Origin of the sequence: Aerococcus sp. UMB7834, from assembly GCF_030215145.1 — a bacterium.
In the GTDB taxonomy this organism is placed as follows: Bacteria; Bacillota; Bacilli; order Lactobacillales; family Aerococcaceae; genus Aerococcus.
In genome coordinates this window covers 229,576-287,246 of the sequence record NZ_JASOLI010000001.1, presented here as the reverse complement: position 1 = coordinate 287,246, position 57,671 = coordinate 229,576, and the positions used below count along the sequence as shown (strand labels likewise).

Below are 57,671 nucleotides of genomic sequence, written 5' to 3'. Positions count from 1 at the left end.
CGACAAGATGCCTATCCAATCGGACATCTCAGTCAATTACGCCTTGGGTGAACACAAGTCTTACGTGACCATCAAGGATACCCAGGTGGATTCCCCTTACAATCTCTACAAGAATCCAGGCTTAGGACCAGGCCCTTATAATAATCCAGGGGCGGAATCGCTCCAGGCAGTCCTCAATCCCAAAGAAAATGACTACTATTATTTTGTGGCCGACCTGTCAACAGGGGAAGTTTATTATTCCAAGACCTATGAAGACCATCTCAAGCTAGTTGATGAACACGTCAGCGAAGAGGACGCCAAGCTAGCTCAACCTAAGGCCAGTCAATCAACTGTCCAAAGTCAATCACAAGCAACAAGTTCAAGTAATTAAGAGGAGAGAATATGACAGAACAAATCGTTATCGGCGTGACCGGGGGAACCGGGAGTGGGAAGACAACCATTACTCAGCGGATTATGGAAGAATTTAAGGATGTATCCATTGTTTACATCCCCCAAGACGCCTATTACAAAGACCAGACCCATCTGACCATGGAAGAGCGTCAGAAGACCAATTATGATCATCCCCTGGCTTTTGATATGGAACTTTTGAAGGAACATATTAGCCAATTAAGCCAGGGCCAAGCTATCGACATGCCAGTCTATGACTTTGCTGAACACAATCGGAGCCAGGAGACGGTCCATGTTGAGCCTAAGAAGATTATTATCCTAGAAGGGATCCTCTCACTCTATGATCCAGAACTAAGGGATCTCATGACGATCAAGGTATTTGTTGATACTGATGCGGATATTCGGATTATCCGTCGCATCAAGCGTGATATGGCCGAACGGGGCCGGTCCCTAGATTCTGTCATTGACCAATACATGTCTGTCGTTAAACCCATGCACGAAGAATTTATCGAGCCCACGAAACGTTTTGCCGACCTGATTATTCCAGAAGGTGGCTCGAACTACGTGGCCATTGACTTATTACAAACTAAGATAAAAGATATCTTAAAATAAGCCATTCTTATATTGCAATAGGGCCATGAAAGTGGTACCCTATTGCTATTGATTTTTAATTTATTTATGAAGGAGTAAGATTCATGGTAGAAGAAAGCTATCCAATGACAATCGAAGGCAAACAGCGCCTTGAAGCTGAATTAGAAGATTTAAAAGTAAATAAACGTCCTGAAGTCGTAAGCCGGATTAAGATCGCACGTTCATATGGGGACCTCTCAGAAAATTCTGAATATGAGGCAGCCAAAGACGAACAAGCCTTCGTGGAAGGGCAGATCGCCAAATTGGAAAAAATGATCCGCTATGCTGAAATCATTAACCCTGACGAATTAGACAGCGACGAAGTTTCAATCGGTCGTAAAGTGACTTTCGTGGAATTGCCAGACGGTGACGAAGAAGCCTATACCATTGTAGGTAAGGCTGAAGCAGACCCACTCTCAGGCAAAATCTCCAACGAATCTCCAATCGCCCAAGCCCTCATCGGCAAAAAAGTCGGCGACCAAGTCAGCTTCGAAACCCCAGGCGGCGAACTCGCCCTCAAAATCACAGCAGTAGAAAACGCTGAGTAAAGAAAGGGTGTGAGAGGATGCGGGAGAAAGGAACCTCTGGAGTAAAATGCTAGAGAAGGCTGCAAGCCTTCGATAGCATTTTGCGAAGAGGAGTCCTTTCTGCAGCCTCGAACCCAACTAAAGGGTGTGAGACTTGGCAATCAGGCTCGGATGATTGGAGCAAGTTAGAATAAGAGCGAAGCAGTCGCTCGTTTCTAACTTGTGAAATCACTTCGAGACTGCCAAGTCGAACCCGACTAGAAGGGTGTGAGGGAGCGCGCTCAGCTTCCTTTCACTGGAGCAAGTCACCAGAGCAGTCTGCAAGACTGCGACGGAGACTTGTGAAGTGACAAGGAAGCTGCGCGACCGAACCCGACTAGAAGGGTGAGAGGGCGTGCGGTCAGAAGTGGACCTCTGGAGCAAAAGATTGGAGAAGGCTGGAGGCCTTCGAAAGGATTTTGTGAAGAGGAGCCAGTTCTGCGCGACCGAATCCGACTACACAGGGTGTGAGCAGTTGCGCTTAGACTTGAATGACTGGAAGCCAAACGGAAAAGAGCGGCTTTAGCCGGTCGTTCCGATTAGCTGAAGTCACTTCAAGTCTGCAACTGCGAACCCGACTAAGCAGGGTGAGAGGGAGCACGGTTAGAAGTGGACCTCTGGAGCAAAAGACTGGAGAAGGCTGGAGGCCTTCGGAAGGATTTTGTGAAGAGGAGCCAGTTCTGCGCGACCGAACCCGACTGTAGGTTTTAATCTTGTTTTGCAACAAAACATTTTATAATATTGTATAATAATTTATTGAAGCTGGGACTTTTTGTTCCAGCTTTTTTATTCATTAGTCTGAGGATTTGTTATAATAGTAGGAAAGGAGGGATGGTTTTGAAGTTTATTTGCCAATTGCTGGCCTTGTTTATTCTAGGCTTCGTTCTTTATGATTTTTCACAAGCGCTGGGGCTCTTCCTAGTCTTTTTCATAGCGATTAGCTTACTTGGACTGTTCACGCTGGCCCCGGCAGGGAAGACCTGGCCAGCCTATATTTGCTTGCCTTTATTCTTTCTGGCAGTGTTAATCCTTTGTCTGAGTCTTTTTCAGCTGCCCCATTTTTGGCTGATCCTATCTCTAGTTGGTCTGATCCTTGCTATCCAGCTTTGGCAAAAAGAGAAAGGAAATACTACTGACTTTCAAGTAGTCCAGGGTGAAGAAGGGCTAGGCCAAGACCGAGGTACTTTCTTTCAATTGGATGACTGGCTTGGCTTCAAGACGGTACCGGTCAAGACTTATGACTGGAATAGCTTCCATGATTATTCTCTCCACGCCTACCGTTTTATTGATCTGACTGAGAAGTTGCCAGTTAAGGGCAAGCAGTGGTTGGCGGTTAGCCAGCTCCACGGTCGGATAAAATTAGTCGTTCCCCAAGCCCAGGCCTGCCAACTAAATATCCAGGCCTATCGAACACGCTTGACCTGGCAAGGACAGACCTATTGCCTAAACAACCAGCGCTTGTCGCTTCGTACAGGCGACCACTTGGATGAGGACCGGGAATTGATTATTGACTTGACCCAGTTCTGGGGGGAAGTTGAGGTGGTTTTCCTATGAAATGGCGGCGTTTGTTTTCCATTTTTATGGTCTGCTTAATCTTTAGCTATGCCTTGTTTGCCCTGACTCTGTATTTTTGTTTTGAACTCGGCTGGTTGCCTCCCTTCCAATGGACTTGGCAGGACCTCCCACTCGGTCTGGCCTTTCTCTTATTGCCCAGCTTCTTAGCTTTGGTTTTATCCTTGTGCTTGTATAGTTTAATCTTTCGGGATGAGGAACTCTTGCTTCATTACCTCGACCAGCTCAGCCAAGGCAATATCCACCAGCTGGACCGTTTGAATTTGAAGGAAAATCTCTATCTGAGCCCTAAGCTCTTGGCTAGGCTAGACCATTTAAAGACAAGAATTCAGGCGGGACGCTTGGAAAGGCAAAACTTGCACCTGCAGTTAGACCAGGCCAGTACAGGTAAATCTGAGGCAGATATTATCCAGGCTGAGCGCCAGCGTGTGGCCAGGGAACTCCACGATTCGGTGAGCCAGGAACTCTTCGCAATGACCATGCTCCTGGCCACCCTGGATCAAGTCTCTGACCAACAGACAGGGCCAGAAGTTGACCTCCGACAGAAGATTGCCAATCTAGCTCAAAATGCCCAAAATGAATTGCGGGCCCTCCTACTCCATCTGCGACCCATTGCCTTAGAAAAACGGAGCCTGGCCCAGGGGATCCAGCATCTTTTTGATGAATTAGAAGGCAAGTTGGCCATTCATTTTGTGACCCGCTTCGATGTGGGGGACTTGGATAAAGAAATTGAGAATAATCTCTTCCGCATTGTCCAAGAACTCTTATCCAATAGCTTGCGCCATGCCCAAGCGACGGAGATTGAGTGCCAGCTCTTTACCCGGCAAGACCGGCTCTATTTAGTCTTTAGGGATAATGGGCGAGGCTTTAAGCAAGGAGCAGACCAGCGAGGGGGCTATGGCCTCCAACACATCCGCGAACGGGTAGACCAGCTAGCAGGCGAGCTACAGATGATTAGCCAGGAGGGGCAGGGGACCCAAGTACGGATCCAAATTGCCCTAGACCAGAATAGAAAGAGGACGACTTAGATGATTAAAGTATTAATTGTAGATGACCATGAGATGGTTCGCTTAGGGGTGGCCTCGTATCTGGCTATCCAGGAAGACATTGAGGTCATAGGCGAGGCAGTTAACGGACAGGAAGCCTATGATAAGGCCCTAGACCTACGACCAGACCTTATCTTAATGGATGTTGTTATGGATGAAATGGATGGCATCGAGGCTACCCAGGCTATCTTAGCTGACTGGCCAGAAGCTCGGATCCTGATGGTAACGAGCTTCTTAGATGATGATAAATTGTATCCCGCCATGGAAGCAGGGGCTAAGGGCTACATCTTGAAGACATCCTCTGCCCAGGAAATTGCTCAAGCCATTCGCCAAGTGATAGCCGGACAGGAAGTCATGACCCAGGCTGTGTCTGAGAAGATGCAAGAAGATAAGCACAAGGCCCAGGAGCGCCACTTACACGATGACCTCACCCGGCGCGAATTGGAAGTCTTAGCTCTAATTGCTGAAGGCAAGTCCAACCAGGAAATTGCTGATCTCTTGTTTATTACATTAAAAACGGTCAAGACCCATGTCTCTAATATTTTGTCTAAATTAGAAGTTTCTGATCGGACTCAAGCTACTATCTATGCCTTTAAACATGGTCTCGTCAAAGAAGAAAAGGAGTAAGCCTTCAGCTGAAGACTTACTCCTTTTTTATGACTTATGTATAAGATTAAACGCTAGCGCTCACACCCTTTAGTCGGATTCGATTTGTCAGACTCGGAGTGATTTTACAATTAAGAAACGAGCGAATGTTTCGCTCTTATCCTTAATTGCTCCAATCATCCGAGTCTAACCGCCAAGTCTCATACCCTATCTAGTCGGGTTCGCAAGAGCAGCTTTGGCGTGCTTTCGCAAGTTGGAAACGTGCAAGCAAGGCTTGCCCTTATTCCAACTTACTCCAAGCATCCAAAGCTAATCGCTCTTGCTCACACCCTTTTTTAGTCGGGTTCGGGCTAGCAGAAATAGCTCCTCTTCACTAAAATCCGCCGAAGACTTTCAGTCTTCCCTGGCTTTTGACTCCAGAGGTCTATTTCTCCCGCTAGCCCTCACACCCTTATAGTCGGGTTCGGTCGCGCAGCTTCCTTGTCACTTCACAAGTCTCCGCCGCAGTCTTGCAGACTGCTCTGGTGACTTGCTCCAGTGAAAGGAAGCTGAGCGCGCTCCCTCTCACCCTTTTAGTCGGGTTCGGTCGCGCAGAAGTGGCTCCTCTTCACAAAGCGCCGCCGAAGACTTGTAGTCTTCTCTGCCGCTTTGCTCCAGAGGTCCACTTCTAACCGCGCGCCCTCACACCCTTATTTTAAACGGACATGACGACGGACATGATGAGCGGGTTGCGTTTGGTCCGTTTGTATAGGAAGGGTTGGAGTGAGTTTTGGATGCTGTCGCGTAGGATTTTTTCGTTGACTTTGTTACCTGAATTTAAGTGACCGATAACGGCGGTCTGGATGACACGTTGGGCGTCGCTGATCAGGTCTTCGGATTCGCGCATGTAAATGAAACCGCGAGATACGATGGCTGGGCCAGCTAGTAATTGGTTGGTCTCGAAGTCGATGCTGACAACCACTAGGACTAGGCCATCTTCTGACAACTTATGGCGGTCTCTGAGGACAATATTGCCGATATCGCCGATGCCCTTGCCGTCAACATAAACATCATTGGCAGGGATATGACCCGCCCGGCGCGCTGAATTTTCAGTCAGGGCGAGGACATCACCGTTGTCCATGATGAAGGTATTCTCCCGTGGGATACCTAGGCTGACCGCTGTATCAGCTTGGATGGAGAGCATACGGTATTCTCCGTGGACCGGCATGAAGTATTTAGGCTTCAAGAGGCTCAGCATGAGCTTCTGTTCTTCTTGCGAGCCGTGGCCGGAGGTGTGGACATTGTTAATCTTACCGTGGACCACTTCTGCTCCGGCTTCCAACAATTTGTTAATCACGCGGTTAACACTGGTTGTGTTCCCTGGAATAGGGGAGGAGGAGAAGATAACAGTATCCCCATCTTGGATGGAGATCTGCCGGTGGGTACCGTTCGCAATCCGGCTCAAGGCCGCCATAGGTTCACCCTGAGACCCGGTACACATGATCATGACTTCGTTGCTTGGATACTTGTTAATGTCCTTACCATCGATTAAGACACCTTTTGGTAGGTCGAAGTAGCCAATTTCTTGAGCATTGCGCACGGCATTTTCCATGGACCGGCCGAAGACGGCCACTTTGCGGTTGTTGGCGATGGCAATGTCGATGGCTTCCGAAAGCCGGGAGATATTTGAAGCAAAGCTGGCAAAAATAATCCGGCCTTCGATTTTATCGATGATATCTTTTAAGGCGCCGCTAACGACCCGTTCTGACTTGGTGAAGCCAGTAATTTCGGAGTTGGTGGAGTCACCGAGTAAGCAGAGGACCCCTTCGTCACCTAGACGGGCTAGCTTGTGCAGGTCCGCCTTCTTACCGGTTGGGGTAAAGTCGAACTTGTAGTCCCCAGTGAAGACAATATTCCCGGAAGGCGTCTTGACACAGATGGCCATGGCATCCGGAATAGAGTGGGTTACCCGGGCAAAACTGACCTGGGTTTTGCGGAATTTGATGACGCTATCTTCGTCCACTTCATGGAGCTCGGCGTCACGGAGCAAGTGGTGTTCTTCCAATTTACCCCGGATCAGCGCCAGGGAAAGGGCCCCGGCATAGATCGGCACATTAACTTGCTTGAGCAAGAAGGGCACCCCTCCAATATGGTCTTCGTGACCATGGGTGATGAAGACGCCCTTGATCTTGTCTTTATTTTCAATCAGATAGGAATAATCTGAAATCACATAGTCAATTCCGAGCAGGTCATCTTCCGGGAACATAACGCCCGCATCGAGGACGATGATTTCATCTTGGAATTGGATACAGTACATATTCTTACCGATTTCGCCTAAACCCCCAATGGCGAAAACAGCAGTTTCGTGGTTTTTAATTTTCAATTTCATTAATCAGCAAACTCCGTCAATTCGAAACGGTCACTCTTTTGCTCATAGGCTAAGTGAGCGTCATCTAATAATTGAATGTGCTCAACATGGTAAGGGGTTTTTTCATCGAGGATACGGCGTACTTCAGTGACCGATTCAGCATCGATGTAAAGTGACTGCGTATGTTCGCGCGTTGGCACTTCAGTTTTTGTTTCTTGGTAAAAAACTTTATAAATCATAGTCTTCCTTCTTTCAATTGATATTTATGTATCTTTATTTATAATTTGGAGAATCTCTTCTCTACCACTTTAACATTTTAACATATTCTAAGCCAAGAATGCTAAAGAATGGCCCTTTTTTGGAAAAAAGCCCTTAAGTATAAGATAAGATGGCAATGAAGAAGCAGGCGCTGCCGACCATAACGAAGAGATGCCAGGCCACATGGTAGTAGGCGACTTGGTCATCTTTGATGTAGAAGTAGGTACCCAGAGTGTAGGCGATACCGCCGATAAGGGTCCAGATGAGCCCAGGCAGAGAAAGATGATCGATCAGCGGCTTTAGGGTAAAGATAACCAACCAGCCCATGGCGATATAGGTCCAGGTCTCCCAGCGTTTAAAGCGCTCGCTAGCCTTTAATGAGAGGAAGATGCCGAGGGCTGCAATCAGCCATTCTAGGATAAAGATGGGCCAACCGATCCCAGCTGGGAGGACTAGGAGGCAGTAGGGGGCATAAGAACCAGCAATCAATAAATAGATGGAACAATGGTCAAAGACGCGAAAAAGTGGGGCGACGCGGGTAAATTTTAGACTATGGTAGAGAGTTGAGTTAAAATAAAGCATACACATAGCCAGTGTAAAATTAAGATAGGCCAAGAGGTGGAGGGAGCTGTCTAAGCGCACAGCCTTGATCGACAGGCTGACGCAAGCGATAATGGCCAAAATGAGCCCGATGCCGTGACTAACGGCGCAGAAGACCTCATTCGTGACCTGGTAAGACTTGGATTGCAGAATTTGGGGATCCTTAAAGATATTTTGTTGGCTGGGCACGTTAACACATCCTATCATTTTTAATCATATTATATCATATCTATATAAACATTCTAATGATGACCAAGGAGGATTCTATGAAGAAAGCATCAGCTGTTGACCTCTCTTTGATTGAGGAATTAACCCAGCAGACCCAAGATGAAATCAAAAAAATGAAACCCATCCATATCTTAGTCGTTGGTAAGACAGGAGTGGGAAAATCAACCCTTATTAACCGGGTCTTTCGCGAACGCTTAGTAGAAACAGGGATTGGCGAGCCGATTACTAAGCATTTGCGCCAGATTACCAAGGATAACCTGCCCCTCGTCCTCTATGATACAAGAGGCTTGGAATTGGACGCAGCCATCCAAGACCAAGTGGCACGGGAGATCAATGAATGTTTGGATCAATTGGAGGCCAAGGGCGAGATCATGCACTGCGCCTATTACTGCATTAACGCCTCCTCGTCGCGAATTGAGCCTATGGAGAAGGACTTTATCCAGGGTCTAGCTGAGAAGATGCCGGTTATTCTAGTTTTAACCCAGGCGATCGGTCAACCTGCCCAAGACTTCAAAAAATACTTGGAAAATCTGAACTTAAAGGTTCAAGCGGTGGTCCCGATCATGGCCAAGGATTATCCGGTGACCCCAGACTACACGGTGGAAGTTTACGCCTTAAACCACTTGATTGAGCAAACCCTGGCTGTCATTCCCCTTGATGTTCAGGATGCTTTTAACAATGCCCAACAGGGAGATCTCGACCGCAAAGCACGTCTGGCGCGACGTTGGGCGCGCCGCTATATTATTTCAACATTTGGTGTGGGCTTTACCCCCATTCCTTTCGCAGACGCAGCTTTAATCGTTCCCCTTCAGATCTCCATGCTTGCTCATATTACCGCTATTTTTGGCGTTTCTTTGGAACACCAGACTTTAGTGGGCCTGATTGGGGCAGTGGGGGGCACTACGGGAGCGACTTTCTTGGGCCGGACCCTGGTGGGCAATATCTTTAAGCTCATTCCAGGCTTGGGCAGCCTAGCCGGTGGAGCAATCTCTGGAGCAACGGCCTCTATTGTGACCACTGCCCTAGCTATGTCCTATATTTCTGTTCTTCGCGTTATCGCTGAGCACGATGTCCGCAATGAGAAGCTATCGGCTAAGAGTATCCGCAAGCTGATGCAGTCCGAATTTAGGGCACGCCTTAGACGGGGCAAGAAGGATCCTGACTATCAAGCTATCCGCAACGAACAGGAAAAAGAGAAAAAAGAGCACAAGGACTAGCCTTTTCTTTAGCGCCTAGGTCTAGGCAGACTTTAAATTTTTTGGTATGATGACAGTATTGTAAAATTAGATGAAGATTACGTTGGAAAGTGGGAATTTGGATGGCAGCCTATAGCAAGGAATTTGTTTTGACTGAACTTTTTTGTGATGCCTATGGAGACCTGACCATGAAGGGGATGGTAGACTTGGTTTTCCAATTAGTGGCTAACCAGGAATATGATTGGCCTTCTGACCTGACTCCAGCAGGTTATAATTGGATTGTCTTGAACCATCATTTTGCTTGCCAACATCTCCCCCGCTTGGGCGATAAGGTCCGAGTAGAGACAGGGATTATTGAGGTCAACCGTTTCTTTATCTACCGCTATTACCGCTTCTATGATTCAGACGGTCAGGTCGTAGTCTCGGGCCAGTCCCAGTTTAGCTTGATGGACTTATCCGCGCGTAAGATTGTCCGGATTCCTGACCAACTCCAAGCAGAAAATACTGGTGAAAAGGCTGAACGCCCCTACCGTTTTAAAAAGACATTAAAGCAAGTTGATAGCTTGTCAGAAGCAAGGGTTCACTATAGCGAAATTGACGCCAACCAGCATGTGAATAATTCGGTCTACCTTAGCTGGGTCCTTAACCAAGTTCCGGGGACTTTCATAGCCGATCACCGCGTCCAGACCTTCGATATCAGTTATGACCATGAAATAGGCCTGGGCCAAGACTATCAGCTGGCTAATCGAATTGAAGAAGAGGGGACACCAGCCCAGAGCTGGCACCAGATTCTCATGGGAGAAAATTCCTGTGCGCGGATCCATGTGAGCTGGCTTTTACGAGATGGAAACTAAAGGAGAATTGTTTTGATTGAAGCAGAAACCTATCATATTATTGACCGCGTCCAGTGGCGAGACTACCGGGAACGAGTTCACCCCTCGATTGAAATTCATTTAACGGAGAAACAATTGAGAAAGATTATCTCCCTCAATGATGAATTATCGGTAACAGATGCCATGGAAGTCTATGAGCCCCTGACCCAATTAATTGCCATTTACCGCGACAATTATAGCCGTTTGCAGCGGCGGCGCAACCACTTCCTAGGAATTGAAGCCGAGATCCCACCCTTTATGATTGCCATTTCAGGTTCGGTAGCGGTCGGCAAGTCAACCACCGCCCGTCTCTTGCGACTCTTTTTATCCCAGGCCTTCCCTGATTTAAATGTGGACTTAGTCACGACTGATGGTTTTCTTTATCCCAATGAGGAATTGATTAAACGCGGTATTCTTAACCGCAAGGGCTTCCCCGAAAGCTATGACATGCCCAAACTTCTGCAATTTCTGACGGATGTGAAGAACAATAAACGGAACATTGCCTTTCCTGTTTATTCCCATGAGAATTATGATATTGTCGAGGGGGCTAAGCAAATCTTGAAGAATCCCAATATCTTGATAGTTGAAGGCATCAATGTACTCCAATTGGATGATAAGGAGCAAGTCTTTGTGGGCGATTTTGCAGACCTATCGATCTATGTGGATGCGGATACGACCTGTATTGAGCGCTGGTACTATGAGCGTTTCAAGATGCTCATGCATAAGGCAGCAGAGAATCCTGATAACCACCATTACCGTTATAGTCAGATGGCGGAAGACCAGGCCATGGCAGAAGCCAAGCGGATCTGGCAAGAGATTAATCTAGTCAATTTAAATGAATACATCCTACCAACTCGCAACCGGGCGGATATGGTAATCCACAAGCGGGACAACCATTATATCGACCAACTTTGGATGAAAAAGTATTAGAAAAAGCGTGAAATCACGAGCTCATGATTTCACGCTTTTTTGTTAGTTATAAAGTTGTTCGACGCGTTCTTGGGTATCTGGATTATTGAGATAATCTTCGTAGCCAGTGTCGATACGGTCTACCATACCATTGCCGCTGACGTGGATGACACGGTTGGCAATAGTAGAAAGAAATTCCCGGTCGTGGGAGCTGAAGAGAAGGACGCCCTTGAAGCGGATGAGCCCTTCGTTTAGGCTGGTGATGGATTCCAAGTCTAAGTGGTTGGTTGGATCATCCATGACCAGAACATTGGCCTTAGAAAGCATGAGCTTAGAGAGTAGGCAGCGAACCTTTTCCCCACCAGATAAGACATTGACTTGCTTATTGACATCGTCGCCGGAGAAGAGCATCCGGCCGAGGAAGCTGCGCAGGAAGGTATTATCCTGCTCCTCAGGGGTCTTGGCATACTGCCAGAGCCACTCTAAGATAGTGTCTTGACGGCCATCGAACTCGCTAGAACTGTCCCGTGGTAGGTAGGCTTGGGAGGTAGTAACGCCCCATTTATAGCTACCAGAATCAGGCTCCATCTCGCCCATGATAATCTTGAAGAGGGCGGTAACGGAAGCGTCGTTGCGGCTCACGAAGGCGACCTTGTCATCGTTTTTGAGATTGAAGGTAATGTTATCGAGAACCTTAACCCCATCGATCGTTTTAGACAGCCCTTCAACAGTGAGGACGTCGTTACCGATTTCGCGCTCAGGTTCAAAGCCGACAAAAGGATACTTACGGCTGGAAGGACGGATGTCGTCGAGTTCAATCTTATCCAGCATCTTCTTTCGTGAAGTCGCCTGTTTGGACTTGGAAGCGTTGGCGGAGAAGCGGGCGATAAATTCCTTGAGTTCTTTGACTTTTTCTTCTTTTTTAGCATTGGCATCGGCCTGCAATTTAGCGGCTAATTCAGAAGATTGCTTCCAGAAGTCGTAGTTACCGACATAGAGCTGGATCCGTCCAAAGTCCACATCGCAAATATGGGTACAGACCCGGTTGAGGAAGTAGCGGTCGTGGGAAACAACGATCACGGTATTCTCATAGTCGATCAGGTAGTCGGCCAGCCATTCAATGGATGCGGCATCCAAACCATTAGTCGGCTCATCCAAAAGTAAGACATCGGGGTTGCCGAAGAGGGCTTGGGCCAGTAAGACCTTGACCTTATCTTTTTCGTCCAATTCGCTCATTAATTGGTTGTGGACGGCTTCTTCAATGCCGAGACCGGTGAGCAATTGGGCCGCTTCAGATTCGGCTTCCCAGCCATTCATTTCAGCGAATTGAGCTTCCAATTCGCCGGCACGGATGCCGTCTGCTTCGGTGAAATCAGCCTTAGCATAGATGGCATCTTTTTCATTTTTGATCTCGTAAAGTTCCTTGTTCCCCATGATCACTGTATCGATCACGGTATAATCTTCAAAGCCAAAGTGGTTCTGGCTGAGGACCGATAGGCGTTCATTAGGGTCTAAGTTGACTTGGCCAGTTGAGGGTTGGATTTCACCGGATAGGATTTTAAGAAAAGTTGATTTACCTGCTCCGTTGGCCCCAATAATGCCGTAGCAGTTACCGGGGGTAAATTTTAAATTCACATTGTCGTAAAGTTTGCGATCTGAGAAATGCAAACTGACATTGCTGACAGTTAACATGGATGCTTTACCTCGCTTTTTAATTTATTGTTTCTCTCGAATATTACATGAAAGAGAGCAGGAAATCAATACTTACTGCTTATTTCCCTATTTTCTAAAGGAGAAGGGTAAGCGCTGGAACCATCTTTTCTTGGCTTGGCTAGGGCCTTGGCTGTTTTTCTTGGCCAAGGCCTTTTTCATGAACTCTTCTTGGGCAGAGACTTCTGCTTTATCGTTTTGGACATAGGCATAGGAAGAGTCGGGGAGCTTGTAGCGAGCCTTGGTATTATCAGCAAAATAGACCTTGAGGATATTCATGATTTCATTGTGGATGGAAGGATCCAGGATCGGAAATTCAATCTCAACCCGGCGGATCATATTACGGGTCATCATGTCCGCTGAAGACAAGAAGAGCTTCTCTTGGCCGTTATTATGGAAGTAGTAAATCCGGCTGTGCTCGAGGAAGCGCCCAACGACAGAGATGACCCGGATGTTGTCGGAAAGGCCGGGAATGCCTGGGATCAGGCAGCAGATGCCGCGAATGATGAGGTCAACTTGGACACCGGCCTGGCTGGCTTCATAGAGCTTACGGATAATATCCAAGCTAGTGAGTGAATTCATCTTAGCGATGATCTTACCATTCCCATATTTCTTATGCATTTCGATTTCGTCATTTATATCTTCAATATAAGAATCGCGAATATCGAAAGGTGATACATGGAGGTGGTGGTAGTCGGGTTGTTCTGCATAGCCGCTCAGATAGTTGAAGAAGTTGGTGGCATCTTCACCAATTTCAGGATTGGTGGTGAGCACGCCCATATCGGTATAGCCCCGGGCCGTCTTATCATTGTAGTTACCTGTTCCAAGGTGGACATAGCGCTTGAGTTGCTTGCCTTGGCGCTTAACAACGAGGGAAATCTTACTGTGGGTCTTGAGGTGGGACTTCCCATAGATGACATGGCAGCCAGCTCCTTCGAGAACCTTGGCCCATTGGACGTTATTTTCTTCGTCGAAGCGGGCCTTAAGTTCGACTAGGACGGTGACCTGCTTGCCATTCTCGGCAGCTCTTTTGAGTGCCTTGACAATAGGCGAGTCACTGGATACCCGGTAGAGGGTCATCTTAATAGCGATGGTCGCTGGATCATCAGCTGCCTGGGAGATAAATTCGACAATCGGGTCGAAGGAATCATAGGGGTGGTGGAGGAAGAGGTCTTTTTTCTCAATATAATCGAAGAGGCCTTCATGTTCCAGCTCAGGTGGGTAGACGGGGCTGAAGTCTTTGAAGGTCATTTCTGGGAAAGTATCTTCTAAGAGGTCGACCGCTTCGTTGAGACCAGTTAAGTCGAGGGGACCGTTCAAGAAGTAAGCATCGCGGTCCTGGAGTTGGAGCTCATCCATGAGGAAGGCTACATTTTGGTGGAAGCTCTCAGGATCCACTTGGCGTTGGTCGAATTCAATCCGTACAGCGATTCCATTGCGACGCTTCTTAAGATAGTCTTCGATGACGACTAAGAGGTCCTGGGCCCCCTCTTCATGTAATTCCAGGTCAGCGTTCCGGGTCACTCTGAAGTAGAAGCTGCTTAGCACCTGGTAGCCAGGAAAGAGTTCGCCGATAAAATATTGGACGATATCGTGGAGGTCAACCAGGTAGTGCTGGCCCTGCTTTTCAAAATGGTAGTAGCGGTCCAAGAGCTGGGGAATCGGTACGATGGCAATCTCTTCGCCTTGGTCACTATGCAGGTTAACGAACAAGTTGCTGACCTTGTTATTTAAATTGGGAAATGGGCGATAGGCATCGATGCCTAGAGGGGTCAAGCCAGGGAAAATTTGTTCGTTAAAGTATTGCTTGACTTGGTCAATTTCTTTATCTTCTAGACTATCTACCGGACTGAAGTGGATCTGGTTTTTAGCACAAATTTGGGTTAAGCGGTCCAAGAGTTTGTATTGGTAGTCCACATTTTCTCGGTTGGCCTTGGCAATGGCGTCAAGCTGTTGGTCAGGAGTCCAATGTTTCTTCGAGTCCCGGGTGTCGCCCTGCATGTGGGACTGGTCTTGTAAGCCAGCTACCCGAACCATCATAAATTCATCGAGATTGGAGCTGCCGATGGCTAAAAAGCCTAAACGTTCAAGCAGGGGATTTCTTTTGTCCGCTGCTTCTTGAAGGACCCGGTAGTTAAAGGATAGCCAGGAAACTTCCCGGTTGTCATAGTAGTCCGGATTCTTAATATCTTTCGCTTTGTCTTCAGTCATAGTTTACAACCCTTCCTAAGTTTAAAACTTATAGATTATGCGCAGTCGTCGGAATAAAATCGAGCTGGATATCGCGGTCAATAATCCGCTCAATATGTTTCTTCTGATCTTCCGCACGGTACACTTCTGATATTAACGTACCATTGTAAAAAATACGTAAAATTAATGTATCATTTTGAATAATCATATCAACTGAACTTATAATATTGAAGTGTGAGTCATTGAGAGACTCTGAAAACTTGATTAAACCGCCCATTGCTTGGATCCGATCCAATTCGTCTTCTGTGAAGAGGTCTTGGAATTCTTCGCTGTATTGTTTAAAAAGTGTTTTATTTTTATAGGAAGCAATGAGGCTAATAGCCACCCGCTCTTTGTGGTCGAAACCATTCATATTGGAGTTGGATAGCAGGTAAAAGGTGTGTTGGGAGGCGGCCCCTCTTTCGATAAAGCGGCCGCAGAAATAGAGGTAGGCACCATAGATGAGCAGGCGTTTCTCTTGGTCATTCCAGTCCAAGAATTCCTGCTGGTTGAGGCAGGTATAGACTTGGCGGACGATATCCACGCGTTGGGCGTGGTCTGCCATGGAGAAGTGGTAGGTGTTGGTTAAGCCCTCAATGGTCTGTCTTTGGATATGGAAGATATCGTAGGGGGCAGGGTAGTGGTCTTCAATATATTCATAGAGGATGCCTTCGCGCAAGCCGTATTGACTAAATTTAAAGCAGGGGGCTTGGACACAGGCCATCAATTCGCTAAAGACCAGGCAAGCTGGGGTGATGATATCTGCTCGGTCGGTTGAGAGTCCGTCCAATTTGCGCAGTTCTTTATCGGACAAGGAGAGAAAGAGGTCCAGGGTGTCTTCGAGGTCTTCTTCAGACATCTGATAATTATGGATACCGGCCAGAGGGTAGTCGTTCTGGAGTTGGTGGACCCGGGTGACGTTACGGGCTGACCCCCCCACAGCAATAATGGGGAGCTGGGCTTCTTTAATAAAGTCAAAGTCGGCAAATTGTTTGCGTACAAATTTGCGGGCTTTTTTGATGGCGGACTTATCGTCATGGTCCTTGTCAGCAAAGAATTTTTCCGTTAGGGAGACCGCGCCGAAAGGGAAGGAATGGGAAGCTTGAATTTCTTTGTTTTTGAAATAGGTAATTTCAGTTGACCCCCCGCCGATATCGATAGTCAGCGCATCGTGGTCGGACATGGTGTGGATGATCGCATTGTAGCCGTAGTAGGCTTCCTTGTCACCAGAGACGATATCGATCGTGATGCCTGTGCGCTCTTTGACCGTATCCAAAATTTCCTGGTAGTTTTTGGACTGGCGGATGGCTGCGGTGGCCTTGGGGAGAAGCTTGTTAGCCTTAAGGATTTGGGATTCATGGGCGAAGTTATCGAGGATTTGGCAGAGTAGGTCGATCCCGGCTTGGTCCATGATATTTTCTTCATCTAAGTGATGGTAAAGACGAGCTGGGATCTTAATATTTTGAATTTCATGCAGGCCAAAATGGTCGTCAATATCCACCACAATCAGACGGATGGTATTGGAACCGATGTCGACGAGGCCAATTCTTTCTTTCATGATAGGGTCACTCCGTTTCTAGACTTTTTTCACTGTCTAGTCCTAGTATAACGGAGACTGTGGAAAGTCTGTAGTAAAAAGCAGGGAGGATTTACACATTTTTTACATATTCATGTAAAATTTACGCTGAATTTACATTGAATTAATAATGGATGGTTACAATACAGATAGCTTAAATAAATCTTTGGAGGAAAAAATAAAATGAAACTTAACCAATTATTGAAATCAACCGTGATTTTATCCGGACTCAGCTTGCTTTTAGCCGGTTGCGGTAATTCTGGCGACGCTGGCAGTACAGATTCTGGTCAAGCCAATTCTGCTGACAGCGAAGGCAAGACTGAACTTGTTTTCTGGCACGGCATGGGCGGGGAAACAGGGAAAGCCCTAGATGAGTTAGTGGCAGACTTTAACAATTCCCAAGATGAAGTCTTCGTTAATGCCCAATACCAAGGGACCTATGATGAAACCTTGACTAAGTTAAGATCTTCTGCTTCTGGTGAAGCGGTAGGAGCAGACCTGGTGCAAGTTTTCGAGCAAGGGACAGCCTTTATGATTGATTCAGGGTTAACAGTTCCTGTTCAAGAATATGTTGATAAGAACAACTTTGACTTAAGTCAATTAGAACCTAACCTTTTAGCTTACTATACCTTGGATGACAAGCTCCATTCCATGCCTTTTAACTCATCCACGCCGATCTTATACTACAACAAGGATGTCCTTGAACAAGCTGGCATGTCCGAAGCACCTTCTAACATGGAAGAAATCTTTGAGAATGCAGATAAACTAACTGAACAAGATAGCGTTACCATGCCTATCTCTGTTGGGGTTTATGGTTGGTATATTGAACAATGGATTAATAAGATGGGCGAAGATATGTTCAACAACGGCAACGGTCGGGAATCCGCACCAACGGAAGTAGTTTTCGATGACAACGGCTCGATGGAACGTGTCCTCGAGATGTGGAATGAAGGCGAAGAGAAGGGCTATATGCCAAATGTAGGCCGCGAAGGTGGCCAACCTGAATTTGTTTCAGGCCAAGCGGCAATGACCGTTGGCTCAACCGCCAACCTCCGTCAAATCTTGACCGAAGTGAATGACCGCTTCGAAGTTGGAACGGCTTATTATCCAGGTCTAACAGCTGAAGATGACCAAGGGGTATCGATCGGTGGGGCTTCCCTCTGGATGATCGACTCTGGAGATGATGCTAAGAAAGATGCGACTTGGAAGTTCATCGAATACCTGGTATCACCTAAAGTCCAAGCTAAGTGGAATGCAGCAACAGGTTACTTCCCTGTTAACTTAAATTCCCACGAAGAAGAAGAGTTCAAGAAGAACTTGGAGGAATTCCCACAATTTGAAACAGCTATTAACCAATTACACGATTCTGAACCATCCGACCAAGGGGCTATTTCAGGGGTTAACCAAGAAGCTCGTCAAATCTATGAAGCTGAGCTAGAAACTCTGCTCAATGGGTCAGATGCACCAGCTGATGTGGTGAAACGGATGGCTGAACAAACCAATTCTGCCCTTGAAAACTACAACAAGGTTAACAAATAAATCAACAACTCGATGATGCCATAAATAGCTGGGTGCTATCTCTCAGCTATTTATTCTTTTAGAAGGAGAGATCGGATTGGAAGCAAAAATTCCTATGGTTAAAAAAGAAAAGAGCAGCTGGAAGAAGCTGCAAGGTTATACCTACCTCATTCCAGCCATTTTAATCTTAGTGCTCTTTATGTTCTGGCCCTTTATCCAAACCATCGTCCGGAGCGGTTTCTTAACGGACGGGATGGGACGGAGCACAGAATTTATTTTATTTGATAATTACATTGAATTGTTTCAAAGCCCTAGTTTTTGGAACTCTATCATTGTAACCCTTAAATTTGTACTGATTGTGGTAGCGACAGGGGTGGTTATCGGCTTCGCGACCGCCTTGCTCTGTCAAAAAACATTCCCTGGCTTGAAGTTCTTCTCAACTTCTTATGCCATGCCCATGGCTATTGCTTCGGCAGGGATGGCCATGATCTTCCAGGTCATGTTGAATCCTTCGATTGGGATTATCAACCAGGCCTTTAACATGTCGGTTAACTGGCTGACCGATCCTACACTGGCCCTGATCGCAGTCGGTGTTTTGACCGGCTGGTTGAATAGCGGGATGAACTTCTTATACTTCAGTTCGGGCTTGGCTAGTATTGATGATAGCCTCTACGAATCGGCTTCGATTGATGGGGCCAACTCTTTCCAACAGTTTACCAATATTACCCTTCCGTCCCTGAAACCAACCATGTTTTTCGTTCTGGTCACCAATATTATTAATGCCTTCCAAGGGTTCGGACAAATCAATATCTTGACCAAGGGTGGACCTGGTGAAGCGACCAACGTGATTGTCTATGATATCTACCGCAATGCCTTCATGAACTACCGCTACGGTTTTGCTTCAGCGGAGTCGGTTATCTTATTCCTCATCGTTATGCTACTCACCTTTATCATGTTTAGAGTCAGAAAGGGGCTAGATCATTAATGGAATCCGTACTCAGTCAAGACAAAAGCCTAAAGAAAGAACAAGCTAATCCACCGCGGGGTAAATCCAAGAATCGCTGGTGGCTCTTAATCTTAAATGTGATCATGTGGCTCTTCGTGATGTTTCCCTTGATCTATGCCTTCTTAATGGCTATCAAACCTGCTAGTGAACTCTATAATCCAGAAAGCATCCTCATTCCGCAAGAAATTACTTTCACTAACTTTGTTGATGTTTTCTCCATGGCACCAATTGCCACTTATATCAAAAACTCCCTCATTGTTTCCCTAGCCATCACAGCTTCGCAGATTGTTACCTCATTATTGGCTGGCTTCGCCTTCCAATTTATTGAATTTAAGGGCAAGAAGATTATCTATGCCCTCATCCTATCGACCATGATGATTCCAGGTGAGGCAGTGATTATTTCTCAATTCTTGATGGTATCTTCTTGGGGTTGGAATGATACCTTAGTTGTTCTCATCGTTCCTTATATGGTTTCAGCCTTCAATATTTTCTTGTGCTGCCAAGCCTTGGAGAACTTCCCTTATGAAATTTACGAGGCAGCTAAGATCGATGGCTGCTCTGATATCCGTTTCCTGTTCACCATTATGACGCCGTTATTGAAGCCAACAATCGGCGCCATGGCCGTCCAATCTTTCCTATCGGGTTGGAATATGTACATGTGGCCACTCCTAGTGACCAATAATGACCAGGCGCGGACGGTTCAAGTTGGGATTGGCATGCTCAACAGTGTTGATTCCCAGTCCATGGTGCTCATGGTTGCTGGAGTTGTAATTTGTATGCTACCAAGTTTGGCTATCTTTATCTTCGGCCAACGGAATATGGTAAAAGGTTTAACACAAGGTGCAGTAAAGGGGTAGAAAATGGCAAAAGTAGTTTTAAATAAAGTCGGAAAAATTTACGAAGATGGTTATAAGGCCATCCATAATATTGATATGGATATTGCCGACAAGGAATTTATTGTATTAGTAGGGCCTTCCGGTTGCGGGAAGTCGACCACCCTACGTATGATCGCAGGCTTGGAAGATATCTCGGAAGGTGAGCTCTATATTGGGGATGACCTGGTCAATAATGTGCCGGCCAAGGACCGGGATATCGCTATGGTTTTCCAATCTTATGCCCTCTATCCTCATATGAATGTGCGGGATAATATGGCCTTTGCCATGAAGATGAAGGGCGTTTCCAAGGAAGACCGCTATAAACGAGTAGAAGAAGTCGCTGAAGTTCTGCAGTTAACGCCATTTCTCGACCGTAAGCCGGCTGCTCTATCAGGTGGACAAAGACAGCGGGTTGCTCTGGGCCGGGCCATGGTGAGAAAGCCAAAAGTCTTCTTGCTTGATGAGCCCCTCTCTAACTTAGATGCCAAATTGCGAGTAAGCATGCGTTCAGAAATTGTTCGACTCCACCGCGAGTTAGGGACCACTTTTATCTATGTGACCCACGACCAGACGGAGGCTATGACGATGGGGACGCGGATTGCTGTCCTCAATCAGGGGCGGATTGAACAATTTGATACGCCAGACAATCTTTATCGCAATCCTGTCAACCGTTTTGTGGCTGAGTTTATCGGGAGTCCGCAGATGAACATGATCAATGCTAGTTTGGTTTCTACTGACCAAGGACCAGCTATGCAGAGTGCTAATGAATGCTTCATGTTAACAGACGACTTAAAAGAACGTCTCCTGGTTGAAGCAGATGGCCGGGATATTTTGATTGGTATCCGTCCTGAAAATCTCTATCATGCAGAGAGTCGCGAAGGATCGAATGTTATCCATGTTCACGCCAATAATGTGGAGCAAGTCGGGTCAGACACCTATGTTTACTTTGACTTCCACGAAGCCGACCAAGAATGCACGGCCCGTTTTAACCCGCCCATCCATATTCCATATGATACGGATATCTATGTGGGCTTGGACTTGAGCCAAATTGTCTTATTTGATAAGGAAACAGGCGAATCACTCTTAGCTCCCAAGCGTTTTTAAAAATAATCGAGGAGGTAAATATGCAAATATTAGCGCATAGAGGCTACAGTTCCAAATTCCCAGAAAATACCATGCTCGCTTTTAGAGAAGCTTACGCTGCTGGGGCGGATGGTATAGAACTGGACGTCCAGTTAAGCCGGGATGGTCAAGTTGTGGTCTGCCACGATGAGACCATCGACCGAACCTCTAATGGAAGCGGCCGGATCATGGATTACAGTTTGGCTGAGCTCAAAAGCTTTGACTTTTCTTATGGTTTCGCTTCAGTTGGTCCTAGCGAAGACCTGCAGATTCCCACTTTGGAGGAAGTCCTCCAGTGGCTGCAAGGCAATGATATGCTCCTTAACATTGAGCTAAAGACCAACCAATACCCATATCCTGGCCTGGCTCAAAAAGTGGTCGACTTGGTCCAAAAGTATCAGTGTGGGGCCCGTGTGCTTATTTCCTCTTTCAACCATTACAGCATCCAGCAGGTGAGAGACCTAGCACCAGACTTATCTTGCGCCTTCCTTGAAGCCAACAGCATTATTTCGCCCGGCCGCTACTGCCAGGAACATGGGGCTGACTATTACCATCCCCATTTCTTCGCTATTAATGAGGCCATGCTGGAGGATCTCTTGGCTAGGGACATCAAGGTAAATGTTTGGACGGTGGATGACCTCGATTTAACGGAAAGCTTGATGGATAAAGGCATCAATGGCCTCATCACCAATGACCCCATCAGTCTAAAGGCATATCTGAAAGATCGTAAGCTCGAGATTGAGAGTGTGACAAAGGTCGATCAGGCCTTAACCAGCTAACGCATACTATATCTGTAACTCGCTGCGCGTCGAACAGCTATAGCAACTGTCCGCGAACTATGAGAAAACGTTTACTAACGATTTCTCATAGTTCGTGAAGTGGATGTCAGGCCTGACTTTTGGAGCAGGTTTTAGAAAAATATTCACTATTCAAAAAAGAGGCTGGAACTTTTGTCCCAGCCTCATGATCTTGGTTAAATTTTTATTCTAATCCAGTAAAAGGGACCCCTAAGGCATTGATTGCCTTAGGGGTCCCTTTGTTTGGCTATTTAAATTTAATAGATATCAGGAGCTTGGCCTAATTCAGCGGCTAACATCCAGATACGTTTTTCAAGAGCGTTTTGGTGGCCTTGCAAGAGGTCATTGGTCACGCCGTCGCCTTCTTCATCCGCTTCAATGACAGCTTCACGGTAGAAGCCAACTAGATAACGGTAATTATCGAGGAGTTCAGCGAAACGTTCCTGGGTGGATTGTTCCCAGTTGCCTTTTTCATTGGTCAATTTGCTGTGTTCGATATATTCTTCCATGGTCGCATAGGGTGAACCGCCGATCGTAATGAGACGTTCAGAAACTTGATCTAATTGTTCATCGATTTCGTCCATCCACTCGTCGAGGAGAGGGTGGAGGAAAAGGAAATTAGCTCCACGCATGTACCAGTGTGTCTTATGTAGGATCAACTTCATTTGGCTTAAGTCTGCAACTAATTGGTTGAGATTCTTTTTTGATTTTTCAAATGTCATGTCAAATTCCTCCTTGACTCTATTATAAACCCATTAGAGAAAATAAGCTATTTTAAATCTTTGTTGTAGTGGGCTCTTTCCCCGCCAATAGACTTAGGCCGTCTCCGGCAGGTGTTGACCCAAGCTTCACCAATCCGGTGGTGTTGGAGACGGAGCGGCACGCAGACTGGCAGGATGTGCATACCAATCAAGGTGTTGCCGATATCAATACCGGCGTCGGCTTGGATAGCTTCAATGGCAATGGGATCTTCAAAACCCTTGTAGGCCGCGGTCGCAAAAGATCCGCCGGCCTTGGGTTGGGGAACCACATTGACCTCAATAGCTTGGGGAAGGGCTTCCCGCTCCAAGATTAGGGCGCGGTTCAAGTGCTCACAGCATTGGGCCGCTAGGTAAATACCATGGGCTTTGAGTGTTTCGTGAATTGTCTGGAAGACTTCCTGACCAATCTCAGGCGAGGACTGGCTACCAATCCGCTCCCCAATGATTTCGGATGATGAGCAGCCAACCACAACGATTTGACCAGCTTTCAAATTAGCTTCCTGGATCAATTCTTCAACCAGGTCACGACATTCTTTTGCTAGAGATTCCATTACGATAACTTCCTTTCCTTTACGATCGTCTCTGTAATGGCATTGACACCTTCGTAAATGTCATCAAAAGTTGTTAAAAAGTCTTTAGTTATAATTGGATCTAGAACATCGTCATCACTTCCCAAGAATTCATTGAATAAGTAAACGCGGTCATGGTAGGGGCTGGGGATACGTTCTAGGGCATCTTCTTTAACGTCTTGGTCCATGCAGATGATATAGTCGAATTTCTTACCATCCTTTGCGGTCAGTTGGCGGCTTTTCATTTTCCCAGGATCAATATGGAATTGTTCCAGGATTTTAATGGTTTCTGGATGGGGGGGATTTCCCACCCGCCAATCTTCAATGGCTGCTGAATCGACAGAAATTTTGCGTCTTAATTTTTCTTCTTTGACCTTTTGGCGAAGGACAGCTTCAGCCATGGGAGACCGGCAAATGTTGGCCCGGCAGACAAAGAGAACACGAATGCGGTTGAAATTAAACATGGGCTTCCTCCAACTGTAATCATTTATTACTATTAGTATAACACAGTTAGAAGCTGCAGCGCTTGAGACTAGCCTTCTTTTTCTCGGTCAAGAATTTCTTGGATGGCTCCCGCAAGACCAGCTGCATTATTAGACCGAGCTTGGTACTTGGCGGTTTCTTTAACTGCGTCTACGGCATTTTCCATGGCAAAGCTGTGGCCGGCAATTTCTAGCATGGGGATATCGTTATAATTATCGCCAATGGCTAGGACATGGTCGAGGTCGTAGCCGTGCTCTTGACAGTAACGTTTGAGGGCTGCCCCTTTATTGGCGTGGGTCTGGCTGATTTCAATATTATACTTGAAGGAAGAGGTGACATAAATGTCATCGAATTTTTGTAGGAATTCTTTTTTGAGAGGGACTAGGTGGCGGTCAGGGTCTTGGTGGGTGAAGGTAATCTTCACGATCTTTTGTCCTTCTTTATTGATCAGGTCTCTGAGGTCGTCCCGGTAGTCGATATTAGTAACTTCAGTTGATTGGGTGGCTCTTGTTTCCGCTTCCTCCTGGCTCATACCAACATTCATCTGCTGGATCAATCGGGTAATGCCTTGGATACGTTGGGTTCTGGAACTAGAATAGACATTCTTTGAAGTCATGGCTTCCATGTAGTAGCCGAGTTCACGTCCCCGGTCAAGGATAGCCAGGGCTTCTTTATCCGCCAAGGGGATTTCATAATCAACCGTCCCGTCCCGGTCAAAGGCGATTGCCCCATTGAGACCGATAATTGGACAGCGAATGCCTGCTTCATTGAGCACAATCTTAGCTTCTTCAAAGTTACGTCCGGTACAGACAATGAAAGGGATTCCTAGGCTGTAAGTATGCATGATGGCATCAATATTTGCCTGGGGGATTTCCATATTACCATTGAGTAAGGTCCCGTCCATATCTGAAGCAATCAGTTGAATCATCACTAATTTCCTCCTATAATAAGTTTATCTTAAGTCTATGTCTATTCTACCATTTTAAGGCTGAAGAGACTAGAAATCTGCTAGTTAAAAGTAAAAGGAGGCTTTTCATGCATCAAATTATCGAGAACCAGTGGCAGGAGGTCTTGGACCCCGTTTTTGAAGGCCCGACTTACCAAAAGCTACGCGAATTTTTAAAAAAGGAATACCAAGAAGAGGTGGTTTACCCCGATATGTTCCACATCTACGAAGCCTTCAAACGGACGGACTTTAGCCAAGTTAAGGTGGTTATCCTTGGTCAAGATCCCTACCATGGTCCTAAGCAAGCCCATGGCCTTTCCTTTTCTGTGCAAAAGGGGGTAGCAATTCCGCCATCCTTGCGCAATATCTATAAGGAATTAGCAGACGATGTGGGTTTTCAGCCTGTCCAGCACGGGAACTTGACGGAATGGGCGGATCAAGGGGTGCTCTTATTGAACTCGGTTTTAACTGTCCGCCAGGGTCAGGCCAACTCCCACAAGAACCATGGTTGGGAAGAGCTAACAGACTATGCGATCGCCCAACTTAACCAGCGCCAGGAGAAGATTGTTTTTATTCTTTGGGGAAATGCGTCAAAAGCTAAGCGTCCTTTGATCGATGAGACCAAGCACGCTGTCTTGACTTCGGTTCACCCCAGTCCCTTGTCGGCCCACCGCGGCTTCTTTGGTTCCAAACCTTTCTCTAAGTGCAATCAAATCCTTGTAGCGGACGGTCAAGCACCGATCAACTGGCAATTAACTCCCTAGTGCTTGACCTGGCACTGGCATTGACCTGGCAGGCAGGAACAAGTCACGGCTTGCGGCGCCTTCTCATCCAAGGCTTCTTGAATATGGTCAATCATGTCTTGGGAGAGGGGGGTGTCTTCAATACATTGGACGATGAGCTCTCCGGCCTGGCACTGGCAGAGGTTGTCAAAAATCGTCTTGAGTTCCAGACGACTGGCTTCTTCCTGGCTGACCTGAGCCCGGTAGATATAGGACCGACCTTGTTTCTGCTTATCTAGCCAACCCTTGTCCACTAAGCGGCGGATCAGGGTCTTGATGGTGGAATCCTTCCAAGCCATGGCTTCGGCCAGGCAATCAATAATATAGCGACTGCTGGTTTCCTTTTGCGCCCAGACCACCCGCATGATTTGCCATTCTGCTGGGCTAACCGATTTTTCTTGTCCTGATAACATCTAATCATCTCCATTATGGCTACGTTTGTAAACGATTTACGTTTTAAAAAGGACTGCTTAAGCAGTCCTTTTTGGTTCTACCGAACATTCCTTAACTTAATTGGGAGAGGAAGTAAGGAATATCTTTTTATCAACATCTTTTGCTAGTACACTTACAGTATAAGACCTAAATGTGAATATTATATGAATTTTAGAGAATTTCTTTCTCTAACCATGCTCCGATGTAGGCGAAGACCTCCTCTTCCTGGTTATAGAAGAAGAGCTCGTGGCCGTGGCCAGGAAAGCGTTTGGTGTTGACCTGGCTGAGGCCTTGCCTTTCCAGTTCAGCCTTGAGCCGCTCCTGCTCATTTTTTCTAAAATGCAGGGGATCTGCTCCCCCGTTGAGGATGAGGATGGGGAGGTTTGGGCGGACTCCCTGGGCCCAGTTTCTTTGGCTGGCATGCTGGGCTAAGTCGAGGACGGCTTGAAAGCCCGCATTGGTGAAGACAAAGCCGGTCAGAGGCTCTTCTTTGAGGGTCTGGCCTGCCCGCCAAGTGGCCTGGTAGGCAGGGGAGTTCTTGGCTTTGACCGGCTCCTGCCCAAAGATGAGCTGGTGGAGTTTGAGATTGGTCTCTCGCTTACTTCGCAGGGTGAGGACTTGGAGGGCCCGGCGCAGGCCGCCGATGAAGGGGACATGGGCGTGACTAGCGGACAGGATGCAGGCGTCAATTTCCTGGCTGTAGGATTTAAGGAAGAGCCTGGTGACATAGGCCCCCATGCTATTGCCCAGCAGGATATAGGGTAAGCTATCCTTTTTAAAGGCCCGGACGACAGCTAAGGTATCGGCAACGAGAATGTCCTTGGCTTGCTTGGGCGCTCCCAGATAGCCCAGGTTATGGTTTTTACGTGCGAGGGCGCCGTGGCCTAATTGATCATGGGCGATAACCGTCAGTCCCCGCTGGTTAAAATAGTGGGCCAATTTTTCATAGCGGCCGCCATGTTCGGACATGCCGTGGACCACATGGAGGATGGCCCGGGGCTGGTCAACCTCCCAGGCATGGACAGGGACATAGGAACGTTCTTTTAAGGCTGAGGGGATGTGGGTGTAGACTTGGTAGGTCACGGCGCGGCTCCTTTGCTAAATAAGTTAACTCTTCTTGCATGATAACTTAAGCTTGCTCTCATTTCCAGAGATTTTGATTAAAGTTCGATGATTTAATTTACAAGTCATCTTTAGGGTGCTAAAGTAGTATGAAGGAGAATTATTCTCAGACCATGGACCGTTAAAATTAAGAGATAAAGAGGGTTGCAAATGAATAAAATTGGTTTTGATACAGAAAAATACCTGGCCCACCAGTCCAAACATATCCTGGATTGCGTGTCTGGCAAGGATAAACTTTATATTGAATTTGGCGGTAAATTGATCGGCGATAAGCATGCCAAGCGGGTCCTTCCTGGTTTCGATGAAGACGCAAAGATGAAGCTCTTGGCGACACTCAAGGACCAGGCTGAGATCATTATTTGTATCTATGCTGGCGATATTGAAAATAATAAGATTCGAGGCGACTATGGGATTCCCTATAATGAAGATGTCTTACGTCTGATTGCGGAGTACCAGCGCTATGGGATCCCTGTTAACAGTGTCTTACTGACCCGCTACAATGGCCAACCCAATGCCAAAGCCTTTATGACCAACCTGGAAAACCGCGGCATTAAGGTCTATGCCCATGAAGCTATCAAAGGCTATCCGACTGATATTGAAGCGATTTTTGGCGACCAAGGCTTTGCCAAGAATGCTTATATTGAGACCAGTAAACCTGTTGTGGTGGTTACTGCTCCAGGGGCTGGAAGCGGCAAACTCGCCACTTGCTTGAACCAGCTCTACCATGAGCATACTAGGGGAGTGAATGCTTCTTACGCCAAGTTTGAAACCTTCCCGGTATGGAACCTGCCCTTGAAGCACCCAGTCAATATTGCTTATGAGGCCGCTACGGTGGATCTGAAGGATGTCAATATGATCGATAACTACCACTACGAAGCATACGGCGAAGTGGCTGTTAATTACAACCGGGATATCAATATGTTCCCAGTCATCCGCCGCATTATTGAAAACATTACTGAAGCCCCATCTGTTTATAAATCGCCAACCGACATGGGCGTTAACTGTATTGCTGATGGGATTATTGATGACGAGCTCTGCAAGAAGGCAGCGGAGCAAGAGATTATTCGCCGCTACTTCGCTATTGAAAACGACTTTGTCAAAGGTACCTTGGACGAGGATTGCCGGCGCCGGATGCAAATTATTATGGAAGAAAGTGACCTCCATGCGACGGACCGGGCAGTTGTCCAACCCGCTCGCGACTATGAGGTTGAAGTCCAAGAACGCTTCGGCAAGAATGAGATCCAAGGGGTTGTTGCTTTGGCTCTGGAAGATGGACGGATCGTTACCGGCCGGACTAGCGAGATTATGGATGCTTCGGCGGCTGTAATTGTTAACAGTCTCAAGGCCCTAGCTGGCATTAATGATGAGATCGATTTAATTGCTCCTATGATCCTCAACACCATCCAAGACCTCAAGCGGGAAGCCCTCCACAGCCGGGTGCCTGTCCTGACGACCAATGAACTCTTGATCGCCTTGTCCATGAGTGCGGTAACCAATCCGACTGCCAAGGCGGCTTATGACCAATTAGAGTCCTTGGCGAACTGCCAGGCTCACGCGACTTTTATCCTCAGCCGGGAGAATGAAAAGACCATCAAACGTTTGGGGATTGATATTACCAATGACCCTGTTTATTCAGCTAATAACTTACTGGCTAATTAGGGTACAAGTCGGCAAAAAGATAATAAGCAAACTAAAATCTCGCTTCGACTCCAGGAAAGGAGGGAAGCGAGATTTTTTGTTTGTTCAGTTATCAGTTAATTGCAGTGATGAGCATACGTTTCGCATTTGAATTTGGCCCTTAAATGATTAGAGGATCAATACGGCTGAAGCCGTCTTGTACTTTATCCGTTTCGAGCAGCTTCAGCTCTCGATTTAGAGATGAAGTTCAAGCCTGTGCTAGCAGCGTTGCTACCTTCTTCTCATCTAGCGAGCTTCAAAGGGCTCGTAACGGCTAATGCCGACGATCCCTAATTTACATCTAGTCGGGCTCGCAAGAGCAGTTTTGGAGTGCTTTCGCAAGTCAGAAACGTGCAAACGGGGCTTGCCCTTATTCCAACTTACTCCAAGCATCCTAAGCTGAACGTTCTTACTCGCACCCTAATGCTTGCTTGGTCACGACTAATGATCAAATTCAAAGCTCCACTCCTGCTCACAAGGGTAATGGCTCCAAATAAATTCATTAATTTAAATAAAAAAATATAAAGAAAACTCGCTTACCATATATACAAATGATAAGCGAGGATCTGTCTTTAATAAGAAGATGCTGGATCGGGGGCAGTTGGGGTTTCTCTTGCTGTACCTCCAGACCTTTGAGGTGTTTCAGATTGTGGGAATTGACCACCTGTACCTGCTCCCTGATCGGGTATGCCATTTTGAGATCTTATTGATTGACCGCTGTCTGTCGGCTGACTTTGCCCGTATTCGTCTTGCCCATCAACCTGGCTATCCGATACAGACCGGCTAGACCGACCAGAGCTGTCTTCATAGTCTTCGTCGCCGTAGCCAGATTGGTAAGTGGATTCATAGCTTGGTGCCCGGTTGTAACGGCGGGTAGAGTGGCTATAGTAGCTGCCGTTAGGGTCCAAGTTTCCAGGACTTGACGCAGAGTTTTTGAATTCTTCGTAGAGGTTTTCATTGATCAAGTCACGGGTGGTTTGACTGTAAGGTGTCGAAGCTGTGGCGAGCCGGACCGGGTTGGATAAGGCGACTAGGTTGGCTTCGTGGACAGTATCGGGTTTCTGCCAGTCTTCATTGTGGGCACCGTTAGAAACGTAATCCATCATCTGCCGGTAGAGATAGTCCACCGCATGACCGGCACTTTCTGTGATGTAACCATTAGGGGAGTTTGGATTGTCATACCCCATCCAAATGGAGATTGAATAATTAGTGGTGAAACCGGACATCCAGCGGTCTGGTGCGGCCCCGGATGGAATACTGAAGCGGGCAATTTGATCGTCCGTATAATTTGTCGTACCTGACTTACCGGCTTCAATGATACCGCCATTATGGTAGGGGGCAGATAGGCCTTCGGTGAAGACCGATTTCATCATGTCGGTCAGGATATAGGCGGTGGATTCCCGCATGGCTTGGCGACTTTCGCCTGAAACTTCAACTTTTTCATTGTTAAGGGTAACGAAATAATCCACAGCCTTAGGTTCATTGTATTCGCCGTAATTACCCACAGCAGCAAAGGCGGCTGATAATTTCAAGGGTGTGATTTCCCCGCCAATCGAATTGGATTCATAGACGCCTTCACCGTTATTGAGGTTGATGTCTAAGTTATTGAGGAAGTCATTCACTTTTTCAGCACCTACCGCTTGGAAGACCTTGAGGGCCGGGATATTCCTAGATTCGGCTAAAGCCTGGCGCATAGTGATGAGGCCTTGGTGCTGGCGGTCCCAGTTATTGATCGGGTCGCCGCTGCTATAGCGGTAAGGCTCATCCTTAACTCCTGTCGCAGGGCTGATATTTAAGTGTTCGATGGCAGGACCGTAGTCACTCAGAGGCTTAATAGAAGAACCGACGCTCCGGTTTAACTGGGTGGCCCGGTTTAAGCTCAAGGCTTCAGTCTGGTTACGGCCGCCGAAGAGGGCAATAATATGTCCTGTCTTGGTATCGACAATTGAAGCGGCAGCTTGGACCTCAGAATCTTGGAAATAAGCGCCGTTGGGATCGTTCAAGAGTTCGGTAATATAGTTTTGGGTATTCATATCCAAGTGGGTATAGATCTTCAAGCCGTCTGACCACATGTCGTAACCAGCGGCCTTGACGTCTTCAGCCACTTGTTGGATATAGGAATCCACCACTTGGTTGACGGAATTCTCTTTTTCACGGTTTTCTTCTAAGGGCTGGAGTCCAGCATCGATTGGTGTATTGACCGCAGCTTCATAGTCTGCTTGGCTGATCTTGCCATTTTCCAGCATTTCGGAGAGTACTAAGTCGCGCCGCTCCTTAGCGGCCTCAGGATTCGTATAGGGGTTGTAATTATTCGGCGCTTGCACCATCCCAGCTAGGAGGGCGGTCTGCGGCAAGCCAAGATTATTTAAGCTAGTTCCATAGTATACCTCAGCTGCCGTCCCCATGCCATAGACTCCATTAGCCATGTAAACCTTATTAATATAGAATTCGAAAATTTCTTTTTTGGTATAATTTCGTTCGAGCTGGAGGGCGAGCATCATCTCCTGGACCTTACGCTTATAGGTCTGGTCTTCGGACTTAGTTGAAAAGGCAGACAGCTTGACCAATTGCTGGGTCAGGGTAGAACCCCCTTGGGATATTCCCCCCGCTCTGATATTAGCAATCAGGGAGCCGATAATCCGTTTGGGGTCGATCCCGTTGTGCTTCATGAAGCGCTGGTCTTCGATCGAAGTGACGGCATCAAAGGTTAACTGAGAAATTTCATCTTCTTTGACAATCCGCCGTTCATTCTGACTGGTTTCATAGATCTCCTGCCCCTGGTTGTCGTAAACAATGGAGGCCATGGAGCCCCGCAATTCGTCTTCAGTCAGTTCGGGCGCGCTGAAGGCCCAGTAGGCGAAGACTAGGCCCAAGAGGAGGGCTATGACGGCAAAGAAACCGACGATAGCAAGGATGATTTTTTTCCAAAGTGACTGATTTGATAAGGCCTGGCGCGGTTGTCGCTTCTTATTGTAGCGCTGGTGGCGGCGGTCTTTTTCAGACATATTAAAACCTTCTTCCTATAAATATGAATCAGTGACTAGTGACTTTTGCCATAGTCTGCAATATATTGGTCTATCAAGGGGAGATAATCTAAGTAAGGTTGGTATTTTAGGGCAATGGGATAGGCATAGTCTTCTATCTGCTGGAAGGGGATGGAAGACCGTTCACTATCCTGATAGGCCCGCCAGTCTTTAAGCAAGGCTTCGATAGGGTACAGGTAGGCTTCCTGGCGCTTAGAGAACCAAAAGATTACAAAGCTCAAGCCGCCTGCCCGGCTGCAGGCAGCCATATGCTTGACTTGGTGGTCCTTGATATTATTGAGCGGGAAGCTCTGCATGCGGTCAGACTGCTTGGCTTCGAAGTCTACATACCAACCCTTATAGATGCCATTGTAGTCGGTGGTTGATGCCTGCCGGTAATAGGCCTCTGTAATCTTGGCCCGGGCCCGCTTGGGATAGTCCACTTTAACCACCTGGATAGGGGTCGGTTTTTTATGGATCACTGCAAGCCCGCGGTTGAGGTACCACTGGTTGGATTGGTTTAGCATGTTCTCAAGCCGCATCCCCCGCTGGCCGAATTGGACCTTTTTAGTCTTAGGCCCGAGTCGGGACTTGGCCTGATCCCGTTTTCCTTCAAATTTTTTACCATTTGGGTAATGCATCAGATCGTCTACTCCTCCAATCTATCCCTATAAGTATAGCAATTTTACCGGATAAAAGGAATAAATTGCAGAAAAATTAACACAATTATAACACGCCTGCAAGCTTCTTAATACATAGGGCCTTGCAAGTTTGTCCAGCCATGACTTGGCATGTCGGTTGACCAAGCCCAAGAACTTTATTTGGTTTAAACTAGACATTTTAAGCTTTTTAGTGTAATATGTCAAAATGTGAACGATGATATGCCTATAGAGGCAATTTGCTTGATTAAAAGCTATCAATCGATTAATCTAAAAATGAAATTTTGAAGAGTTAGGGGAATTAATACATGACAGTAAATTTTGAACAGACAAGTACTAATGAAGGCGTTCTACACTTTACCGTAGCCCAAGAAGATGCCCAAAAGGCTTTGAAACAAGCTTACAAACGTGTTAAAAAAGATGTGAGCGTACCTGGCTTCCGTAAAGGGAAAGTGAACTACCAAGTCTTTGTTAAGATGTTTGGGGAAGCTGCTTTGTACGAAGATGCCATTAACCTGGTTCTCCCTCAAGCCTATGCTCAAGCCGTTGAAGAATCTGGTTTGGATATTGTCGGCCAACCTCAATTCGATATCGAAAAGATTGAAAAAGGTCAAGACTGGGAATTCAAGGCTGAAGTTGCTACTAAACCAGCTGTTAAATTAGGCGACTACAAAGACCTTAAAGTTGCTAAACAAGACCGTGAAGTCAGCGAAGAGGAAGTTAACCAACGCCTAGAAGCTGCTCAAAATAACTTGGCTGAACTCAGCCTTAAAGAAGGCCCTGCCGAAGAAGGCGATACCGTAGTGATCGACTTTGAAGGCTTTAAAGATGGCGAAGCCTTTGAAGGTGGTAAGGATGAGAACTACTCCTTAGAGCTCGGTTCTAATAGCTTTATCCCTGGCTTTGAAGACCAATTAGTTGGAGCTGAAGAAGGCGACGAAAAAGATGTGAAGGTAACCTTCCCTGAAGAGTACCATGCCGAAGACTTAGCTGGTCAAGAAGCAACCTTCAAAGTGAAAGTTCATGAAGTGAAAACTAAAGAAGTTCCAGAACTTGATGATGAATTCGCTAAGGATGTTAACGAAGAAGTTGACAGCTTAGATGAACTCAAAGACCTCTACAAGAAAGAAATCGAAGAAGCTAAAGTTCGCCAAGCTGACGATGCCCGTGATGAAGAAGCTATCCGCCAAGCGGTTGACAATGCTGAAATCGAAGACCTACCACAAGCTATGGTTGACGAAGAAGTGAACCATCAGTTAGAACACTACTTAAATGAAATGCAACGCCAAGGCATCAGCCCTGACTTGTATTATCAATTAACTGGCACTTCAGAAGAAGACCTCCGTCAACAATTTGCTGAAGATGCTGAGTTACGCGTGAAGACAAACTTAATCCTTGAACAAATCGTTGCTGATGAAAATATCGAAGCTAGCGACGAAGATGTTGAAGAAGAAATCAAGTCCTTAGCAGAAACCTACAACATGCCTGAAGAACAAGTTCGTCAAGTTGTTACTTCAGATATGCTGAAACGTGACATTGCCCTTAAGAAAGCCATGAGCTTGATCACAGATTCTGCGATTGAAGAATAAGCTTTTTATTGAGAAAGAGAGGTTGGAGTTGGAACAGTTGACTTCAACCTCTTTTTTTGACAAAATTAGTTGATGTGTAAGAAGGGAGAGAGGCAATAAATGTTTAATGATGATACGGGTCAAGTACACTGCTCATTTTGCGGCAAGTCCCAAGACCAAGTGAACAAGATTATTGCTGGGCCGGATGTCTATATTTGTAATGAATGTGTCAGCCTGTGCCAAGAAATAATTGATGACGAAGCGCAAATGGAAATCTCGGATGAGCTGGTCATGGTAGACCCACCTAAACCAGCGGAAATCCATGAAGTCTTGGACCAATATGTGATCGGCCAAGAGGATGCTAAAAAAGCCTTATCTGTTGCCGTTTATAACCACTATAAGCGGGTCAATAGTAACCTTCAAACAGATAAGGATAAAGAAATTGAAGGGGTCGAACTGCAAAAGTCTAATATCTGCCTGATCGGGCCAACTGGTTCTGGGAAGACTTACCTTGCCCAAACTCTAGCCCGCTTGTTGAAGGTGCCTTTTGCTATTGCCGACGCAACCTCGCTGACGGAAGCGGGTTATGTTGGGGAAGACGTAGAGAACATCTTGCTTAAACTCCTTCAAGCTGCCGATAATGACCCTGAACGGGCCCAGTACGGGATCATCTATGTGGATGAAATCGATAAGATTGCCCGCAAATCCGAGAATGTTTCCATTACCCGGGATGTCAGTGGGGAAGGGGTCCAACAAGCCTTGCTGAAGATCTTGGAAGGGACTACCGCTAATGTTCCCCCACAAGGCGGCCGTAAGCACCCCCAACAAGAGTTTATTGAATTAGATACGACCAATATCTTATTTATCGTTGGCGGCGCCTTCGACGGAATTGAAAATATTGTCAAAGAACGTCTGGGCGAACGGGTGATTGGCTTTGGTCAAACAGCGGAAAAGGAAAGTCCTGAAGAGAAGAAACAGATCCTTAACCATATTATTCCGCAAGACCTCCAGTCCTACGGTTTAATCCCAGAGTTTATTGGCCGTTTGCCAATTATTACCGTGCTCGATAAATTGACTGAGGAAGACCTGGTGCGGATTCTTTCCGAACCAAAGAATGCCTTAATCAAGCAATACAAACAATTGCTGGCCTTGGATGATGTGGAATTGGAATTCACTGATGAAGCCCTCCAAGCCATTGCTAAGAAGGCCATTGAACGTAAGACCGGTGCTCGAGGCTTGCGCGCTATTATTGAAGAGAGCATGATTGATATTATGTATGATATCCCTAGCCATGACCAGGCAGCCAAGGTTATCGTCACAGAAGACGTGATCAACCAAGAGGCCCAGCCTGAGATTTATGATGCTGAGGGCAAGGCTATTAAAGACTAAGCAAGGATAGTAACGCAAGAGGTTGGGAAAAGTCCCAGCCCCTTTCGTTTTTATTGATAGGAGGGTAGGACAATGCAAGTTCACCAAGTGGAATTCTTAATTAGTGCGGTGCGCCCCGAACAATACCCGGAAGCCGATCGCCCAGAGATCGCCCTAGCTGGCCGGTCAAATGTAGGCAAGAGTTCCTTTATCAACACCATGGTCCGGCGGAAAAATATTGCACGGACCTCAAGTAAACCAGGAAAGACCCAACAATTAAACTATTATTCCGTTGAAGATAGTCTCTATTTTGTCGATGTGCCGGGCTATGGCTATGCCCGGGTGAGCAAGAGCGAAAAGAAAAAGTGGCAGGAGATGCTTGAGCGCTACTTCAGGACCCGGGCCAATTTAGTGTTAGCCCTCCTTTTGGTGGACTTCCGCCATGCACCAAGTAAGGAGGATATCCAAATGAAAGAATTCTTCGAAGCCTATGAGATTCCTTATTTTGTGATTGCTACTAAATCTGATAAGGTCAAACGGTCCCAGTGGAATAAGCACCTGGCTCAGATCAAAGAGAGCCTAGACCTGGTAACGGAAGACCAGATCTTACCTTTTTCTTCGAAGACTGCAGAGGCCAAGGATGAAGCCTGGGAGATTATCGAAGATGTCATTGCAGGAGCCTATGAGGACTAAGCCTTTTCTTGCAATTGGCTAGAACTTGAAGTATACTATACAATGCACAATCCTATGTCATTAAGAGGGTGACCCAGTGGCAAAAGTAATACCAAATGAAGTGGTCCAATCCATCAGAGAACAAGTTGACATCCTGGATATTGTCGGGGAATATGTGGACTTGCAGAAACGCGGGAAGAACTACTTTGGCAAGTGTCCTTTCCATGATGAACGGACGCCATCTTTTTCTGTTGAAGCAGACCAGCAATTTTTCAAGTGCTTTTCCTGTGGTCGGGGGGGCAATGTCTTTTCTTTTATGATGGATATTGAAGGCTGTTCTTTCCAGGAAGCGGTGGCTCTGGTTGCGCAGAAGGGCCACGCCAGTGTCGACTTTGACTTTGAAAGTACCACTAACCGTCAGCGAAGGCGATGGTCTGCTGATGAAGAGAACTTAATCGCCATACATGAAGCGGCCAAGGATTTCTACCATTATCTTTTGACGGTAACCCAGTATGGGCAGGAGGCCATGGCCTATTTAAAGGGCCGGGGCTTTAGCCGAGAAACCATTGACCGCTATCAGATTGGCCTTGCCCCTAAGGATGATCAGCTTTCTTACCAGCATTTGCGGACCAAGGAATTTTCGGATGAGGCCCTAATCGCTTCAGGAATCTTTATCCGGAGCGACTATGACCAAGAAATTCGCGACCGTTTTGCCGGTCGACTCATCTTTCCCCTCCGCGGTCCGGAAGGGGAGACCCTGGCTTTTTCTGGACGGATCTTGCCTGATGATTCGGGAGAAACAAGTAAGCAGGCCAAGTACCTGAACAGTCCGGAAACAGCTCTCTTCCAAAAGAGCCGCTTTCTCTTTAACCTGGACCTGGCTCGGCCAGAAATTCGGAGGGTCAAGGAAGTCATTCTTTTTGAAGGTTTTATGGATGTGATTAAGGCTAGTGAAGCAGGAATCAAGAATGGCCTGGCCTCAATGGGGACCAGCTTGACGTCCGCCCATATCCAAATGATACGCCGGCAGACGAAAGAGGTCTTACTGGCCTATGATGGGGATAAACCCGGGATTGAAGCGGCCTACCGTGCGCTTGACCACTTTGCTGAAGAAGCATCGGATGTCAAAGTTCAAGTTTGTGTCTTTCCCGATCAAATGGACCCGGATGAATATATCGAACACTATGGCAGTGAACAGTTTGGGCACTTTATTGTCAACCAGCGCCTGTCCATTATGCATTTCTACCGGTATTACTACCGCATGCACTATGATTTGGCGACTGACTCGGGTAAACTTCAATATATTGAAGCCATTATTCAACGGATTGCCCGCCTGGATACAGCCGTGGAGCAGGAGCTCTACCTCAAGGAGCTCAGCCAAGAGACCCAGCTGGCTGTAGATAGTCTCAAAGAGCAACTTCTCCAAGTTCAGCGTGACCTGCCTCAGCAAGGAGCTTCTCGGACGGACAATTCACCTCTTAGAGAAGGGGCAGATACTTCTTGGCAAAGCCTGTCTCGCCAGCCGGCCCAAGAGGCTTATAGTCCCTTAGAGATTAATGAAATGCACTTATTCAATCGTTTATTGAAGCAAGAGGATGCCTGGGTCATGCTCAAGGTAAAGTATCCAGATTTTCAGTTCCAGTCGGTTAAAATGCAGACGCTGTTCACTTTGTTGGAAGCCTACCGCCAGGACCAGGGAGAGAATTATTCCCCTCAGGCCTTCTACAACCGCTTATTAGACCAGGCAGACCAGGCTTTACTGGTAGATATTTATTGTTTGGATACACCAGAAGAAGTGACAGATATGGAAATTGAGGACTTGGTCTTTAATATCACGACTAAGACGGACCTGAAGTCCCAGTTAGCAGCGCTCAAAGATGAAATGGAGCAGGCTAAACTGACCAATGACCAAGCGCGGATTGGCGACTTAAACCTTAGACGGATTCAAATATTGAGACAGATGAAAAGATAGTAAATGGGGGAGATTTATTTGGCTAAAGCAGACGATAAAAAACCGAGTTTAAAGCAAGCAAGCAAGGCTTTAATTAATGAAAAACGCATCTTTGGTTCCATTCGCTATGATGAATTAAGCGACACCATTGCCCAACCCTACGGCCTAGATGACAAGCAAATCGATGATCTGATTGAACAATTCGAAGAAGCCGGGGTAGCCGTAGTGGATAACGACGGTGGCCCGACTAACCGCCAACTCCAACGGACCGCTGAAAAATCAGACGAAATCAAAGAAGAAGAAATTGATGACGAGACCATCGACGAAATTGTTGATAAGGATAAGAAGACCAATAAGAAAGCGGACAGCAAGAACGCCAAGGACAAAAAAGCTAAGGATAAGGAAGAAGAGGACGAAACCAGTATTCCAGCTAATGTCAAGATGAATGACCCTGTCCGCATGTACCTCAAGGAAATAGGTCGTGTTTCCCTTCTAACAGCTGATGAAGAAGTGGCCTTGGCCAAACGGATTGAAGAAGGAGATCCGATTGCCAAGCAAGAACTGGCCGAAGCCAACTTGCGTTTGGTGGTCTCTATTGCCAAGCGCTATGTAGGCCGGGGCATGTCTTTCCTTGACTTGATCCAAGAAGGAAATATGGGATTGATGAAGGCCGTTGAAAAGTTTGACTATACCAAGGGCTTCAAGTTCTCAACTTACGCGACTTGGTGGATCCGTCAAGCCATTACCCGGTCCATCGCTGACCAGGCCCGGACCATCCGGATCCCTGTCCACATGGTAGAAACCATTAACAAACTGGTCCGTATCCAACGGCAACTCCTCCAAGACTTGGGGCGCGAACCCACGCCAGAGGAAATTGGTGCCGAAATGGACCTGCCAACGGAAAAAGTCCGCAATATCATGAAGATTTCTCAAGAGACTGTTTCGCTTGAAACTCCAATTGGGGAAGAAGATGACTCCCACTTGGGCGACTTCATCGAAGATAATGAAGCGATGAGCCCAGAGGAATTTACTTCCCAAGAAATGCTGAAAGAACAGCTCAATGAAGTTTTAGATACCCTAACCGACCGGGAAGAAAATGTTCTTCGTTTACGCTTCGGTCTAGAAGATGGTCAATCCAAAACTTTAGAGCAAGTTGGTAAGCAGTTCGGTGTGACCCGGGAACGGATCCGTCAGATCGAAGCTAAGGCTCTGCGGAAGTTGCGCCATCCTTCCCGTTCTAAGCAATTGAAAGACTTCATGGAAGAATAAAGATTTCTTTGTTAATTATATTTGTGAGCATCCGTTTCGCTTTTAAATTTTGCCCTTGAACGTTTAGAGGATCAACAACGGCTGAAGCCGTCTTGTACTTTATCCGTAAGTCGCTTTGCTCCAACGGCTAAAGCATGGTACCGGTTCGGGCCAAGGTCCCTCACCTAGCGAGACTCCAACGGTCCGTACGGCTAAGGCCCAACTTCAACGCTTCAGTCCTGCTCAAAAATAAATGGTATAGATGATTTGATGCCTAGCAATTAATATTAAAAAATAGATAGCTACTATTATTAGAGAGGTCTGGCCTTGGCCGACCTCTCTTTTTAGCGGATAAGGTCTTGGATGCGGGGGTTGAGGGCCTGGCTGATATAGGTGTGGCCAGCAGGGCTGAAGTGGATGTGGTCGCTCACAAAGTAAGTGTGGGGAGCTTGTTCAAAGACTTCAGCAAAGCCTAGCAGTTCAGCTTGAGCCTGGACATTTTGTCTAGAAACTTGTCGAAAGTCGCGCAGACGTTCTTGTAAGCGGGGGTCTTCGAAGCCGGCGCTCACATCTAAACAGAGCATAAATTGGGGATTAAAGTGCTTGGTTAAGTGGTTACATAAGCGGTTAAAAATCTCCGGCCAATTTTCGAGATAAGCCTGCCAGCCGGCCTGATTTAATTGCCGGTGGAAATAAACGTCATTAATACCAGCCCCCAGGACTAGTCCATCGACACTTCCAATTTGCTCTAAATTTCGACTGAGGTCGGTCCATACATCTTTGATCTGGGCCCCCTTGTAGGCCTTGTTAATGGCCTGAAGGGGGAGCTGTTGGCTTTGCCAGACTTGGTCAAGTTGGGCGACAAAGCCTGAACCGAGGTCTTTTGAGCTTTTGGCTTGGTTGCGGCCCCCAGCCACTTGACTGTCACCGATAAATAGAATCTTATGCATATGATGCACCTCCATAGCTTTATTTTACCCTAAAATGCTGGCTTGGCAATTTTAGTATTTATTTTGAGCGGAATAAAAAATTGTATTTATAAAAAACGTATGTTAAAATTAAAAGGAATGACAGTTTCCGATGAGAAAGGGGAGAAAGTACATGTCAAAGATCGCAATTCTCTGCGATAGTTTAGCCTACCTGGATCCGGCTTTTAAAGAAGAACATGATATTTTTGTGGTTCCACTGTCTGTAACGTTTTCGGATGGGACTTACCGCGATATGGTAGATATTGATGATAAAAGCTTCTATGCGAAGGTGGAAGCTAGCGGGGAATTTCCGAAGTCATCCCAACCGAGTCCCGGCGCTTTTATGGAAGCCTTTGATGAGATCCAAGCCAAGGGGTATGACCAGGTGCTCGCTATTATGGTGACTCCTCGTGCGTCAGGAACTTTTGAAACTCTGAAGATGGCAGCTGCCCAAGAGGAAGATTTGGAGGTTTATCCTTTTAACTCTCAAATCGGACTTCAAGCTCAGGGCTATTATATTGAAGCAGCCGTTAAGGAGCGCGACCAAGGCCGGTCAGTTGAAGAAATTATCGCTAATCTCGATAAATTGCCCCCTTATAGTAAGCTCTATGTGATCTTAGACGATGTACGTTATGTGCTCAAGGGGGGACGTTTGGGCTCAGCGGCGACAGCCCTAGTGAACTTCCTCAAGATTAAACCGATTGTCAAGGTCGGCCAGGATCGTTTGGAACTATCTGCTCGTACCCGGAGTCTGAAGAAGGCTATCCAGCGGGTTGTTGAGAGCTTAGAAGAGGATGCAGCTAAGGGCTTGCCCCTGCGTGCGACGATTTCAGGACGCAAGGACTTTGAACCTTACCAGTCACTCAAGGCCATCGTTCAAGAGAAATTCCCCGATATGCGTTTAGATGAGGGCATTATTGGCCCCACGGTCGGTGTCCACAGCGGCCCCAATGCTTTTGCTTTGATGTGGAGCATTGATACCGATAAATTATCTTTAGATGACTTATAAAAGGCTTGAGGCTTGGTCGTTATGAGCCGGGCCTTTTTTGTTGAATGAATAAATGAGGAGAGGTGACACATGACGCAAGGTGTTGTAGTAACAGGCATGGCTGCCATCAGCCCTTTAGGAGAGAGCGTGGAAGAGAATTGGCAGCGGGTACGAGAGGGGCAGCATGGGCTGAAGACACTGGAAGCAGCTGGCATGACTTGCCCAAATTTAGGTGTCAAGGTCTGTGCCCCCCTTCCAGATCGCAGTCTCTATGCATCAACCAGTGGCGAGGAAGTCTATGCGATTTTGACCCGGGCTGCGGCTAAGGCCTGCTACCAGATGAGTGGCTTGCAGGTGGAAGACTTTGATCCTTACCGGGCCGGTTGTTACTTGGGCAATGGACTCGGTGGCTTGACTGCCATTGAAGGGGCCCTCAAAGGTCAAAGCAAAAGCCAAATCTTTCTTCAGAATCTGGCTGGACAGACCGCTATGAAATTAGCCCAAGACCTGTCCTTTAGGGGGCCAGCCCTAGCTATTGCGACGGCCTTTGCCTCCTCGAATTCAGCGGTCGGTGAAGCCTTCCGCGCCATCAAAAATGGCCACTTAGACTTAGCGATGGCAGGAGGAAGTGAGGCCTGCCTGAACCCTGCTGGTCTGACTTTCTTTGATAATTTAACGGCTCTTAGCCATCGATCAGATCCTAATCGGGCATCGATACCCTTTGACCGGGACCGGGACGGCTTTGTGATGGGGGAAGGGGCGGCCTTCCTGCTCTTAGAATCCTTAGAATCAGCCCAAGCCCGCCAAGCTCCTATCTATGGTGAAATTGTGGGCTATGGGGCGACCAGTGATGCCTATCACTTGACGGCTCCCGCTCCTCATGCCCAAGGACTCGGCCAGGCCATGGCCCAAGCTTTAGCTGAGGCACAAATCGATCCCACAGCGATTGATTATATTAACGCCCATGGGACCTCAACCCCAGCCAATGACGCGAGTGAAAGTGAAGCGATTAAGCAAGTATTTGGGGTCCATGCCCAAGAATTGGCCGTTTCCTCTACTAAGTCCTTTACCGGTCACTTGTTAGGGGCAGCGGGTGCCATTGAAGCTATTTTTACCTTGTGCGCCTTATCTGACCGCTTCCTACCTCCTACCCTAGGCTTGGAAAATCCAGACCAAGGACTAGACCTCGACTATGTGCCTAAGCAGGGACGGCCTGCTAACTTGCGCTATGCTTTAAGCAATAGTGCTGGCTTTGGGGGCCACAATGCGGTCCTCTGCTTTAAGAGAAATTAAGCTTAAAAAAGGGAAGAATCTTTTGCCTCTTTTGAAAATAAATGCTATAATAGAATTTGTCCTGGGAGCGGATGGGTTCTGGTGTTCCCTCTGGTCTTCAAAACCAGTATAAGGAGTTAGAAGCTTCTTGGGTGAGTTCGATTCTCACACGTTCCCGCCAAAGACTATTAACCCAGCTTAGTTCAACGCTGATGCGTCTTTTCTAAGCTGGTTTTCTTTTTACAGGACCGTACCAGCGACTTGGCTAGGATGGCACTTGACAGCTATCCCTTGGACGCGGTACAATATATCTTGTGAGTTCTCGGGGTAGCTCAGCTGGATAGAGCACCGGTCTTCTAAACCGTAGGTCGCGAGTTCGAATCTCGCTCTCGAGGTAGCATAAAAGCAGCAATTGTAGGCTTTAGGCCGCAATTGCTGCTTTTTCTTTTTGCTTTTATTTTGCTGATTATTATGAAAAGTAAGCAAAATTGTACACAAGATTTAAGGGATCCTTTATTTAGTAAATTTGTCTACTCTTTCTTAATCTTAGCTATTCCTAGATTGTTGACTAGCTCTCTTGGAAGTTTTAATAACCTTCCCGGTAGTAGTCACTATCTTGACCGTGGAGGGAAAAGATCGATTCCCGGCCGGCCAATTGCAGGGGCATTTGGGGATCGGAGAATAGGGTGACCAGGGCGGGTGGTAGTTTAGAGATTTTCACTTGTTCGGGTGAAATTTTCGTTACGATATCCTGACCGCGGCCTTCCATAATTTTCTTGCCAAATTGAGGGTCGATCAGGGTGCCGCGTCCGACAGCCGCTAGGTCAGCATAGTTGAGGGCATCAGCCGCTTTTTCTTCATTAGTAATACCGCCAACGACAATCAACTTGACTTCTTCGGGAAGGACTTGGCGGTAGAGCTGGGCATAGGTCAGGTCTTGACCTTCAGGCTTGTGCTTATAGTCCAGGTGAGAGACGTGGATATAGTCGAAGTCATAAGCTTTGCCTAGGTCTGCGACGAGGCGGGTAGAATCTTCATAGGTGTAGCCTACATTATCACCGTGGATTTCTTCTGGACTGATCCGGTAGCCAACAATGAAGTCTTTAGGAGCTTCCTGACGAACGACCTCGAAGACCTTGTCATTGACCGCACGGATAAAGCGCGTTCGATTCTCATAAGAGCCACCCCATTGGTCTGTCCGCTGGTTGGACCACTTGGAGAAGAATTGCTGGTGGAGGTAGTGGTTGGCCCCGTGGATTTCTACGCCGTCGAAGCCTGCTTGGATGGCCCGGCGTGTGGCGTCTCCAAAGGCCTCGATGACTTGGTAGATTTCTTCTTCAGTAATTTCTTCTACGGGGTAATCTAAGAAGGAGAAGTCGATAGCGCTAGGGGCGAGAGCACGTCCGCCATGGCGGGCAGGGAAGTTGGACTCCCGGCCAGAGTGGTTAATTTGGACCATGGCTTTGTTGCCCTTGGCCTTCAAAGCTTTGGCGATTTGGCTTAACCCCTCAATATGAGCATCAGTTTGGATGCCGAGCTGTTCTTTGTTGGCGGCCCAGGTGTGGGAAGGTCCACCGTCTTTGATGACATAGCAATATTCGACGATGACAAGGCTAGCGGATTCTGAGCGAGCTTGGTAGTAGTCGAGGGTGTCTTGGCTAACGAAGCCCTGGCTGAGGCCACTATTAGTGAGCATAGGGGGTTGGACAATCCGTCCTTTAATTTCAGCACCGTGGCGAAATTTGACGGTATCAGTAAGTTTTTTAGTCAAGCTGATCATCCTTTCATTTGGCTTGCAAGGACTAGTCTACCATTAATTAAAGTTTTTGAGGATAGAAATAAATAATAATAGCTATCCCTGCTAACTATTGCAGAGACTGATCGGATGAAGCTTCCATCATCTATCAATAAATCCTATAGATAGATCTTTGCTATTCCTTAAGAATCTTTATATAATGATAAGAGCTTATCCTGCCTCTTTTAGCATGGTCAGGATGAATAAAATAACAAGGAGTGGCAGATGATGCGAAAGAAATTGTTTTTATTGGTGGCGGTCTTCACCTTATTTCTAACGGCATGCGGGAATTCTTCTAAGGAAGCGACCCATGTTAAGTTAGGGGTAGTGGGCGATAAGAACGACCAATGGGAATATATCCAAAAGGAACTGAAGGACAAGGAAAATATTGATTTAGAATTGGTGAAATTTACCGATTATCGGGGCCCTATTGTAGCCTTAGAAGATGGCTCGATTGACCTGCACGCGGCCTTGACGGAAATTTTTATGGAAGAGGTCAATAAAGAAGGGGGCTACAGCAATACCACGATTGCTTATACGACCCTCAATCCCATGGGTGTCTTCTCAGAAAAGATTGATTCCCTTGATGACTTGCGAGATGGGGCAGTTGTTGCCCTGCCAAATGATGTGTCCAATGAAAGTCGGGCCCTCTTGCTCTTGCAGACAGCGGGTTTAATTAAATTGGATCCGGACAAGGGGCTGCTCCCTTCTATTAGTGATATTACCGAAAATCCTAAAAATTTAAACTTTAAATCTATGGCAGCTAATCAAACGGCTCGCTCACTGGGTGATGCGGACATTGCGCTAATCAATAACGATATGGCGTCTGATGCTGGCTTCGTGCCAACCCAAGATAGTATCTACTTAGAACCTGTAGCAGAGTCTTCCAAGCCCTATTACAATGTGATTGCAGCCCGTCAAGACGAGAAGGATAAAGACATCTACCAAACCATTGTGAAATATTATCAAACAGATGAGGTAGCCAAGATCATCGACGAGATGACTAATGGGTCTAGTATCCCGGTCTGGGACAAGGAACAATAGCCCCAGTTAATCTATTAAACTTCGCTTAAGAAAGCTCTGAAAAGGCTTTTTAAAGCGGAGTTTTGTGCTAAAATATAGGCAGAAAAAAATTAGATGGGACGGTAAAATCAGATGTGGAAAAAATTAGTGACTAGCTTAGGCCTCTTCAGTCTGACTTTCTTCTTATTTGCTTGTGGACGCTCCAACCAGTCATTGACCTTCTCTGGTGACCAGGCCAAGACCTCCTCGCAAACAGTCCAGGCCAGTCAGCAAACCTCCAATAAGCAGGCGGCTGACCAAGAAGAACCAGCGACCAGTGCTGAAGAGGGGGGAGAGAGCGCAGATCAGAGCTCAGCAGAAGATAAGCCGCAAGTGGCCAGTGCTAAGGACAAGGCGGCAGCGACCAGCCAGGACCAAGGCCTAGCTTCGAATACAGAATCAAACTTGGATTCGTCCAAGGACCTCCTGCCCAAGGTCTCAAGTCTGATCCATCAAGCCTCAGGGAATATCTATAACAATGAAGACTATTACTTCATGCCTAGCCTCTTAGAGGATGGGACTTTCCAAGTGGAAGTTCGCCGGCAGGCTCCTGAGAATATGCAGCAGTCTAACCTGGTGACTATCTACCGTTACCAACCTGATACAGGCCAGTTATTGCAACAAGATATTTTAAATAACACTTGGAATGATGTTACCCCATAAGTGTGTTAAAATATAACTTGCACACGGAGTCCTGCACTTCTTCGATAGTGCAGGATTTTTTATATGATTAATGAAAAGGGAGGCAAGCTGATGTTTGCAAAGTTCCAGCAGAAGTATTTGCCAGTCATTCAACGCAGCGTACAAGATGCTTATGTAGGAGGAAGTGCTGCAGAAATGTCCTACTATACCTTACTCGCCTTAATCCCTTTGCTCATCTTACTAGCAAATGTGATTCCGATTATTCCCATGGATACTGGTCAGGTGATCCAACTGATTACGGATTTCTTGCCTGACCAGGTGGCGCCTTTTATTATTCCGGTCCTCAAGCAATACCTGGGTAATGTAAATATGGGTGTAATTTCTCTGTCATCGATCGCCATTATTTGGTCGGGATCGACAGGTTTTACGAGTTTGCAGCGGGTGCTTAAACGGGTCTATGGGATCGACCACAAAAATAATATGATCTTTACCCGACTGATTTCCTTCTTTCTGGCTTTTGCCTTGGTCTTAGTGGTGGCTGTCTTTAGCCTCCTCTATATGTTTGGCGAAGCTTTCTTCCAACTCCTGGAGGCCCATATCAGCCTGCCTGAGCAATTAGTCCAGATCATTAGTGGCTTGCTCTCGGTCCAGGATCTCTGGTTGGTGCTGGCCCTCTTCTTATTCAATAGCTACCTCTACCAAGTGGTCCCTATGCCCGGCTGGCATATTAAGTATTCGCTGATTGGGGCCTCGGTATCGACTTTGATGATGTATTTGATCAGTACTTTATTTAGCTATTATGTGGATTATTTTGTCGGCCAATCCTTGACCTCCTCGACCATTGGCGTTTTTGTGGTTTTGATGATCTATATCTACCTCTTCTGTATATCGATTGTATCAGGGGCTCTGATCAATATTCTCTACTACCGCTTTGACCACCTCTCCGATTATTTAAGAGAGCAGCCAGCCTATATTAATCGCCGGTCAAGCACTTGGGAGGCGGCCGAAGAGAAAGAGATCGCATATGGCAACCTCAAACGAATGGACGCGCCGATTCGTTTCGAAGATAATTATTTTAGTGAAGTTGGTGATGAATAATGGATATGAAACGAAGCAAGTACCAGCGAGTCAAAAATCTAACCCAGACCCGCTATGATTTTCCTTTGCTTTTAACTCTTTTGGCCCTCATGCTTTATTCTATGATTACGGTCTTTTCGACGACCTACCTCCAGTATGAGGAGGCCTCCCTCCTACCGACCCTGATGCATGGGGCTTGGTTCTTGGTCGGTTTGGTCTTGGTTTACCTGATGATGCAATTGGACCGGAAGACCCTCTTCCGTTTAGCCCCCCTGGCTTATTTCTTTGGCCTCTTCCTCCTTATCTTGGTCTTGATCTTCTATGACCGCGGGCTGGCCCAGGCGAGTGGGGCCAGATCTTGGTTTTCAATTGGGGGATTGACCTTCCAGCCTTCCGAATTGATGAAACTTTTCTACATTATAATGATGGGACGTTTGGTGGATGATTACACCCGGGATTGTAACCGGATCGGCTATGATGCGATGGCAGTCCGCGACCAGGTAGGCTTAGACTGGCGCTTTCTTTTAAAACTCTTTGCTTGGTCCCTGCCGCCTATGCTCTTAGTGGTCTTGCAGAATGACTTCGGGACCATGCTCGTCTTTATGATGATTTTAGTTGGAATTATTTTTGTATCCGGGATTTCTTGGCACATTATCTTGCCAACTTTCCTGGTGATTACGCTTCTCTTCTTGATCTTACTCTTTTTAGTGGTTTACGATAGGGACCTGCTCTTGAATTTAGGCTTCCAGGATTACCAATTCTCCCGGATTGATTCCTGGCTCGCGCCCTTTGAGAATACGGCATCTGAATCCTACCAGCTCAGTCAGTCGATCAAGGCTGTGGGATCAGGGAAGATGTTCGGTAAGGGCCTAGGTAATTTTGAAGTCTATGTACCGGTACGAGAATCTGATATGATCTTTTCTTCTATTGCTGAGAACTTTGGCTTTATTGGTAGTTCACTCTTAATCCTGCTCTACTTTATCTTGATCTATTGCATGATCTCCGCTGCCTTTAAGACCAATGATAGCTTTTATGTGGCCATGGTAGCAGGGATTGTCACCCTCTTCGCCTTCCACATTATCGAAAATATCGGGATGACGATAGGGCTCTTACCGCTGACGGGGATTCCCTTACCCTTCATATCCCAGGGAGGATCGGCCCTGATTACCAATATGATGTGTGTGGGCCTAGTTGCCTCGATTCGCTACAATGAACGTCAAACAGAGAAAGACCACCAGCAGAATCTTGTTATTCGGCTGGCACGCAAATTAACAAAGGAGGCTAATCTTGAACGCTTTAGATTTATACGGACTGAAGAAGTGTAGCACCTGCCAAAAAGTCAGCAAGCAATTAGAAGCAGCTGGCTACGATATTAATTGGATCGATATCCGCCAGACGCCACCCCAAGCCGAACTCATCCGAGCGGCGGTCGACCAAGTCTGGCCCGATGTCAAAAAACTCTTTAACAGCTCGGGCCAAGCCTACCGCCAGTCGGGGCTTAAAGATAAGATTCCTGATATGTCTAAGGAAGATATCGTGACGACCCTGGCCAAAGATGGGATGTTAATCAAGCGCCCCTTCTTAACTGACGGGGACCATGTTTCAGCGGGTAGCCGCGAGCAAGCTCTCGCTCAATGGTTGGACCAGTAAATAAAATGATAGAAGCAGGAAAGAAAAGCCTCCCAGTCAAGTTTGCTGTGTGAACTGACTGGGAGGCTTTTTGCTGTTGTTTGTCTAGTCTTGGCAAAGCTGCTGGCGGGCTGTTTGAGCTTCTTCTATGATTTGGTCGATAATTTCTCGAACGGGGCGGATATCATGGATGGCGCCAGCACTTTCCCCAGCCATGGGACTGGCCTGGTCGAATTCATCGTCACTTAGCGCCTTCTGATAGGATTGCTTGAGGGCGGCTTGGACGTTGGCGGGGTCTTGGCCCTTGAATTCCGCCGCTAGGATATCTTCTAGGAAGGGCGTTTTGAGGCTGCGGACAGCTTGTGCCCAGCTTTGCCCCGTGACAATCGTGCCCTGGTCGTCAGCCGCTAGAATAGCAGCCTTATAAGCATCTGGTATGGGACATTCTACAGAGGCTAGGAAGCGCGTCCCCATCTGGATGCCGCATGCACCCAGGGACTGGGCCGCAAGAAGGCTGGCCCCAGTCGCAAAGCCTCCCGCTGCGATGAGAGGGACTTGGGTCACTTGGCGGACCGCTTGAAGCAAGGGCAGAGTCGAGCTCTGTCCGATATGACCACCGGCTTCTCGGCCTTCAACGATGAGAGCATCGACGCCCAGCTTGCCCATTTTTTGAGCGTGTTTAACCGAGGCAATGACGGGAACAAGCCGGGTCCCTGAAGCGCGCAAGTCTTTCGCAAAGGCCTTGGGCGTCCCTGCTCCAGTTGTGACGACCGCAATATCCTCTTGGTAGAGGATGGGAAGGAGGTCCGAAATATTATCCTGCTGGAGCATGAGATTGACACCGAAGGGCCGGTTGGTCTGCTGGCGGATTTCAGCCAAGGAAGCCTTTAGCTCATCTGCCGATAGACCGTAACTGGATAAGATACCGAGGCCACCCGCTTGGCTCACGGCTGCCACTAATTGAGGCTTGGAAATGCGCGCCATAGCCCCTTGAACAATCGGGTATTGGACACCTATTTCTTGAAAAAATGTCATGCAATCACCTTCCTAATATAAAGATTCGAAGAGAGCCGCAGCTCCCATGCCTCCGCCGATACACATGGAGACAAGGCCGTAGCGGGACTCAGGCTGTCTCGCCATTTCGTTTAATAATTTACAGCTGAGAACGGCCCCTGTTGCTCCGTTGGCGTGCCCCAGGGCGATAGCCCCGCCATTGGGGTTAACCTTATCGATATCTAAATCGAGGGCCTTGATCACGGCCAGGGCTTGGGCTGCAAAGGCTTCGTTGAGTTCGATGAGGTCGACTTGGTCCAAGCTAATCTGTTGGCGGTTGAGTAATTTTTGGATGGCTGGGACGGGGCCGATGCCCATGACAGCGGGGTCAACGCCAGCTACCTGGTAGCCCTTAAAGATCGCCAGGGGTTTGAGCTGGAGCTGGTCGAGCATAGATTTTGAAACAAGGGCTAAAAAGCTGGCGCCATCGGAAATCTGGAGGAGGAAGCAGCGGTGACGGTCCCTCCTCGTTTGAAAATTGGCTTGAGCCGGCTGATCTGGTCCAGATTGGTATCGGGACGGATGCCATCGTCAGCTTGAACTAGCTGAGTCTGACGGGCCTGGGCAGTATGGGCTTTGACGGGAATGATTTCTGCGTCAAATTTGCCAGCAGCTTGGGCACGGTAGGCCTTGTGGTGGCTGTCGACAGAGAATTGGTCTTGGTCCTCACGGCTAATCTGATAGTCCTCTGCGACACGTTCAGCTGTCAAACCCATCCAATCGCTCAGATGGCAGCCTTGACTTTCTAGGGCATAGTTATTGTGGGCTTCTAGACTCGCGTAGGGGGTGGTGGATTGGAATTCTAGACCCCCCGCGATAATCAAGTCTGCTTGGCCGGCCTGGATAGCTTGGCTGGCATGGGCCAGAGCCTGCAGGGAAGAGGCGCAGAAGCGGTTAATGGTTTCTGCGGGAACTTCATAGGGAAGGCCCGCGCCTAGGCCAAGCTTACGGGCAATGTTTCCCCCTTGGCGGTTTTCTGGCATGGAGCAGCCAACGATCAGGTCATCGATTAGCTGGGGATCGAAGTGGGGGCCTAATTTCTGGATCAAGCCCTGGAGCACTTGGGCAGCGATGTCCTCTGCCGGATCATAGGCAAATTGACCAGTGGGCTTGCCTTTGACCACAGCTGACCGAGCAAAGGCGACAATATAAGCTTCAGACATAGTTTCCTCCTTCTAATTACGCAAGATGGTCTTGTGCTTGACAAAGTGTTGGATGCGGTCCTGGGTCTTTTGGCTAGTTAAAAGCTGGCTAAAGACGGTCTTTTCGACTTCTAATAAGTCCTCGCGGGAGACTTGGATCCCCATAGCAAGCTCTCCACCAGCTAAGACCTGACCAATGGCATCGGCTAGGTACTTGTCATGGTCACTGATAAAGAGACCTTGCCGCCAATTCTGGGTGGTCCCCATGACCAGGGCCATGAATTCCTTGCCCAAAACAGGATAAGATTGTGGAAATTGAGGGCGGAAGCTCTGGAAGCGGCCCTGGTAAATGAGCCAGTCGATAGCGGCTTCGAGGAGATAGTCTTCGTTGGGCACAATAACGTCTTCCTCAGTGAGATAGCCCAGCTCTTGGGCTTCTTGAGCATGTTTAGAAATCTTCCCATAGGCGACCGTTTCGAAACAAGCGAGCAGGCGGTTTTTGCGCTCCATCCGGGTCATAGCTGCTGTATAAATGCGTTCCGCCAGCTCGACCAGGCCTCCTGCTCCAGGAATGAGGCCTAAGTTGGCTTCAGGCAGGCCCATCTTAACTTGGGGGCTGGCAAAAATCCGGCTGGCGTGGAGGGCAAGCTCGGCTCCCCCACCCAGGCAGTAGCCCCGGCAGGCTACAGCGATCGGCTTCTGATTATATTTCATCCGCTGTATAATGCGATGGCCGAGATCAAAAGAAATCTGGCAATCTTCAACAACACGGTCTTGGGCAATACTGGCTTCAAAGGCCTTGATATCATAGCCTCGAGAAAAATGCTCCTGGGGACTGTAAATAACCAGCCCAATAGCCGGTGAGTCTTCCAGGCGGTCCAGGGCTTGGTCCAAGCCCCTTAACAAATCTAAATTAATGACGCTGTTCTTGGCTTCGAGGCTAAAGACCAAAGTCTGATTGGGCCCCGGGTAGAGCCTATAATCCGCCCCCTGGTCGAGGATCAGGTCTTTATCATAAGCTGCCAAGGACTGGTGGCGGGCCAGGCAGTGGCTATCGGGATAGAAGGGGCCTTGGAAGTTTTCCAGCCAGCCCGGTAGGCTGACCTGGCGCTTGGCTAGGAGGTCCTTCACCTGGTCGAAGCCGATCAAGTCCCAGATCTGGAAGGGGCCGTATGTCCATTGGTAACCCCAAACCATGGCCCGGTCAATATCCCGGTAGTCCTGGCAGGCGATACCTACATTTTGAGCGGCAAAGGCGAGCAGGTTGACCAGGCTCTGGGCCATAAATTGGCCATAGGGGTCTTCAGCATCTAGGATAGCTTGGAAACGATCCCTAGTGTCTAGCTGGTCTAAGTTATCCATAATGTCAAAGCGGGGGAAGCTGGTCGCTTCGTAGGCTTGCTTTTGGAAGTTATAGTGATAGCGTTTGCCCTGGTCTTTTTTGTAGTAGCCTTGGCCGACCTTGTCCCCATAGTAGCCAGCTTCTAGGAGGGGAAGATGGGCTGAGCGGGAAGGGAAGTAGTCCTGGCAGGTCGGATCCTCCTGGTAGTTGGCCAGGGCCTGTTCGAAGAGGTCCAAGCCTGTATAGTCGACGAGCCGGTAGGGCCCCATCTTGGTCCGACCCAGGTACTTGCCGGACAGGGCGTCGGTCTGACTAGGCAGCCAGTTTTCAGCTTCCGCCCGGTACATGATGTCATAGTTGCTGTAATAGGCGATCCGGTTGGCAACAAAACCGGTGACATCCTGGGCGATAATATATTTTTTGCCCACCCGATTGCTGAGCCACTGGCAGAGCTTTTGCAGCCTGTCTTCGGGAAAAACGGGATGGGGAACGACTTCCACTAGGGGATTGCTGGTCACCGGGGCGAAGAAATGGAGGCCGAGAAAGCGCTCTTGGGCACTGGTATCCAAGTCATTTGCTAAGGCCTGGATGGATAGACTGGAGGTATTGCTAGCTAAGATCACTTGAGGCCCTAAAATTTGACTTAGGTCTGCGAATAGGTCCTTCTTTGCTCCTAGGTCTTCAATAATGGATTCGATCACTAGGCCGCTGACCTGTCCTTCTTGGCGGTAGTCTTGATAGCTGATGACGCTGAGAGCTCCGCTAGCTTTCTTATGATGGATTAATTTTTGGCAGGCGGTCTGGATCTGGGCCATGTCTTCATCGCTAGCCTTGCCATACTTGACCAGGCAGACTGCTAGGCCGGCATTAGCGAAGGCAGCAGCAATTTGCTTACCCATAAAGCCGCTACCGATAATAGTGATTTTATTCTTCATTTTCTCTACTCCTTATCCAAGATTTGAGGGAGGCTTTTTTTACTTTGCCCCCGATCGATTCGTCTAAGTGGGGCTTAAAATATATGCGTTTAGGGCATTCGAAGCCGGCCAGCCGGTCGTGGCAAAAGCTAATCAAGCTCTTCTCATCGGCTGGGCTGAGTGTGTCGGAAGCGACCACCGCCGTGACAGCTTCACCCCAATGCGAATCAGGCATTCCTAGCACGGCGGCTTGTTTGATTTCAGGATGGCGGAGGAGGATGGTCTCTACTCGGGCAGAAGAGACATTCTCGCCACCCGTCTTAATCACATCCTTCTTCCGATCGACCATGATGGCTCGGTCAGCTGCTTTTAGCTTTAGCAGGTCACCGGAACGGAACCAGTCATCCTGGATAGCTTCTTCTGTAGCTTTGGGATTGCGATAGTATCCTGAAAAGGCGGCTGGTGACCGGTAGGCGACTTCGCCAGTCATCGTTTGGTCTGGGCTGACCAGTTTTTGTTGGAGGCGGGTATCGGCCGTCCCGATCACATTCTCGCCTGGATGGTCGGCTAAGAGGGCTTCATTGCCTGCATGGTAGAGCCTAAAGCCGGCAAGAACTTCGGTCTGGGAGAAAGAATTGATGACTTGAACTCGTGGCGAGCAATGGGCTTGGATCTTTTGATAAAGTTCGGGCTCTAAGTGAGAATAGGCGTAGAGCAGACAGCTAAGGCTGGTCAGGTCTAGGTCTTCTCGGTCAGCTGCTGCAAAGACTGCTTCCATGATATCAATCCGGCCCGTCCAGAGCGCCGTGGCCTGGCTCTGAGCCAGAACTTGTGCCATTTCCTGAGCGTTTTGCCGACGTCCGAAAATTAAAGTGCCGCCATAGAGCATGGCGGAAATAGCCAGGGTGAGATCGGCACAGTGGTAGATGAGGGGGAGGAAGGAAGCCACGCGGTAGTGGTGGATTTGGTCCACCCCCCGGCTCATGTGCATGCCGTAGATAGAGGCCGCATGGTAGCTGTAATGGTGGCTGATCATGACGCCCTTGGGCCAGGAGGTCGTTCCCGAAGTAAAGAGGATCTCCCAAATGTCATCGCCATGGAGGGGATAGCGGTCCGGTTGCTGGCTGGGTTGGTCAGCTAAATAAGCATTAAAGTCCTGGTAGGAAGCGGCGACTTGTCCACCAATTGGGATGGCGAGCTTAACTTGGAAGCTGTGGCCCGCTAATAGGCTGTCGAATTTGGGGATAAATTCGGCATCGATGACGAGGACAGAAGGCTGGATCAGGTCAATCACATGGGCCATGACATCCTCTGAGAAATTGGGATTAGCGGGTACCGAGACCATGCCAGCTTTGGCTGTTCCAAACTTAGCAATTAGGGCCTCAGTTGAATTTTCGCAGATAAAGAGGATACGACTGGCTCGTTCGAGGGCAAGCTGGTCGAGCCTCTGGGCAAATTGGTTAGCCTTGCTATTATAAGTCCCATAGTTCAAGACTTGGTGGTCGGGTAGACTGTAAGCGCCTGGTCCGGCAACGAGGGCAGTGTCATCGGGACGGTTATGGCCGAGATTTTCTAAGAGGTCGCCAACAAGTGTCCGATTGAAGGGGCTATCGTTACGGCGGTTATATAGAGATTCAACATCAATAGGCATTTCGCTTTTCCTTTCTATCAATCACTACTAGTCATTATAACTAAAAACTGGGGAAGTTAAAACGCTTTCCACTTCGTCAATTGATCTCTGAAGGCTAGAATTAATTTAGAATGGTTCGAGTCAATGACGAGTCAGAGAGTCTTTTGGTTCACATATTTGAAAAGTATTATCAAATAGACTAGAATAAGAAGAGACTAACGATTGTTTTATAAGGAGGGCATTATGTCGACATTAGAAATTAAAGACTTACATGTTTCAGTAGAAGAGAATGAAATTTTAAAAGGGGTTAACTTAACCATCAATACGGGGGAAGTCCATGCCATCATGGGGCCTAACGGGACAGGGAAATCTACCCTATCTGCTGCCATCATGGGCCACCCAGCCTTTGAAGTGACCTCAGGTGAAATCTTATTAGATGGCGAAAATATCCTGGAAATGGAAACGGACGAGCGGGCTCTAGCTGGTTTATTCTTAGCCATGCAATATCCTTCTGAAATTCCTGGGATTACCAATGCGGAATTTATGCGCGCAGCGATCAATGCCAGACGGCCAGAAGACGATAAAATTTCCGTCATGGACTTTATTAAAAAGCTCGATGACAAGATGGAAGTTTTAGAAATGCCTGAAGAAATGGCAGAACGTTACCTCAATGAAGGCTTCTCAGGCGGGGAAAAGAAACGCAATGAAATCTTACAGATGCTGATGATTGAACCAACCTTTGCTATCTTAGATGAGATTGATTCTGGACTAGATATTGATGCCTTACAGGTTGTCGCCAATGGGGTGAACTCCATGCGTGGTGATAAGTTTGGCTCGCTCATCATTACCCACTACCAACGTCTCTTAGACTATATCGTGCCTGACTATGTCCACGTGATGATGGACGGCCGGGTAGTCAAATCTGGTGATGCTGAGCTGGCTAAAAAACTAGAAGCTGAAGGCTACAAGGGCCTTGCACAAGAGCTTAACATCGAATTGGATGAAGACTAGCTGATAAGGGAGGATTCTATGTCAGAACAAATGAGCCAGAAAGACTGGCAAGCCATACAAGCCTTCTCCCAAGCTAAAAAAGAACCTGCATTTTTACTTGCCTTGAGAGAGAAAGCTTTTCAAAATATTGATCACTTAGACTTACCCGATACCCCTAAGATGGATGTCAAACGCTGGCCTCTATATGGAGCCAAGATCCAGGGGGAAGGGACCACAGACTTTGAATTGGATGAGCGCTACCAACACAAGGGGCAAGAAGCCCTCATGAACCAATTCGGCGACCAGACCCTGAGCTTGGACCTGAGTCAGAACTTGGAGGACCAAGGGGTTATCTTGATGGATATCTTCGAAGCCATGCAAGCTTACCCAGACTTCTTCAAGGATTACTATATGACCAAGGCCGCTAAACCAGGCGACAACAAGATTACCGCCTACCATACGGCCTATATGAATAGTGGGATTTTCCTCTATGTCCCTGAAAATGTGCAGGTCGAAGAACCGATTGTTGTCAACGCCTTCCAAGATGCCAGCCAAGACTTGGCCTATAACCACCATGTCTTGATTGTGGCAGAAGCCCATGCCAAGTTCAGCTTTGTGGAACGCTTCCAAACGCATGGCGACCAAGCCAATTCGGCTAATATCTTAACCGAAATCATTGCAGCTGACCATGCAGAAGTCCACTATGCTGCCTTGGACGAACTCGGCGAAAATACGACGGGCTTTATTACCCGCCGCGGTCACTGTGGCCCTGAAGCGCGGATTGATTGGGCCGTCGGTATGCTTAACGATGGCAATGTGGTCGCTGACTACAATGCTGAATTGATCGGAGATGGCTCGGTCAGCTATGTGAATGTGGTCGGCATCTCGGATGGCAAGCAAACGCAAGGGGTCAACTCCCGAGTTTCCAACTATGGCCGCCACAGTGTCGGTCATATCTACCAAAAAGGGGTCATCCTCGACCGCTCACGCTTGGCCTTTAATGGGATTGGCCACATCTACCGTGGGGCAGTAGGCGCTGATGCCCAACAAGAAGAACGGATCCTGATGTTCTCTGACCGGGCGCGGGGCGATGTCAACCCTATCCTATTGATCGACGAAAATGATGTGACGGCAGGCCACGCCGCTTCCATGGGCCGGGTCGACCAGGAAGAACTCTACTATCTGATGAGCCGGGGAATTTCCGGCAAAGAAGCCCAGCGCTTAGTAATCCGTGGCTTCTTAGGTAGTGTGATTGTAGCGATTCCTTTACAAGAAATGCGTGAAGAATTAATTGAAATTATAGATAAGAAGTTGATGGCTATTGACAATGACTAATATTTACCGGGATTTCCCCATTCTCAAGCAAAAAGTGAATGATGAAGACCTGGTCTACTTGGATAATGCAGCAACCACTCAGAAACCTCAGGCAGTGATTGATGCCCTAGAAGCTTATTATCTCCACGACAATGCCAACATCCACCGCGGAGTCCATAGCCTAGCCAACCGGGCAACCAAGGCCTATGAAAGAACCCGCGACAAAGTGCAAGCCTTTATCAATGCCGGCCAAAGAGAAGAAATCATCTTCACCAAGGGCACGACCCAGGGACTCAACTGGATTGCCCGCAGCTTTGCGGATGCCGTGCTTGAGCCTGGCGATGAAATCTTAATTTCACCGATAGAGCACCATTCCAACCTCATCCCTTGGCAAGAGGCAGCTAAGCGTAACCAGGCTAAGTTACGCTATCTGGAGATGAACCAGGAGGGGATCTGGACAGCCGAAGATCTGAAGGAAGCGATAAGCGATCGAACTAAGATCCTGGCTATCTCCCACGTCTCCAATGTGCTCGGTTCTGCCC

General features: G+C 47.6%; 52 protein-coding genes and 2 tRNA genes (2 of these 54 only partly in view). 33 read left to right on the top strand and 21 right to left on the bottom strand.

From position 1 onward, the window contains the following. From mltG to QP339_RS01325, 6 genes are all read left to right on the top strand, one after another. Nucleotides 1-370, top strand: partial view of an endolytic transglycosylase MltG gene (mltG, locus tag QP339_RS01350; protein WP_284910093.1) — the end only. Its footprint begins 827 nt before the window's first position; only the last 370 of its 1,197 coding nucleotides appear in the window; the start codon falls outside the window, past its left edge; it ends in the stop codon at nt 368-370. 11 nt (nt 371-381) lie between these two features. Continuing rightward, entirely contained in the window at nt 382-999 is a 618-nt protein-coding gene (gene udk, locus QP339_RS01345; protein ID WP_067971733.1) for a uridine kinase, read from the top strand. 83 nt (nt 1,000-1,082) lie between these two features. After that, complete coding sequence (greA, locus tag QP339_RS01340) at nt 1,083-1,565, top strand: transcription elongation factor GreA (protein WP_070620265.1); 483 nt, start codon at nt 1,083-1,085, stop codon at nt 1,563-1,565. An 855-nt stretch (nt 1,566-2,420) separates the two neighbouring features. After that, nucleotides 2,421-3,137, top strand: coding sequence for a LiaF domain-containing protein (locus QP339_RS01335; protein WP_284910092.1), 717 nt, complete (start codon nt 2,421-2,423; stop codon nt 3,135-3,137). Then, a complete protein-coding gene (locus QP339_RS01330) occupies nt 3,134-4,183 on the top strand; it encodes a sensor histidine kinase (RefSeq protein WP_284910091.1) in 1,050 nt (349 codons plus the stop codon). The genes QP339_RS01335 and QP339_RS01330 overlap by 4 nt, the downstream gene beginning before the upstream one ends. Beyond that, nucleotides 4,184-4,828 (top strand): response regulator transcription factor, encoded by a 645-nt coding sequence (locus tag QP339_RS01325; protein WP_284910090.1) that lies wholly within the window; start codon nt 4,184-4,186, stop codon nt 4,826-4,828. 673 nt (nt 4,829-5,501) lie between these two features. Here QP339_RS01325 and rnjA read toward each other — a convergent pair. The 3 genes from rnjA to trhA all read right to left on the bottom strand — a co-directional run bounded on the left by rnjA (nt 5,502) and on the right by trhA (nt 8,201). Next, complete coding sequence (rnjA, locus tag QP339_RS01320) at nt 5,502-7,175, bottom strand: ribonuclease J1 (RefSeq protein ID WP_284910088.1); 1,674 nt, start codon at nt 7,173-7,175, stop codon at nt 5,502-5,504. Further along, nucleotides 7,175-7,393, bottom strand: coding sequence for a DNA-dependent RNA polymerase subunit epsilon (locus tag QP339_RS01315; RefSeq protein WP_070620280.1), 219 nt, complete (start codon nt 7,391-7,393; stop codon nt 7,175-7,177). The genes rnjA and QP339_RS01315 overlap by 1 nt, the downstream gene beginning before the upstream one ends. A 133-nt stretch (nt 7,394-7,526) precedes the next feature. Beyond that, nucleotides 7,527-8,201, bottom strand: coding sequence for a PAQR family membrane homeostasis protein TrhA (trhA, locus tag QP339_RS01310; RefSeq protein ID WP_284910087.1), 675 nt, complete (start codon nt 8,199-8,201; stop codon nt 7,527-7,529). A gap of 77 nt (nt 8,202-8,278) precedes the next feature. On the opposite strand from trhA, the gene QP339_RS01305 reads away from it, so the two are divergent. The 3 genes from QP339_RS01305 to coaA all read left to right on the top strand — a co-directional run bounded on the left by QP339_RS01305 (nt 8,279) and on the right by coaA (nt 11,238). Further along, nucleotides 8,279-9,457: a GTPase gene (locus tag QP339_RS01305; protein WP_284910086.1), complete on the top strand. Its 1,179-nt coding sequence runs from the start codon at nt 8,279-8,281 to the stop codon at nt 9,455-9,457. 101 nt (nt 9,458-9,558) lie between these two features. After that, complete coding sequence (locus QP339_RS01300) at nt 9,559-10,290, top strand: acyl-[acyl-carrier-protein] thioesterase (RefSeq protein ID WP_284910085.1); 732 nt, start codon at nt 9,559-9,561, stop codon at nt 10,288-10,290. Between the two features lie 12 nt (nt 10,291-10,302). Beyond that, complete coding sequence (gene coaA / locus QP339_RS01295) at nt 10,303-11,238, top strand: type I pantothenate kinase (protein WP_070620293.1); 936 nt, start codon at nt 10,303-10,305, stop codon at nt 11,236-11,238. 42 nt (nt 11,239-11,280) lie between these two features. Here coaA and QP339_RS01290 read toward each other — a convergent pair whose 3' ends face one another. The 3 genes from QP339_RS01290 to QP339_RS01280 form a co-directional block, all read right to left on the bottom strand. Beyond that, the gene (locus tag QP339_RS01290) at nt 11,281-12,909 is read right to left on the bottom strand and encodes an ABC-F family ATP-binding cassette domain-containing protein (protein WP_284910084.1); all 1,629 of its coding nucleotides are present in this window, start codon (nt 12,907-12,909) and stop codon (nt 11,281-11,283) included. Nucleotides 12,910-12,996: 87 nt separating this feature from the next. After that, nucleotides 12,997-15,138, bottom strand: a complete 2,142-nt coding sequence (locus QP339_RS01285) for an RNA degradosome polyphosphate kinase (RefSeq protein ID WP_284910083.1) — start codon at nt 15,136-15,138, stop codon at nt 12,997-12,999. 28 nt (nt 15,139-15,166) lie between these two features. After that, the gene (locus QP339_RS01280; RefSeq protein ID WP_284910082.1) at nt 15,167-16,714 is read right to left on the bottom strand and encodes a Ppx/GppA family phosphatase; all 1,548 of its coding nucleotides are present in this window, start codon (nt 16,712-16,714) and stop codon (nt 15,167-15,169) included. A gap of 201 nt (nt 16,715-16,915) precedes the next feature. Between QP339_RS01280 and QP339_RS01275 the strand changes: the two genes are divergently transcribed. The 5 genes from QP339_RS01275 (at nt 16,916) to QP339_RS01255 (ending at nt 22,032) form a co-directional block, all read left to right on the top strand. After that, nucleotides 16,916-18,271 (top strand): ABC transporter substrate-binding protein, encoded by a 1,356-nt coding sequence (locus QP339_RS01275; protein WP_284910081.1) that lies wholly within the window; start codon nt 16,916-16,918, stop codon nt 18,269-18,271. Between the two features lie 76 nt (nt 18,272-18,347). Continuing rightward, the gene (locus QP339_RS01270) at nt 18,348-19,235 is read left to right on the top strand and encodes a carbohydrate ABC transporter permease (protein ID WP_246818949.1); all 888 of its coding nucleotides are present in this window, start codon (nt 18,348-18,350) and stop codon (nt 19,233-19,235) included. Further along, nucleotides 19,235-20,113 (top strand): carbohydrate ABC transporter permease, encoded by an 879-nt coding sequence (locus QP339_RS01265; protein ID WP_284910080.1) that lies wholly within the window; start codon nt 19,235-19,237, stop codon nt 20,111-20,113. The genes QP339_RS01270 and QP339_RS01265 overlap by 1 nt, the downstream gene beginning before the upstream one ends. Before the next feature lie 3 nt (nt 20,114-20,116). Next, a complete protein-coding gene (locus QP339_RS01260; RefSeq protein ID WP_284910079.1) occupies nt 20,117-21,235 on the top strand; it encodes an ABC transporter ATP-binding protein in 1,119 nt (372 codons plus the stop codon). A 20-nt stretch (nt 21,236-21,255) separates the two neighbouring features. Further along, complete coding sequence (locus QP339_RS01255; RefSeq protein ID WP_284910078.1) at nt 21,256-22,032, top strand: glycerophosphodiester phosphodiesterase; 777 nt, start codon at nt 21,256-21,258, stop codon at nt 22,030-22,032. 275 nt (nt 22,033-22,307) lie between these two features. Here QP339_RS01255 and QP339_RS01250 read toward each other — a convergent pair whose 3' ends face one another. The 4 genes from QP339_RS01250 to QP339_RS01235 all read right to left on the bottom strand — a co-directional run bounded on the left by QP339_RS01250 (nt 22,308) and on the right by QP339_RS01235 (nt 24,791). Continuing rightward, nucleotides 22,308-22,772 (bottom strand): Dps family protein, encoded by a 465-nt coding sequence (locus QP339_RS01250; RefSeq protein ID WP_284910077.1) that lies wholly within the window; start codon nt 22,770-22,772, stop codon nt 22,308-22,310. 47 nt (nt 22,773-22,819) lie between these two features. Next, complete coding sequence (locus QP339_RS01245; protein WP_070620320.1) at nt 22,820-23,362, bottom strand: TIGR01440 family protein; 543 nt, start codon at nt 23,360-23,362, stop codon at nt 22,820-22,822. After that, nucleotides 23,362-23,844 carry a low molecular weight protein-tyrosine-phosphatase gene (locus tag QP339_RS01240; RefSeq protein ID WP_284878957.1) on the bottom strand — a complete coding sequence of 161 codons (483 nt, stop codon included), beginning with the start codon at nt 23,842-23,844 and terminating at the stop codon, nt 23,362-23,364. Before QP339_RS01240 ends, QP339_RS01245 begins: the two co-directional genes overlap by 1 nt. 68 nt (nt 23,845-23,912) lie before the next feature. Continuing rightward, nucleotides 23,913-24,791, bottom strand: a complete 879-nt coding sequence (locus QP339_RS01235; RefSeq protein ID WP_284910076.1) for a Cof-type HAD-IIB family hydrolase — start codon at nt 24,789-24,791, stop codon at nt 23,913-23,915. Between the two features lie 107 nt (nt 24,792-24,898). Between QP339_RS01235 and QP339_RS01230 the strand changes: the two genes are divergently transcribed. Beyond that, the gene (locus tag QP339_RS01230; protein WP_070620329.1) at nt 24,899-25,573 is read left to right on the top strand and encodes a uracil-DNA glycosylase; all 675 of its coding nucleotides are present in this window, start codon (nt 24,899-24,901) and stop codon (nt 25,571-25,573) included. Here the strand turns inward: QP339_RS01230 and QP339_RS01225 are convergent. Together QP339_RS01225 and QP339_RS01220 are read right to left on the bottom strand one after the other, a co-directional pair. Next, a complete protein-coding gene (locus tag QP339_RS01225; RefSeq protein ID WP_070620332.1) occupies nt 25,570-26,004 on the bottom strand; it encodes a CopY/TcrY family copper transport repressor in 435 nt (144 codons plus the stop codon). The two genes, QP339_RS01230 and QP339_RS01225, sit on opposite strands and share 4 nt — an antisense overlap. Before the next feature lie 190 nt (nt 26,005-26,194). Further along, complete coding sequence (locus QP339_RS01220; protein WP_284910075.1) at nt 26,195-27,106, bottom strand: alpha/beta hydrolase; 912 nt, start codon at nt 27,104-27,106, stop codon at nt 26,195-26,197. A gap of 189 nt (nt 27,107-27,295) precedes the next feature. Here QP339_RS01220 and QP339_RS01215 point away from each other — a divergent pair, with 189 nt between their 5' ends. After that, nucleotides 27,296-28,804 (top strand): DUF1846 domain-containing protein, encoded by a 1,509-nt coding sequence (locus QP339_RS01215; protein WP_070620338.1) that lies wholly within the window; start codon nt 27,296-27,298, stop codon nt 28,802-28,804. Between the two features lie 590 nt (nt 28,805-29,394). Here the strand turns inward: QP339_RS01215 and QP339_RS01210 are convergent. Together QP339_RS01210 and recU are read right to left on the bottom strand one after the other, a co-directional pair. After that, complete coding sequence (locus QP339_RS01210) at nt 29,395-31,827, bottom strand: PBP1A family penicillin-binding protein (RefSeq protein ID WP_284910074.1); 2,433 nt, start codon at nt 31,825-31,827, stop codon at nt 29,395-29,397. Between the two features lie 35 nt (nt 31,828-31,862). Further along, on the bottom strand, nt 31,863-32,486 hold the full coding sequence (gene recU, locus QP339_RS01205) for a Holliday junction resolvase RecU (protein WP_284910073.1): 624 nt from the start codon (nt 32,484-32,486) through the stop codon (nt 31,863-31,865). Nucleotides 32,487-32,812: 326 nt separating this feature from the next. Here recU and tig point away from each other — a divergent pair, with 326 nt between their 5' ends. The 5 genes from tig to rpoD all read left to right on the top strand — a co-directional run bounded on the left by tig (nt 32,813) and on the right by rpoD (nt 39,332). Next, complete coding sequence (gene tig, locus QP339_RS01200) at nt 32,813-34,093, top strand: trigger factor (protein ID WP_284910072.1); 1,281 nt, start codon at nt 32,813-32,815, stop codon at nt 34,091-34,093. A 99-nt stretch (nt 34,094-34,192) separates the two neighbouring features. Beyond that, nucleotides 34,193-35,461, top strand: a complete 1,269-nt coding sequence (gene clpX / locus QP339_RS01195; protein ID WP_284910071.1) for an ATP-dependent Clp protease ATP-binding subunit ClpX — start codon at nt 34,193-34,195, stop codon at nt 35,459-35,461. Between the two features lie 72 nt (nt 35,462-35,533). Next, nucleotides 35,534-36,133, top strand: coding sequence for a ribosome biogenesis GTP-binding protein YihA/YsxC (yihA, locus tag QP339_RS01190; protein WP_284910070.1), 600 nt, complete (start codon nt 35,534-35,536; stop codon nt 36,131-36,133). Between the two features lie 76 nt (nt 36,134-36,209). Beyond that, nucleotides 36,210-38,084, top strand: coding sequence for a DNA primase (gene dnaG / locus QP339_RS01185; protein WP_284910069.1), 1,875 nt, complete (start codon nt 36,210-36,212; stop codon nt 38,082-38,084). 18 nt (nt 38,085-38,102) lie between these two features. Next, a complete protein-coding gene (gene rpoD / locus QP339_RS01180) occupies nt 38,103-39,332 on the top strand; it encodes an RNA polymerase sigma factor RpoD (RefSeq protein WP_070620430.1) in 1,230 nt (409 codons plus the stop codon). Between the two features lie 323 nt (nt 39,333-39,655). On the opposite strand, the gene QP339_RS01175 is transcribed toward rpoD, so the two are convergent. Next, on the bottom strand, nt 39,656-40,261 hold the full coding sequence (locus tag QP339_RS01175) for an SGNH/GDSL hydrolase family protein (RefSeq protein WP_284910068.1): 606 nt from the start codon (nt 40,259-40,261) through the stop codon (nt 39,656-39,658). A 151-nt stretch (nt 40,262-40,412) separates the two neighbouring features. Here QP339_RS01175 and QP339_RS01170 point away from each other — a divergent pair, with 151 nt between their 5' ends. The 4 genes from QP339_RS01170 to QP339_RS01155 all read left to right on the top strand — a co-directional run bounded on the left by QP339_RS01170 (nt 40,413) and on the right by QP339_RS01155 (nt 42,934). Then, a complete protein-coding gene (locus QP339_RS01170) occupies nt 40,413-41,288 on the top strand; it encodes a DegV family protein (protein WP_070620362.1) in 876 nt (291 codons plus the stop codon). Between the two features lie 69 nt (nt 41,289-41,357). Next, a complete protein-coding gene (locus QP339_RS01165) occupies nt 41,358-42,560 on the top strand; it encodes a beta-ketoacyl-[acyl-carrier-protein] synthase family protein (RefSeq protein WP_284910067.1) in 1,203 nt (400 codons plus the stop codon). Between the two features lie 63 nt (nt 42,561-42,623). After that, nucleotides 42,624-42,720, top strand: a tRNA-Sec gene (locus QP339_RS01160). A gap of 140 nt (nt 42,721-42,860) precedes the next feature. Further along, nucleotides 42,861-42,934, top strand: a tRNA-Arg gene (locus QP339_RS01155). A 191-nt stretch (nt 42,935-43,125) separates the two neighbouring features. Here QP339_RS01155 and QP339_RS01150 read toward each other — a convergent pair. Continuing rightward, the gene (locus QP339_RS01150) at nt 43,126-44,310 is read right to left on the bottom strand and encodes an oxidoreductase (RefSeq protein WP_070620367.1); all 1,185 of its coding nucleotides are present in this window, start codon (nt 44,308-44,310) and stop codon (nt 43,126-43,128) included. 252 nt (nt 44,311-44,562) lie between these two features. On the opposite strand from QP339_RS01150, the gene QP339_RS01145 reads away from it, so the two are divergent. The 5 genes from QP339_RS01145 (at nt 44,563) to QP339_RS01125 (ending at nt 48,765) form a co-directional block, all read left to right on the top strand. After that, entirely contained in the window at nt 44,563-45,378 is an 816-nt protein-coding gene (locus tag QP339_RS01145; RefSeq protein ID WP_284910129.1) for a MetQ/NlpA family ABC transporter substrate-binding protein, read from the top strand. Nucleotides 45,379-45,489: 111 nt separating this feature from the next. Next, complete coding sequence (locus QP339_RS01140) at nt 45,490-46,059, top strand: hypothetical protein (RefSeq protein WP_284910066.1); 570 nt, start codon at nt 45,490-45,492, stop codon at nt 46,057-46,059. A 90-nt stretch (nt 46,060-46,149) separates the two neighbouring features. Next, nucleotides 46,150-47,136 carry a YihY/virulence factor BrkB family protein gene (locus tag QP339_RS01135; protein WP_284910065.1) on the top strand — a complete coding sequence of 329 codons (987 nt, stop codon included), beginning with the start codon at nt 46,150-46,152 and terminating at the stop codon, nt 47,134-47,136. Continuing rightward, the gene (locus tag QP339_RS01130; RefSeq protein ID WP_350225018.1) at nt 47,136-48,440 is read left to right on the top strand and encodes an FtsW/RodA/SpoVE family cell cycle protein; all 1,305 of its coding nucleotides are present in this window, start codon (nt 47,136-47,138) and stop codon (nt 48,438-48,440) included. The genes QP339_RS01135 and QP339_RS01130 overlap by 1 nt, the downstream gene beginning before the upstream one ends. Continuing rightward, complete coding sequence (locus QP339_RS01125) at nt 48,403-48,765, top strand: ArsC/Spx/MgsR family protein (RefSeq protein WP_284910064.1); 363 nt, start codon at nt 48,403-48,405, stop codon at nt 48,763-48,765. Before QP339_RS01130 ends, QP339_RS01125 begins: the two co-directional genes overlap by 38 nt. A gap of 84 nt (nt 48,766-48,849) precedes the next feature. Here the strand turns inward: QP339_RS01125 and QP339_RS01120 are convergent, their stop codons facing one another. The 5 genes from QP339_RS01120 to QP339_RS01105 are packed head-to-tail and all read right to left on the bottom strand — an operon-like array spanning nt 48,850 to nt 54,846. Continuing rightward, entirely contained in the window at nt 48,850-49,779 is a 930-nt protein-coding gene (locus tag QP339_RS01120; RefSeq protein WP_284910063.1) for an NAD(P)H-dependent flavin oxidoreductase, read from the bottom strand. A 12-nt stretch (nt 49,780-49,791) separates the two neighbouring features. Then, entirely contained in the window at nt 49,792-50,190 is a 399-nt protein-coding gene (locus QP339_RS09625) for a hypothetical protein (protein ID WP_350225017.1), read from the bottom strand. Between the two features lie 17 nt (nt 50,191-50,207). Then, a complete protein-coding gene (locus QP339_RS09620) occupies nt 50,208-50,960 on the bottom strand; it encodes a thiolase family protein (protein ID WP_350225016.1) in 753 nt (250 codons plus the stop codon). A 12-nt stretch (nt 50,961-50,972) separates the two neighbouring features. After that, complete coding sequence (locus tag QP339_RS01110) at nt 50,973-53,216, bottom strand: 3-hydroxyacyl-CoA dehydrogenase/enoyl-CoA hydratase family protein (protein WP_284910062.1); 2,244 nt, start codon at nt 53,214-53,216, stop codon at nt 50,973-50,975. After that, the gene (locus QP339_RS01105) at nt 53,206-54,846 is read right to left on the bottom strand and encodes a class I adenylate-forming enzyme family protein (RefSeq protein ID WP_284910061.1); all 1,641 of its coding nucleotides are present in this window, start codon (nt 54,844-54,846) and stop codon (nt 53,206-53,208) included. The genes QP339_RS01110 and QP339_RS01105 overlap by 11 nt, the downstream gene beginning before the upstream one ends. A 222-nt stretch (nt 54,847-55,068) precedes the next feature. Between QP339_RS01105 and sufC the strand changes: the two genes are divergently transcribed. The 3 genes in view from sufC to QP339_RS01090 are tightly spaced (at most 18 nt apart) and all read left to right on the top strand, a layout consistent with a single transcriptional unit that may run on beyond the window. After that, entirely contained in the window at nt 55,069-55,836 is a 768-nt protein-coding gene (sufC, locus tag QP339_RS01100) for a Fe-S cluster assembly ATPase SufC (RefSeq protein ID WP_070620391.1), read from the top strand. 18 nt (nt 55,837-55,854) lie between these two features. After that, the gene (gene sufD, locus QP339_RS01095; RefSeq protein ID WP_284910060.1) at nt 55,855-57,150 is read left to right on the top strand and encodes a Fe-S cluster assembly protein SufD; all 1,296 of its coding nucleotides are present in this window, start codon (nt 55,855-55,857) and stop codon (nt 57,148-57,150) included. Then, nucleotides 57,143-57,671 carry the beginning of an aminotransferase class V-fold PLP-dependent enzyme gene (locus tag QP339_RS01090; RefSeq protein ID WP_284910127.1) on the top strand. 701 nt of this gene lie beyond the right edge of the window, so only the first 529 of its 1,230 coding nucleotides appear in the window; its start codon is at nt 57,143-57,145; its stop codon lies beyond the right edge, outside the window. Before sufD ends, QP339_RS01090 begins: the two co-directional genes overlap by 8 nt.

Excerpts from the sequence above, each read along its gene's own strand:
- QP339_RS01315 (WP_070620280.1), bottom strand. The coding sequence starts at position 7,393 with ATGATTTATAAAGTTTTTTACCAAGAAACAAAAACTGAAGTGCCAACG.
- QP339_RS01210 (WP_284910074.1), bottom strand. The coding sequence starts at position 31,827 with ATGTCTGAAAAAGACCGCCGCCACCAGCGCTACAATAAGAAGCGACAA.
- recU (WP_284910073.1), bottom strand. The coding sequence starts at position 32,486 with ATGCATTACCCAAATGGTAAAAAATTTGAAGGAAAACGGGATCAGGCC.
- QP339_RS09625 (WP_350225017.1), bottom strand. The coding sequence starts at position 50,190 with ATGCTCGACCAGCTCCAGCTCAAACCCCTGGCGATCTTTAAGGGCTAC.
- yihA (WP_284910070.1), top strand. The coding sequence starts at position 35,534 with ATGCAAGTTCACCAAGTGGAATTCTTAATTAGTGCGGTGCGCCCCGAA.
- tig (WP_284910072.1), top strand. The coding sequence starts at position 32,813 with ATGACAGTAAATTTTGAACAGACAAGTACTAATGAAGGCGTTCTACAC.
- QP339_RS01290 (WP_284910084.1), bottom strand. The coding sequence starts at position 12,909 with ATGTTAACTGTCAGCAATGTCAGTTTGCATTTCTCAGATCGCAAACTT.
- QP339_RS01110 (WP_284910062.1), bottom strand. The coding sequence starts at position 53,216 with ATGAAGAATAAAATCACTATTATCGGTAGCGGCTTTATGGGTAAGCAA.
- QP339_RS01230 (WP_070620329.1), top strand. The coding sequence starts at position 24,899 with ATGCATCAAATTATCGAGAACCAGTGGCAGGAGGTCTTGGACCCCGTT.
- QP339_RS01130 (WP_350225018.1), top strand. The coding sequence starts at position 47,136 with ATGGATATGAAACGAAGCAAGTACCAGCGAGTCAAAAATCTAACCCAG.
- QP339_RS01325 (WP_284910090.1), top strand. The coding sequence starts at position 4,184 with ATGATTAAAGTATTAATTGTAGATGACCATGAGATGGTTCGCTTAGGG.
- sufD (WP_284910060.1), top strand. The coding sequence starts at position 55,855 with ATGTCAGAACAAATGAGCCAGAAAGACTGGCAAGCCATACAAGCCTTC.
- QP339_RS01135 (WP_284910065.1), top strand. The coding sequence starts at position 46,150 with ATGTTTGCAAAGTTCCAGCAGAAGTATTTGCCAGTCATTCAACGCAGC.
- QP339_RS01175 (WP_284910068.1), bottom strand. The coding sequence starts at position 40,261 with ATGCATAAGATTCTATTTATCGGTGACAGTCAAGTGGCTGGGGGCCGC.
- QP339_RS01260 (WP_284910079.1), top strand. The coding sequence starts at position 20,117 with ATGGCAAAAGTAGTTTTAAATAAAGTCGGAAAAATTTACGAAGATGGT.
- QP339_RS01225 (WP_070620332.1), bottom strand. The coding sequence starts at position 26,004 with ATGTTATCAGGACAAGAAAAATCGGTTAGCCCAGCAGAATGGCAAATC.
- QP339_RS01215 (WP_070620338.1), top strand. The coding sequence starts at position 27,296 with ATGAATAAAATTGGTTTTGATACAGAAAAATACCTGGCCCACCAGTCC.
- QP339_RS01305 (WP_284910086.1), top strand. The coding sequence starts at position 8,279 with ATGAAGAAAGCATCAGCTGTTGACCTCTCTTTGATTGAGGAATTAACC.
- QP339_RS01330 (WP_284910091.1), top strand. The coding sequence starts at position 3,134 with ATGAAATGGCGGCGTTTGTTTTCCATTTTTATGGTCTGCTTAATCTTT.
- QP339_RS01250 (WP_284910077.1), bottom strand. The coding sequence starts at position 22,772 with ATGACATTTGAAAAATCAAAAAAGAATCTCAACCAATTAGTTGCAGAC.
- QP339_RS01145 (WP_284910129.1), top strand. The coding sequence starts at position 44,563 with ATGCGAAAGAAATTGTTTTTATTGGTGGCGGTCTTCACCTTATTTCTA.
- QP339_RS01105 (WP_284910061.1), bottom strand. The coding sequence starts at position 54,846 with ATGCCTATTGATGTTGAATCTCTATATAACCGCCGTAACGATAGCCCC.
- QP339_RS01165 (WP_284910067.1), top strand. The coding sequence starts at position 41,358 with ATGACGCAAGGTGTTGTAGTAACAGGCATGGCTGCCATCAGCCCTTTA.
- QP339_RS09620 (WP_350225016.1), bottom strand. The coding sequence starts at position 50,960 with ATGTCTGAAGCTTATATTGTCGCCTTTGCTCGGTCAGCTGTGGTCAAA.
- rnjA (WP_284910088.1), bottom strand. The coding sequence starts at position 7,175 with ATGAAATTGAAAATTAAAAACCACGAAACTGCTGTTTTCGCCATTGGG.
- QP339_RS01235 (WP_284910076.1), bottom strand. The coding sequence starts at position 24,791 with ATGATTCAACTGATTGCTTCAGATATGGACGGGACCTTACTCAATGGT.
- QP339_RS01170 (WP_070620362.1), top strand. The coding sequence starts at position 40,413 with ATGTCAAAGATCGCAATTCTCTGCGATAGTTTAGCCTACCTGGATCCG.
- sufC (WP_070620391.1), top strand. The coding sequence starts at position 55,069 with ATGTCGACATTAGAAATTAAAGACTTACATGTTTCAGTAGAAGAGAAT.
- QP339_RS01255 (WP_284910078.1), top strand. The coding sequence starts at position 21,256 with ATGCAAATATTAGCGCATAGAGGCTACAGTTCCAAATTCCCAGAAAAT.
- greA (WP_070620265.1), top strand. The coding sequence starts at position 1,083 with ATGGTAGAAGAAAGCTATCCAATGACAATCGAAGGCAAACAGCGCCTT.
- QP339_RS01265 (WP_284910080.1), top strand. The coding sequence starts at position 19,235 with ATGGAATCCGTACTCAGTCAAGACAAAAGCCTAAAGAAAGAACAAGCT.
- udk (WP_067971733.1), top strand. The coding sequence starts at position 382 with ATGACAGAACAAATCGTTATCGGCGTGACCGGGGGAACCGGGAGTGGG.
- QP339_RS01240 (WP_284878957.1), bottom strand. The coding sequence starts at position 23,844 with ATGTTTAATTTCAACCGCATTCGTGTTCTCTTTGTCTGCCGGGCCAAC.
- QP339_RS01300 (WP_284910085.1), top strand. The coding sequence starts at position 9,559 with ATGGCAGCCTATAGCAAGGAATTTGTTTTGACTGAACTTTTTTGTGAT.
- clpX (WP_284910071.1), top strand. The coding sequence starts at position 34,193 with ATGTTTAATGATGATACGGGTCAAGTACACTGCTCATTTTGCGGCAAG.
- QP339_RS01140 (WP_284910066.1), top strand. The coding sequence starts at position 45,490 with ATGTGGAAAAAATTAGTGACTAGCTTAGGCCTCTTCAGTCTGACTTTC.
- QP339_RS01245 (WP_070620320.1), bottom strand. The coding sequence starts at position 23,362 with ATGGAATCTCTAGCAAAAGAATGTCGTGACCTGGTTGAAGAATTGATC.
- QP339_RS01285 (WP_284910083.1), bottom strand. The coding sequence starts at position 15,138 with ATGACTGAAGACAAAGCGAAAGATATTAAGAATCCGGACTACTATGAC.
- QP339_RS01120 (WP_284910063.1), bottom strand. The coding sequence starts at position 49,779 with ATGACATTTTTTCAAGAAATAGGTGTCCAATACCCGATTGTTCAAGGG.
- QP339_RS01280 (WP_284910082.1), bottom strand. The coding sequence starts at position 16,714 with ATGAAAGAAAGAATTGGCCTCGTCGACATCGGTTCCAATACCATCCGT.
- QP339_RS01275 (WP_284910081.1), top strand. The coding sequence starts at position 16,916 with ATGAAACTTAACCAATTATTGAAATCAACCGTGATTTTATCCGGACTC.